The 55452-nt window shown below is 61.1% G+C and carries 59 protein-coding genes (2 of these 59 running past the window's edge); 40 read left to right on the forward strand and 19 right to left on the reverse strand.

Annotated elements, in window-relative coordinates:
* A protein-coding gene (locus KEC16_RS01795; protein ID WP_211545936.1) for a bifunctional acetate--CoA ligase family protein/GNAT family N-acetyltransferase crosses the window boundary here: on the reverse strand, positions 1–220 show its beginning. Its footprint begins 2501 nt before the window's first position; only the first 220 of its 2721 coding nucleotides appear in the window; its start codon is at positions 218–220; its stop codon lies beyond the left edge, outside the window.
* A 99-nt stretch (positions 221–319) separates the two neighbouring features.
* Entirely contained in the window at positions 320–1282 is a 963-nt protein-coding gene (locus KEC16_RS01800) for an SLAC1 anion channel family protein (protein ID WP_211545937.1), read from the reverse strand.
* A 224-nt stretch (positions 1283–1506) separates the two neighbouring features.
* Between KEC16_RS01800 and KEC16_RS01805 the strand changes: the two genes are divergently transcribed.
* From KEC16_RS01805 to KEC16_RS01815, 3 genes are all read left to right on the forward strand, one after another.
* Complete coding sequence (locus tag KEC16_RS01805) at positions 1507–2916, forward strand: bifunctional enoyl-CoA hydratase/phosphate acetyltransferase (protein WP_211545938.1); 1410 nt, start codon at positions 1507–1509, stop codon at positions 2914–2916.
* Positions 2917–2931: 15 nt separating this feature from the next.
* Positions 2932–4134 carry an acetate/propionate family kinase gene (locus KEC16_RS01810; RefSeq protein WP_211545939.1) on the forward strand — a complete coding sequence of 401 codons (1203 nt, stop codon included), beginning with the start codon at positions 2932–2934 and terminating at the stop codon, positions 4132–4134.
* 217 nt (positions 4135–4351) lie between these two features.
* Entirely contained in the window at positions 4352–4594 is a 243-nt protein-coding gene (locus KEC16_RS01815; RefSeq protein ID WP_211545940.1) for a hypothetical protein, read from the forward strand.
* Here the strand turns inward: KEC16_RS01815 and KEC16_RS01820 are convergent.
* Positions 4591–5226: a cyclic nucleotide-binding domain-containing protein gene (locus KEC16_RS01820; RefSeq protein ID WP_211545941.1), complete on the reverse strand. Its 636-nt coding sequence runs from the start codon at positions 5224–5226 to the stop codon at positions 4591–4593. The two genes, KEC16_RS01815 and KEC16_RS01820, sit on opposite strands and share 4 nt — an antisense overlap.
* A 112-nt stretch (positions 5227–5338) precedes the next feature.
* On the opposite strand from KEC16_RS01820, the gene KEC16_RS01825 reads away from it, so the two are divergent.
* The gene (locus tag KEC16_RS01825) at positions 5339–5674 is read left to right on the forward strand and encodes a hypothetical protein (RefSeq protein WP_211545942.1); all 336 of its coding nucleotides are present in this window, start codon (positions 5339–5341) and stop codon (positions 5672–5674) included.
* On the opposite strand, the gene KEC16_RS01830 is transcribed toward KEC16_RS01825, so the two are convergent.
* A complete protein-coding gene (locus KEC16_RS01830; RefSeq protein ID WP_211545943.1) occupies positions 5628–6113 on the reverse strand; it encodes a CinA family protein in 486 nt (161 codons plus the stop codon). The two genes, KEC16_RS01825 and KEC16_RS01830, sit on opposite strands and share 47 nt — an antisense overlap.
* Positions 6110–6607, reverse strand: a complete 498-nt coding sequence (locus tag KEC16_RS01835) for a phosphatidylglycerophosphatase A family protein (protein WP_346344000.1) — start codon at positions 6605–6607, stop codon at positions 6110–6112. Before KEC16_RS01835 ends, KEC16_RS01830 begins: the two co-directional genes overlap by 4 nt.
* 187 nt (positions 6608–6794) lie before the next feature.
* Between KEC16_RS01835 and KEC16_RS01840 the strand changes: the two genes are divergently transcribed.
* Positions 6795–9299: a PAS domain-containing sensor histidine kinase gene (locus KEC16_RS01840; protein ID WP_211545944.1), complete on the forward strand. Its 2505-nt coding sequence runs from the start codon at positions 6795–6797 to the stop codon at positions 9297–9299.
* A 302-nt stretch (positions 9300–9601) separates the two neighbouring features.
* Here the strand turns inward: KEC16_RS01840 and KEC16_RS01845 are convergent, their stop codons facing one another.
* Genes KEC16_RS01845 through dapA form a run of 3 tightly spaced genes read right to left on the reverse strand, consistent with a single transcriptional unit; the run spans position 9602 to position 11628 of the window.
* Entirely contained in the window at positions 9602–10261 is a 660-nt protein-coding gene (locus tag KEC16_RS01845) for a sulfite oxidase-like oxidoreductase (protein WP_211545945.1), read from the reverse strand.
* Positions 10262–10289: 28 nt separating this feature from the next.
* Complete coding sequence (gene smpB / locus KEC16_RS01850; protein ID WP_211545946.1) at positions 10290–10751, reverse strand: SsrA-binding protein SmpB; 462 nt, start codon at positions 10749–10751, stop codon at positions 10290–10292.
* A gap of 4 nt (positions 10752–10755) precedes the next feature.
* Entirely contained in the window at positions 10756–11628 is an 873-nt protein-coding gene (gene dapA / locus KEC16_RS01855) for a 4-hydroxy-tetrahydrodipicolinate synthase (RefSeq protein WP_211545947.1), read from the reverse strand.
* Positions 11629–11793: 165 nt separating this feature from the next.
* Here dapA and KEC16_RS01860 point away from each other — a divergent pair, with 165 nt between their 5' ends.
* The 6 genes from KEC16_RS01860 (at position 11794) to KEC16_RS01885 (ending at position 20525) form a co-directional block, all read left to right on the forward strand.
* Positions 11794–13764 (forward strand): lytic transglycosylase domain-containing protein, encoded by a 1971-nt coding sequence (locus KEC16_RS01860; protein WP_249208635.1) that lies wholly within the window; start codon positions 11794–11796, stop codon positions 13762–13764.
* Positions 13765–13889: 125 nt separating this feature from the next.
* Positions 13890–14903: an amino acid ABC transporter substrate-binding protein gene (locus KEC16_RS01865; protein WP_249208724.1), complete on the forward strand. Its 1014-nt coding sequence runs from the start codon at positions 13890–13892 to the stop codon at positions 14901–14903.
* Complete coding sequence (locus KEC16_RS20065) at positions 14900–16549, forward strand: GGDEF domain-containing protein (RefSeq protein ID WP_211545949.1); 1650 nt, start codon at positions 14900–14902, stop codon at positions 16547–16549. The genes KEC16_RS01865 and KEC16_RS20065 overlap by 4 nt, the downstream gene beginning before the upstream one ends.
* A 66-nt stretch (positions 16550–16615) precedes the next feature.
* Complete coding sequence (ilvD, locus tag KEC16_RS01875) at positions 16616–18466, forward strand: dihydroxy-acid dehydratase (protein ID WP_211545950.1); 1851 nt, start codon at positions 16616–16618, stop codon at positions 18464–18466.
* A gap of 14 nt (positions 18467–18480) precedes the next feature.
* Positions 18481–19332 carry a bacteriohemerythrin gene (locus KEC16_RS01880; RefSeq protein ID WP_211545951.1) on the forward strand — a complete coding sequence of 284 codons (852 nt, stop codon included), beginning with the start codon at positions 18481–18483 and terminating at the stop codon, positions 19330–19332.
* Positions 19329–20525 (forward strand): hypothetical protein, encoded by a 1197-nt coding sequence (locus KEC16_RS01885; protein WP_211545952.1) that lies wholly within the window; start codon positions 19329–19331, stop codon positions 20523–20525. Before KEC16_RS01880 ends, KEC16_RS01885 begins: the two co-directional genes overlap by 4 nt.
* Here KEC16_RS01885 and KEC16_RS01890 read toward each other — a convergent pair whose 3' ends face one another.
* Positions 20526–21299 carry a ferredoxin--NADP reductase gene (locus KEC16_RS01890; RefSeq protein ID WP_211545953.1) on the reverse strand — a complete coding sequence of 258 codons (774 nt, stop codon included), beginning with the start codon at positions 21297–21299 and terminating at the stop codon, positions 20526–20528. It abuts the gene before it with no gap.
* A 122-nt stretch (positions 21300–21421) separates the two neighbouring features.
* The gene (locus KEC16_RS01895) at positions 21422–22195 is read right to left on the reverse strand and encodes an exodeoxyribonuclease III (protein ID WP_211545954.1); all 774 of its coding nucleotides are present in this window, start codon (positions 22193–22195) and stop codon (positions 21422–21424) included.
* Positions 22196–22211: 16 nt separating this feature from the next.
* Here KEC16_RS01895 and KEC16_RS01900 point away from each other — a divergent pair, with 16 nt between their 5' ends.
* Positions 22212–22865, forward strand: a complete 654-nt coding sequence (locus tag KEC16_RS01900; protein WP_211545955.1) for a hypothetical protein — start codon at positions 22212–22214, stop codon at positions 22863–22865.
* Here KEC16_RS01900 and erpA read toward each other — a convergent pair whose 3' ends face one another.
* Positions 22866–23195: an iron-sulfur cluster insertion protein ErpA gene (gene erpA, locus KEC16_RS01905; protein ID WP_211545956.1), complete on the reverse strand. Its 330-nt coding sequence runs from the start codon at positions 23193–23195 to the stop codon at positions 22866–22868.
* A 126-nt stretch (positions 23196–23321) separates the two neighbouring features.
* Between erpA and KEC16_RS01910 the strand changes: the two genes are divergently transcribed.
* The 16 genes from KEC16_RS01910 to KEC16_RS19930 all read left to right on the forward strand — a co-directional run bounded on the left by KEC16_RS01910 (position 23322) and on the right by KEC16_RS19930 (position 36603).
* Positions 23322–24524: a deoxyguanosinetriphosphate triphosphohydrolase gene (locus tag KEC16_RS01910; protein WP_211545957.1), complete on the forward strand. Its 1203-nt coding sequence runs from the start codon at positions 23322–23324 to the stop codon at positions 24522–24524.
* A complete protein-coding gene (gene argS / locus KEC16_RS01915) occupies positions 24525–26267 on the forward strand; it encodes an arginine--tRNA ligase (protein ID WP_211545958.1) in 1743 nt (580 codons plus the stop codon). It abuts the gene before it with no gap.
* Position 26268: 1 nt separating this feature from the next.
* On the forward strand, positions 26269–27168 hold the full coding sequence (locus tag KEC16_RS01920; RefSeq protein WP_211545959.1) for an SPOR domain-containing protein: 900 nt from the start codon (positions 26269–26271) through the stop codon (positions 27166–27168).
* A complete protein-coding gene (gene nagZ / locus KEC16_RS01925) occupies positions 27155–28177 on the forward strand; it encodes a beta-N-acetylhexosaminidase (protein WP_249208637.1) in 1023 nt (340 codons plus the stop codon). Before KEC16_RS01920 ends, nagZ begins: the two co-directional genes overlap by 14 nt.
* Positions 28174–28857 (forward strand): site-2 protease family protein, encoded by a 684-nt coding sequence (locus KEC16_RS01930; protein WP_211545961.1) that lies wholly within the window; start codon positions 28174–28176, stop codon positions 28855–28857. Before nagZ ends, KEC16_RS01930 begins: the two co-directional genes overlap by 4 nt.
* Before the next feature lie 63 nt (positions 28858–28920).
* Positions 28921–29715 (forward strand): segregation and condensation protein A, encoded by a 795-nt coding sequence (locus tag KEC16_RS01935; RefSeq protein WP_211545962.1) that lies wholly within the window; start codon positions 28921–28923, stop codon positions 29713–29715.
* Complete coding sequence (gene scpB / locus KEC16_RS01940; RefSeq protein WP_211545963.1) at positions 29712–30374, forward strand: SMC-Scp complex subunit ScpB; 663 nt, start codon at positions 29712–29714, stop codon at positions 30372–30374. The genes KEC16_RS01935 and scpB overlap by 4 nt, the downstream gene beginning before the upstream one ends.
* A 78-nt stretch (positions 30375–30452) precedes the next feature.
* A complete protein-coding gene (locus tag KEC16_RS01945; protein ID WP_211545964.1) occupies positions 30453–30683 on the forward strand; it encodes a twin-arginine translocase TatA/TatE family subunit in 231 nt (76 codons plus the stop codon).
* Positions 30684–30719: 36 nt separating this feature from the next.
* Positions 30720–31088, forward strand: a complete 369-nt coding sequence (gene tatB, locus KEC16_RS01950; protein WP_211545965.1) for a Sec-independent protein translocase protein TatB — start codon at positions 30720–30722, stop codon at positions 31086–31088.
* A gap of 5 nt (positions 31089–31093) precedes the next feature.
* A complete protein-coding gene (gene tatC, locus KEC16_RS01955; protein ID WP_249208730.1) occupies positions 31094–31912 on the forward strand; it encodes a twin-arginine translocase subunit TatC in 819 nt (272 codons plus the stop codon).
* Between the two features lie 27 nt (positions 31913–31939).
* Entirely contained in the window at positions 31940–33202 is a 1263-nt protein-coding gene (serS, locus tag KEC16_RS01960; RefSeq protein ID WP_211545966.1) for a serine--tRNA ligase, read from the forward strand.
* Between the two features lie 5 nt (positions 33203–33207).
* The gene (gene surE, locus KEC16_RS01965; protein ID WP_211545967.1) at positions 33208–33990 is read left to right on the forward strand and encodes a 5'/3'-nucleotidase SurE; all 783 of its coding nucleotides are present in this window, start codon (positions 33208–33210) and stop codon (positions 33988–33990) included.
* Positions 33991–33999: 9 nt separating this feature from the next.
* A complete protein-coding gene (locus KEC16_RS01970; protein WP_211545968.1) occupies positions 34000–34644 on the forward strand; it encodes a protein-L-isoaspartate(D-aspartate) O-methyltransferase in 645 nt (214 codons plus the stop codon).
* Between the two features lie 86 nt (positions 34645–34730).
* Positions 34731–35762: a peptidoglycan DD-metalloendopeptidase family protein gene (locus KEC16_RS01975; RefSeq protein WP_346344002.1), complete on the forward strand. Its 1032-nt coding sequence runs from the start codon at positions 34731–34733 to the stop codon at positions 35760–35762.
* On the forward strand, positions 35759–36424 hold the full coding sequence (locus KEC16_RS01980; protein ID WP_211545970.1) for a DUF2461 domain-containing protein: 666 nt from the start codon (positions 35759–35761) through the stop codon (positions 36422–36424). The genes KEC16_RS01975 and KEC16_RS01980 overlap by 4 nt, the downstream gene beginning before the upstream one ends.
* A 44-nt stretch (positions 36425–36468) precedes the next feature.
* On the forward strand, positions 36469–36603 hold the full coding sequence (locus KEC16_RS19930; protein ID WP_283091860.1) for a hypothetical protein: 135 nt from the start codon (positions 36469–36471) through the stop codon (positions 36601–36603).
* Here the strand turns inward: KEC16_RS19930 and KEC16_RS01985 are convergent, their stop codons facing one another.
* Positions 36604–37458 (reverse strand): ATP-binding protein, encoded by an 855-nt coding sequence (locus KEC16_RS01985; protein ID WP_211545971.1) that lies wholly within the window; start codon positions 37456–37458, stop codon positions 36604–36606. It lies immediately after the preceding gene.
* 166 nt (positions 37459–37624) lie between these two features.
* Between KEC16_RS01985 and yajC the strand changes: the two genes are divergently transcribed.
* Genes yajC through KEC16_RS02005 form a run of 4 tightly spaced genes read left to right on the forward strand, consistent with a single transcriptional unit; the run spans position 37625 to position 40937 of the window.
* The gene (gene yajC, locus KEC16_RS01990; RefSeq protein WP_211545972.1) at positions 37625–38002 is read left to right on the forward strand and encodes a preprotein translocase subunit YajC; all 378 of its coding nucleotides are present in this window, start codon (positions 37625–37627) and stop codon (positions 38000–38002) included.
* 37 nt (positions 38003–38039) lie between these two features.
* The gene (secD, locus tag KEC16_RS01995; protein WP_211545973.1) at positions 38040–39608 is read left to right on the forward strand and encodes a protein translocase subunit SecD; all 1569 of its coding nucleotides are present in this window, start codon (positions 38040–38042) and stop codon (positions 39606–39608) included.
* Positions 39609–39618: 10 nt separating this feature from the next.
* On the forward strand, positions 39619–40563 hold the full coding sequence (gene secF, locus KEC16_RS02000; RefSeq protein ID WP_211545974.1) for a protein translocase subunit SecF: 945 nt from the start codon (positions 39619–39621) through the stop codon (positions 40561–40563).
* Positions 40563–40937: an Mth938-like domain-containing protein gene (locus tag KEC16_RS02005; protein WP_211545975.1), complete on the forward strand. Its 375-nt coding sequence runs from the start codon at positions 40563–40565 to the stop codon at positions 40935–40937. Before secF ends, KEC16_RS02005 begins: the two co-directional genes overlap by 1 nt.
* Here KEC16_RS02005 and mobA read toward each other — a convergent pair.
* Together mobA and hybE are read right to left on the reverse strand one after the other, a co-directional pair.
* The gene (mobA, locus tag KEC16_RS02010) at positions 40924–41523 is read right to left on the reverse strand and encodes a molybdenum cofactor guanylyltransferase MobA (RefSeq protein WP_211545976.1); all 600 of its coding nucleotides are present in this window, start codon (positions 41521–41523) and stop codon (positions 40924–40926) included. The genes KEC16_RS02005 and mobA overlap by 14 nt on opposite strands.
* Positions 41520–41969 (reverse strand): [NiFe]-hydrogenase assembly chaperone HybE, encoded by a 450-nt coding sequence (gene hybE, locus KEC16_RS02015; protein WP_211545977.1) that lies wholly within the window; start codon positions 41967–41969, stop codon positions 41520–41522. The genes mobA and hybE overlap by 4 nt, the downstream gene beginning before the upstream one ends.
* A gap of 143 nt (positions 41970–42112) precedes the next feature.
* On the opposite strand from hybE, the gene KEC16_RS02020 reads away from it, so the two are divergent.
* On the forward strand, positions 42113–43120 hold the full coding sequence (locus tag KEC16_RS02020; RefSeq protein ID WP_211545978.1) for a class 1 fructose-bisphosphatase: 1008 nt from the start codon (positions 42113–42115) through the stop codon (positions 43118–43120).
* A 38-nt stretch (positions 43121–43158) separates the two neighbouring features.
* On the opposite strand, the gene KEC16_RS02025 is transcribed toward KEC16_RS02020, so the two are convergent.
* Positions 43159–44166, reverse strand: coding sequence for a zinc transporter ZntB (locus KEC16_RS02025; protein ID WP_211545979.1), 1008 nt, complete (start codon positions 44164–44166; stop codon positions 43159–43161).
* A 75-nt stretch (positions 44167–44241) separates the two neighbouring features.
* Here KEC16_RS02025 and KEC16_RS02030 point away from each other — a divergent pair, with 75 nt between their 5' ends.
* The 7 genes from KEC16_RS02030 (at position 44242) to KEC16_RS02060 (ending at position 50730) form a co-directional block, all read left to right on the forward strand.
* Positions 44242–45192: a calcium/sodium antiporter gene (locus KEC16_RS02030; RefSeq protein ID WP_211545980.1), complete on the forward strand. Its 951-nt coding sequence runs from the start codon at positions 44242–44244 to the stop codon at positions 45190–45192.
* An 86-nt stretch (positions 45193–45278) separates the two neighbouring features.
* Positions 45279–46490, forward strand: coding sequence for an NnrS family protein (locus tag KEC16_RS02035; RefSeq protein ID WP_211545981.1), 1212 nt, complete (start codon positions 45279–45281; stop codon positions 46488–46490).
* Between the two features lie 66 nt (positions 46491–46556).
* Positions 46557–47018 (forward strand): hypothetical protein, encoded by a 462-nt coding sequence (locus KEC16_RS02040; protein ID WP_211545982.1) that lies wholly within the window; start codon positions 46557–46559, stop codon positions 47016–47018.
* Positions 47019–47204: 186 nt separating this feature from the next.
* On the forward strand, positions 47205–48041 hold the full coding sequence (locus KEC16_RS02045) for an electron transfer flavoprotein subunit beta/FixA family protein (protein WP_211545983.1): 837 nt from the start codon (positions 47205–47207) through the stop codon (positions 48039–48041).
* Positions 48038–49138: an electron transfer flavoprotein subunit alpha/FixB family protein gene (locus KEC16_RS02050; protein ID WP_211545984.1), complete on the forward strand. Its 1101-nt coding sequence runs from the start codon at positions 48038–48040 to the stop codon at positions 49136–49138. Before KEC16_RS02045 ends, KEC16_RS02050 begins: the two co-directional genes overlap by 4 nt.
* 12 nt (positions 49139–49150) lie before the next feature.
* A complete protein-coding gene (locus KEC16_RS02055; RefSeq protein WP_211545985.1) occupies positions 49151–50449 on the forward strand; it encodes an FAD-dependent monooxygenase in 1299 nt (432 codons plus the stop codon).
* The gene (locus KEC16_RS02060) at positions 50446–50730 is read left to right on the forward strand and encodes a ferredoxin family protein (RefSeq protein WP_211545986.1); all 285 of its coding nucleotides are present in this window, start codon (positions 50446–50448) and stop codon (positions 50728–50730) included. The genes KEC16_RS02055 and KEC16_RS02060 overlap by 4 nt, the downstream gene beginning before the upstream one ends.
* Here KEC16_RS02060 and KEC16_RS02065 read toward each other — a convergent pair whose 3' ends face one another.
* The 4 genes from KEC16_RS02065 to KEC16_RS02080 all read right to left on the reverse strand — a co-directional run.
* Positions 50731–52320, reverse strand: a complete 1590-nt coding sequence (locus tag KEC16_RS02065) for a trypsin-like peptidase domain-containing protein (RefSeq protein ID WP_211545987.1) — start codon at positions 52318–52320, stop codon at positions 50731–50733.
* 63 nt (positions 52321–52383) lie between these two features.
* On the reverse strand, positions 52384–54087 hold the full coding sequence (locus KEC16_RS02070) for an FAD-dependent oxidoreductase (protein ID WP_211545988.1): 1704 nt from the start codon (positions 54085–54087) through the stop codon (positions 52384–52386).
* Between the two features lie 15 nt (positions 54088–54102).
* Positions 54103–55086, reverse strand: coding sequence for a thiamine pyrophosphate-dependent enzyme (locus KEC16_RS02075; protein ID WP_211545989.1), 984 nt, complete (start codon positions 55084–55086; stop codon positions 54103–54105).
* On the reverse strand, positions 55083–55452 hold the end of the coding sequence (locus KEC16_RS02080) for a hypothetical protein (RefSeq protein ID WP_211545990.1). Its footprint extends 794 nt past the window's final position; the window shows 370 of its 1164 coding nt (coding positions 795–1164); its start codon lies off the right edge, out of view; its stop codon occupies positions 55083–55085. The genes KEC16_RS02075 and KEC16_RS02080 overlap by 4 nt, the downstream gene beginning before the upstream one ends.

The following is a 55452-nucleotide window of genomic DNA, read 5'->3' on the forward strand; positions in this document are numbered from 1 at the left end:
GCAGCGCCAGATCGGGGGCTTGCGGCAGGCTGGCGATATCGGGATAGGCGAGGACGCCGCAGATTGATTTCTCGGTTCCCACCGGCATGATCGGGCCTTGGAAATTGGCCTGGATCAGGTTGCGCATGACAACCGATCCAGGCGCATTCGCCTTGGTGCTCGCCCCAATGACCGCGACCGATTGCGGCCGGAACAATGCCTTTAGATTGCGCACGCTCATGATCTTCCCCAGATACGACCAATATTCCGTGGCCGCACCTTAGACCGCTATCTTGTGCGCTGCAATATACGGAAAACACTAATTGCTGATGTGGATCATTTATTCCGGCAAAAACAACGTGCCCTTGGCGATGGCCAAAACGGTGCGCAGGCTGACCACGATGACGGTCAGGCTGGCCATTGCCAGCACGATCATGCCGGCCAGCGGCCACAATCCGCTGGGCAGGAAATGGCTGTGTTCGATGGCGGCCAGGGCGACGGCGTCAAGCGGGAAGGTGAAGGCCCACCACGATACGGCGAAGGGCAGGCCGGTGAAGCTTTTCGCCTTGGCCAGCAGGACCAGGGTCAGGAACAAGGCGCCATTGACCAAGACCTGGGCGAAGGGATCGACAGTGCCGGTCAGACCGACATAGGAAACGTAACCAATGGCCGGCGGCGGCAACAAGATGAAAAGCGTCGGCATCAGTCGCGGCGGCAGCGCGTCATGAAACATAAGCCGGTACAAGATGATGGTGAGCAGCGGCAACCAAAACAGCATGCCCACCGACAAGAAGAACCACGAGATTTCGGTTTGTCCCAGGCGGGCGCCCAGAATGGGGACGATGATGTTGCCGACGATGGGAATGAACCACGCCGGATTGACGTGGGTGATTTCCTGCTTGTGCACCATCCAGCGCACGATCAGGCGGATGGTCAGGACCACTTGCAAGACGGCGGCGACCGCCCACATGGCAAAGGCCGGGGCCGGGGCGAAGGGATGCAGGCCGGCGGCCAGCAACAGCATGCCGATGGGAAAGGTTGAAAAAAAGGCGGCACGGATCGGGTGGTTGAATTCAGCGATCACCGCTTGGGGAAAACGGATGAGCTTCAGACCATAGGTCAGCATGGCGGCAAGAAACACCAAGGCGGCAATGACCAGGACGACTTGCGAGACCTCGACGGGAAACCCCAGAACGGCATTGGCCTTGCGCCAAGCAAGGCCCAAGCCGGCCAACCCCATGACCGAAGCGAAAATCGTCACCGGGACATGGAGAAGGGCTGAATGTTGAGTGGACTCGGTCATGAAGGGCATCCGATCATTTTGACATTAGACGTATCTAATGTTTGGCGGGGCGCAAGGCAAGGGGGTGGCACGCGGGGGTGCCATGCGCCAGGCTGGCTTGCGCGCCTTGAAATGGCGACGTCATGACCGATTGATGAAGGATTGGGTCTGGCGGATGTACAGGCTTACTGTTCCTGGGTATATTCCGCAGCGCAACATGACATTTGTCAAAATCGGAGTGGGCAATGGTCGAGATGATGGAAAACCGCACCTGGGCTGAAATCAAGATTGGTGACAGCGCCAGCGTGACCCGCACCTGCCGGATGGAGGATGTCGAATTGTTCGGCGTCGCCTCGGGCGATCTCAACCCCACCCATTATAGTGCCGAGCAGGCGCAAAGCCTGACCCAGCATCGCAAGGTGATGGCCCATTCACTGTGGACCGGGTCATTGCTGTCGGCCATCTTGGGCAACGAATTGCCGGGTGCCGGCACCGTCTATCGGACCCAGACGTATGATTTCCAGTCGCCGGTGGAAGTGGGGGACACCGTTACCGTCACGGTCGTGGCCAAGGAAAAGATCGCCCCCGCCGATGTGGTGTTCGAATGCTCGGCGCTGAACCAGAACGGCGCCGCGATTTTCACGGGAACCGCTCGGGTGACGGCGCCGACGCAAAAGGTGGTGCAGCCGCGCACCGAATTGCACGAAGTGTCGCTGCGCCGCCGCCATCATGTGTTCGAGGACATTATCGAACGCTGTGCTCCGCTGGACCCGATTTCGGTGGCGGTTTGCCATCCCTGCGATCAGGTGTCGCTGGAAGGCCCGATCGATGCCTATAAGCTGGGGCTGATCAATCCGATCCTGGTGGGACCGGAAGCGAAAATTCGCTCGCTCGCCGCAGAATTCGGCTTCGATCTGACGGGATTGCGCATCATCGACACCCAGCACAGCCACGAATCGGCGGAAAAGTCGGTGGAACTGTGCCGCACCGGTCAGGCCGAGGCGTTGATGAAGGGCTCGTTGCACACCGATGAGATGATGCACGAGGTGGCCAGCCGCGCCACCGGCCTGCGCACCGGCCGGCGGATCAGCCACGTTTTCGTCATGGATGTGCCGACCTATCCGAAGATGCTGCTGATCTCGGATGCCGCCATCAACATTTATCCGACCTTGGAAGACAAGGTGGACATCGCCCAAAACGCCATTGATCTGGCGTTGTGCATGGGGGTGGTGCAGCCCAAGGTGGCCATCTTGTCGGCGGTGGAGACCGTCTATCCCAAGATCAATTCGACCATCGAAGCCGCGGCTTTGTGCAAGATGGCTGATCGCGGCCAGATTACCGGCGCCATTTTGGATGGCCCGCTGGCCTTTGATAACGCGATCTCGGCCGAAGCCGCCAAGATCAAGAAGATCAATTCGCCGGTGGCCGGCCAGGCCGACATCTTGCTGGTCCCCGATCTCGAAGCCGGCAATATGCTGGCCAAGCAATTATCGTATCTGGCCGATGCCGATGCCGCCGGCATCGTGCTGGGCGCGCGGGTGCCGATCGTGCTGACCAGCCGCGCCGATTCGGCCAAGGCGCGTTTGGCCAGTTGCGCCGTCGCCGTCCTGTTTGCCCATGCCCGCCGCGCCAGCGGCAAGATCGCCGCTCAATAAGGAAAGGAACAGGTCATGCGTGACGGTATTTTGGTCATCAACGCCGGTTCGTCCTCCATCAAGTTCTCGCTGTATCTGTCCAATGGCGATGGCAAGCCGGAACTGAGCTCGAAAGGCCAGGTCGAGGGCATCAATGTCGCCCCTCATTTCGTCGCCATGGGTCCCGATGGCACGGTTTTGGCGGAACAGCGTTGGCCGGCCGACAGCGATCTGCACCACGAGGATTTGCTCAAACATCTGATTGATTGGGTCGAGGATCACCTGGACGATGCCGTTCTGGTGGCCGCCGGCCATCGCGTCGTCCATGGCGGCGCTCGCTATTCGGCCCCGGTGCTGGTCGATGATCAGGTGCTTACCGGACTGGAAAAGCTGATCCCGTTGGCGCCCTTGCACCAGCCGCACAACATCGCCCCGATCCGGGCCTTGGCCAAGGTGCATCCCGGCTTGACCCAGGTGGCCTGTTTCGACACCGCCTTTCACAGCACCAATCCCAAGGTGGCGACCACTTTCGCCTTGCCGCGCGAATTGACCGATGAAGGCGTGCGCCGGTACGGCTTCCATGGCTTGTCCTATGAATTCATCGCCCGCCGTCTGCGCGAAATCGCGCCAGAGCGGGCCGCCGGCAAGGTGGTGGTCTGCCATTTGGGCTCGGGGGCGTCCATGTGCGCCATCGACAATGGCCGCTCGGTCGCGTCGACCTTGGGATTTACGGCGGTTGATGGTTTGCCCATGGGCACCCGGACCGGCAATCTGGACCCGGGCGTCATCTTGTACTTGCTGGACGAGAAGGGAATGAACTCGAAGCAGATCGAGAACCTGCTGTACAAGCAATCCGGTCTGTTGGGGGTATCTGGCATTTCCAACGACATGCGGGTGTTGCTGGAAAGCGATGATCCCCATGCGGCCGAGGCGGTCGAGCTGTTCTGCTATCGTATCCTCCGCGAGCTGGGATCGCTGGCGGCGGCCATGGGCGGGCTGGATGCGGTGGTGTTCACCGCCGGTATCGGCGAGCGTTCGGCGCCGGTGCGCGACAAGGTGTGCCAGGGGGCCGGGTGGTTGGGAATCAGCCTGGATGCCGCCGCCAATGCCGCCAATGCCCAGGTGATCACCACCGCCGACAGCACCATTCCGGTGTTTGTCATTCCCACCGACGAGGAAATGATGATCGCCAAGCATACACGGGCGATGGTGCGGCAATCCCGTCAAGCGGCGCAGTAAGACCAAGTCCCGCTGAGTTCAACCCAGCGGGACTTGGTGCGCAAAGCGCCGCGCGGCTTAGCGCCGATGCTGGGATCGACATACAAGGGGGCCGCAGGTCGGCCCCGATCAGGACCATTCTCTCAAACCCCCGGCTGTCATGGCCGGGGGTTTTTCGCACTTGCGAATGAAAACGGCACGGGTGTAGCGTGCCGACTTCGTCATCCACGAGGTCGTCATGCTCCGTCTTTGTCTGTCGCTTTTGTCGGTGATCGCCTTGGCAGGGTGCGCCGTGGTCGATTTAGCCGCCCATGGCGTCAAGAAATATGAAAAAAGCAAGGAACAGCCGAGCCAAGGGCAGGCGATCGCCAGCCCTGCGCCGACCGCTGCCCCGCGCGATGTGGCTGAGGCTGAAGTCCGGCCGGTCGAGGCGGCACCGCCGGATTCGGCGGGCGCCATCCGTTCGCAACCGCTGGATTAAAGCTTTCTTTGGCCTTCGCTGCCGACGACGTTGCCAAAACCGATTCCGTTCAGTTCGTCTTCGGTGATCAGGTCGTGGCGCTTGTCCGCACACAAATCCGAGACGTTTTGCAGATCGGTCAACACCGTGTCCAGACGGTCGAGCACATCCAAGAGGTCGTCAGCCATGACGGCATCATCCATGCGGCCGGCAAAACGACGCATGTTCCAGGAAAAGACCCGCATTTGCTTGACGTGATCGCGGAAAGAACGAGGCCGGCGCAGAAACAGACGCGATGAGTTACGAATGTTGCGAATGAACAATTCAATCAGGGCGCGCAAAAACCGGTCCGCGCCATCGAGCTTGCGGCGGAAGATGGGATAGGGAATCAGGGCGATTTCCGCTTCCTCGACGGCAATGGCCGAGGCCGAGCGGTTACCGCCGCCCAAAACCGCCATTTCACCGAAAATTTCACCGGGTGAAATGTCGCCGACTTCCGTACGATGGCCCTCAAGGTGATGAAACAAAGCGACTTTACCGCGCAGCAATACATACGCACAATCGCCGCCATCCCCTTGGGCGAAAATTTGTTCGCCAGCTGGAATGACTTGCCGTTCCAATTGAACAGTGCCGCCGAAAGCGGACTCTTCCATGACTTATTTTTTCCTGTTGTTGAACGGATGGCTAAGCTTGCGACAAAATAACTGATGACACAAATATAATGTTTACAACCTTTGCCCGATCTCACGACATTTGGTGTTATCCATGATTGATGCCTGTGCGTTATTGCTGCGGCTGAATGCCGTAGGCGGCGGTAGCCAAGAGCTGGATCAGGCGATCTCCGACTTTTTTGAGCAGCCGGCCGGCGCTTACACGGAATCCGTGTCGTTATGCCGTTCCTTGGTCGCCCGCGTGCTGCCCCAATGGCATTTGCATCTGGGCTATGACGTTAGCGGGGTGCTGCCTTATGCGTCGTTGTCGCTGGACCAGCGTTATCACCATGCCGAGGCGCCGACGGTGCCGTTGGCGATCTTGCGGGTGCTGCTGACCGCTCTTATCCCCGCAGCAGGTCCAGGGCGGTCAAAGCCGCGGCCAGTCTGATGTCATCACGCTCCCCTGGAAAAATAAAATGCCGGTGGCGGACTGGTTGGCCGGTAGCGGCCATGGCGAAATGCACCAAGCCGACCGGTTTTTCAGGGCTGCCGCCGCCGGGGCCGGCGATACCGGTGATGGCCACGGCCCTATGGGCGTTGCTGTGATGCAAGGCTCCCACGGCCATGGCCTCGGCCACTTCGGAACTGACCGCGCCGTGGGTCTGGATCAGCGCTGCCGGCACCCCCAGCATTTCAGTTTTTGCCTGATTGGAATAAGTGACGAAGCCCCGTTCCAGCACCGCCGATGATCCGGCAATGCTGGTCAGAGCGGCAGAGACCAGACCGCCGGTACAAGATTCGGCGGTGGCCACCAAGGTGCCGCTTTGCCGGTTTTGGTCGATGAGTGCCTGGGCCGCGGCAAGCAGGGGGGCGGGCAAAATGCTCATGGCAAGCTCCACCACAGCGAAAACAGCGACAAGGCGGCAGCGCCGTAAAGCGCCGCCAACAGATCGTCCAGCATCACCCCCAAGCCGCCACCGACAGAGCGATCGGCCAGACTGGCCGGCCAGGGCTTCCAGATATCCAGAAGGCGAAACAGCCCGAAACCGATGGCGTACAGCACCGGATCGGTGGGAATGGCCGCCAAGACCAGCCACTGGCCGGCAACCTCGTCGATGACCACTTCCTTGGGATCGTCGATGCCGGTGCGGCGGACGTAAACCGCCGATGCCCACCAGCCGACCACGGCGCAGAGCCCCGCCGCCGCCAATAAGGCCACGGTCCCGCCCCATTGCATCAACATCCAGGCAAGGGGCAGGGCGGCTAACGACCCCCAGGTCCCTGGGGCGCGGGGCAGCAAGCCGCAGCCGAACCATGTCGACAGCACGAAAGCGGGATGCAAGGGGGAGAGGCCGGGGCGAGGCGATGCCAACAGCGGCAATGGACGTTTCCTTGATCGGAGAGGGGGGCAAGCTGCCCGAAGTATAGACGGCTAATACTTTTAAACGCAGATGATCTCCTTTGCCATGCTGGCGTTGTCGTCATCACATGGGAAGATGGCGCGGCGGGTATCTGAATGTGTGGGGAAGCACTTGATGGGGAATGGCGGTTTCTGGGGACGTTTTAGTATGACCTCCAGGCTGATGGCCGGGGGGAGCTTGGTGGCCATATTGCTGTGGTTCGCCCTGGATATGTTTCATTCCGCCCGCATTGATGCCATCGTCCACGCCAATATCGGGCAGCAGTTAGATGTGCAGGCCGAAGCCGGGCAAGCGCGTTTCCAGGAAACCTTGCGCACTCATTTTGCCCTGACGACCTTTTTGTCCACCTCGCGGCCGATCAGCGAACTGGCGGCGATCGCCTTGGCTCAGCCGGCGTCGCTTGAGATTCCCAAGCCGGTGCGCCTGGGCAGCCTGGCGATTTTAGAGAATCCTCTTGGCCATTCGGACATCAGCTTCATGGTGATGATCGATGGGAACAATCGGATCAGGATGCTTTTGACGGATAATGATGGGGCGCCACCAATCGGCCTGTCGCGTTTCCTGCCATCCTTGCCGGCCAATTCAGCCTATCGCGCCATCGTCCAGAAATTGGGCGGCGAGGTTTACGTCATTTCGGTTCATGCCATCGCCGACACCGCCGCCCGGCTGGTCGTCTTCACCCGTTGGGATGCCGGCCTGATTGCCCGGACCCATGGCTTTGTTGCCGGCAGTGATCATGTGGTGGTCATCGCCGACATGGTCCATGATCGGGTTGCCGCGTCCAGCGATCCGCAACAGGTGCCGCCCGGCACCAGTTTAGTTGATTTAGACCCGGATTGGCTTTCGGCCTCGCTGGAATTTCCCACTCATGGCGGCGTCGACTTTCTGCCGGCCTTCGTGTCGTTGGTGTCACGTTCCTATGTGAATTCCCTGGCGCAGCCGTTGCTGCGACAAGAACGCGAGCAGCGCACGGTTCTGGCGGTGACGCTGATCGTCTTGTTCATGCTGGTGATGGTGGTTCTGACAATCCGGTTGCGCCAGATCATCCATCAAGTGGCGGAGGTGACCGCCTCGGTGACCGGATCGCGGGAACCATTGTTTCAGAGAGGGGATGAAATGGCCGCCTTGGTCCGTCAGGTACGGATCCTGGCCACCGAGGTGCGGCGGTCGCGTGTTGCCTTGGGCCAAGAGGTTGCGGAAAAATTACGTCTGAATGACGAGAAAATGCATGTACGCGAAGAAAATGCTCGTCTCCGCCTGCTGCAATCGGTGACCGAACGTCTCAGGGTCGGGGTGGTGCGGATGACCGCCAATGGCCCGGTCGCCGAAAATAAGGCAATGGTGGAAATATCCCAGACCTGTGGCGGTCTTTCCGCTTTTGTTGAAACCAAGAAGTCGCATGGCACTCAGGAATTGCTGGTGCGCGAACCTCACGGCGGCGAACGGATTTTCGAGATTTTGGCCGCCGACGATATCGATGACGGTTTGATTTTGGTCACCGACGTCACCGAACAGCGTCGCGCCGAACAGATGATCCATTCCCTGGCCTTGTTTCCGGCGCAAAATCCCTATCCGGTTCTGCGGATCAGCAGCGATGGCGTCATCTTGCACGCCAATCCGGCCAGTGATCCCTTGCTGGGCGAATGGGGCACCGGCATGGGGCGGGCGGTACCGGATGAGTGGCTGGGCATTATCACGGAGGTTTTGACCACTGGCCGCACCATTCAGGCCGAGCTTCCGGTCGCCGGCAGGTTTTTGTCCCTGACGCTGGTTCCGGTGTCAGCGGATAGTTACGTCAACATCTATGCCGCCGACGTCTCGGACCGGGTGGCGGTTGAACGGCAATTGGCCCTGGCCAATGAGGGACTGGAGCGCCGGGTGATCGAACGCACCCGCGACTTGTTGTTGGCGAAGGAACAGGCCGAGTTGGCCAGCCGAACCAAGACCGAGTTTCTCGCCACCATCAGTCACGAATTGCGCACGCCGCTCAACGCCATCATTGGCTTTTCCGAGGTCATGGCCGGGGCGATGTTCGGGCCGTTGGGCAATGGTCGCTATCAGGGCTATGCCATCGACATCGTTAATTCCGGCCGTCATCTGCTGGCGGTGATCAACGATATCTTGGATGTATCGAAGGTCGAGGCCGGACAGATGAGTTTGGATATTGGCCCGGTGGACGTTCCGGCGATGATCGATTCGGCCGTTCGTTTGGTGGAAACCCGGGCACAGAGCGGAAAATTGCGCCTCCGCAGCGAAATAGAGCCGGATTTGCCGGTCTTTCACGGGGATCGCCGGCGCTGTTTGCAGATTTTGGTCAATCTTTTGTCCAATGCGGTCAAATTCACCCCCGAGGGGGGGAGCGTCACCGTCAGCGCGGCGCATGAAAATACCGGTATCTGTCTGCGGGTGACAGATACCGGCATCGGCATGAGCGAAAGTGAAATCCAACTGGCGTTAGAGCCGTTCCGTCAGGTGGACGGTTCGTTGTCGCGGCAATATGAAGGCACCGGCCTGGGGTTACCCTTGGCCAAGTCCATGACCGAATTGCATGGCGGCACTCTGATCGTCAGTAGCCGCAAGGGTGAAGGCACCGAGGTTATGGTCTGGCTGCCACTTGAACCCTTGGCCGCTGACGACAATTGGCAAATCTAGAGTGCAGAGCGTTAAATCGGAAGCGCCTGTAGGATTGCTTCGCAAATGGGCTATCGCCCAAACCCATCCGGGGCGAACCCCGGTCCCCTTTGATTTTATTGATTAAAAAAAGGGGGTCTGGGGTTCACCCCAGGCTGGGCCGGGGCGGCAGCCCCGTCACGAAGTGATTGTGATTTAACGCTCGGCGCTTTAGTTGCGTTCCGGCGACATTTCCGCGAATGCCCGATCTGATCAGACCCACGGGGCGGCGCGGCCTGCCCCGCCGCTTGAGGGGGCCTCTCTTTGATTGAAGGCTCGTTGTTTTAGCTGTAGCGCTGTTCCGTCCACGGGTCGCCTTCGTCGTGATAGCCCCGCAATTCCCAATAGCCGGGGCTGTCCTTGTCCATGAAGGTGATGGCGCGCAGCCATTTGGCGCTTTTCCAGAAATACAGCTTGGGAATGATCACCCGAACCGGCCCGCCATGTTCGCGGCTTAGTTTTTCACCCTGCCAGGAATGGGCCAGCAACACGTCGTCATCGGCGAAGCGGTCCAATGGCACGTTGGTGGAATAGCCGTCAAAGCTGCGAAACATGATGAAGCGGGCGCTGGGACGCGGTTTGACCACGTCCAGCAGATGGCGGGCCGAGACGCCGTTCCAGCGATTGTCATAGCGTGACCAGGTGGTGACGCAATGAATGTCGCTGACCGATTCGGTTTGTGGTTGCGCCAGGAAATCGTCCCACGACCAGCGCAGCGGGGTTTCCACCGCGCCGGCAACGGTCAGCGACCATTCCGTCTGGCTGAGATTGGGTTGGATGCCCAGGTCAAGGACCGGCCAATCCACCGTCTGGCGCTGGCCGGGCGGTAGGCGGGCCTGTCCGTGAGAACCGGTCAGGCCGCGGCCCGACCGCGCCCACGATTCCTTGGTTTCGACCAGCTTGTCTTTCAGCTTGCCCAGCAGCGGAACGTCGTCTTTGTCCACATGCGCCCCCAAAGGTTGGCGGCACGCTTTAGTCCCGGTTCCGCAACACCCGCGCTTTTTCGCGGTTCCAGTCGCGTTGCTTGATGGCCTCGCGCTTGTCGTGGGCCTTGCGGCCCTTGGCGAGTCCAAGCTGGACCTTGGCGATGCCGCGATCGTTGAAATGAATATCCAGCGGCACCAGGGTCATGCCGTCCTTGGCGATCGCCACCACCAATTTGCGCAATTCGCGGCGATGCAGCAGCAATTTGCGCGGGCGGCGGGTTTCATGCGGGAACGGCATCTTTGCCTGATATTCGGGGATATAGGCATTGTAGAGGATTAATTCATCCCCGTTGGGACCGGCAAAGGCTTCACTGATGTTGCCTTTGCCGGCCCGCAGGGATTTGATTTCGGTGCCCACCAGCATGATACCGGCCTCGATGGTGTCCACGATGGTGTATTCGTGGCGTGCCTTGCGGTTTTGGGCGGCGATGCGTTCGGGCAGGGACATGGGATCAGATCAGCCCGGCTTGCGCCAGGGCCGCCTTGACCTTGGCCCGTGCCGCTTCCGACGCTTCGACCAGCGGCAGACGCACCTGATCGGTGGCCTTGCCCAGCAAGCTGGCGGCGTATTTCACCGGTGCCGGGCTGGTTTCGCAGAACAGGGCGTCGTGAATCGGCATCAGCTTGTCGCGGATGGCGAAGCAGGTGGCCAAATCACCCTTGGCCCAGGCATTTTGCATGTCGGCGCACAGTTTCGGCGCGATGTTGGACGTCACCGAAATGCAGCCGACGCCCCCTTGGGCGTTGAAAGCGGTGGCGGTGGCGTCCTCGCCCGACAATTGACAGAATTTGTCGCCCAAGGCGATCCGCATCTGCAACGGACGGGTCAGATCGGCGGTGGCGTCCTTGACGCCGACAATGCTGGGAATCTTGGCCAGACGAACGAAGGTGTCAACGCTGATATTGACGATCGAGCGGCCGGGGATGTTGTAGACGACGATCGGCAGATCGACGGCCTTGGCGATGGCCTCGTAATGGCGAAACAGGCCCTCTTGGCTGGGCTTGTTGTAATAAGGCGCCACCACCAGCGCGGCGTCGGCGCCGGCTGCCTTGGCGTGGCGGGTCAGCTCGATGGCTTCGTCGGTGCAATTGGAGCCGGTGCCGGCAATGACCGGAATCTTGCCCTTGGCCACTTCGACGCACAGCTCGACAACCCGTTTGTGTTCATCATGGGACAGCGTCGGGGACTCTCCGGTGGTGCCGCAGGGCACGACGCCGTGGGTGCCCTCGGCGATCTGCCAGGCGACGAAGTCCTGGAACGCCTTCTCGTCCACGCTTCCGTTGTGGAAGGGAGTAATGAGGGCGGTGATCGATCCCTTGAACATGGTTGACATCCTGAAACAATGGACAATTGTGAACCCGGCACATTACAGACAAGGCAAAGACTGCACAAGGGTGCCGTCTGGCTTGCTTGTGGGGGCATGGCTTCCTTAGTATGGCAGCCGCATTCCCGGTCGCCGGCCGGGTCGCTGGATCATCGAGGTGTTGCGTTGTTTTTTCGTACCGTTGCCGCCGCAATGACGCTGGGTTTGATCCTGGCGTTTGCTCCGCCCGCCACCGCCGATATCCCGGCGCGGGAGCGTAAGCTGTACGAGCAGGTCTTCGCCGCCGCCCGCAAGGATCGCTTTGCCGAGGCGGAGCGTTTGGCCATGCAGGCCTCTGACCGGCTGTTGCCCAAGCTGATCCGGTGGATGACCTATGCCAATCCCAGGTCGGGGGCCAGTTTCGAGGAAATCGGCTCGTTCGTCGATTCATCGCCCGATTGGCCGCTGATGGGGTCCTTGCAGCGTCGGGCCGAGGAAGCCATCGGTCCGGCCACACCCGCCGATCATGTGCTGTCTTGGTACAAGCGCCGCGAGCCGGTGACCGTCGATGGCGGCATGGCGCTGGCCAAAGCTTTGCTTGCCGCCGGCCAGCAGGAGCGGGCGGTGGACGTTTTGCGCCGCACCTGGATCGATGGCGGTTTCGGCACCATTCAGGAAAAGCAATTCCTCGACCAATTCTCGGACTATCTTTTACCCGACGATCATTGGCGGCGCCTGGACCGGCTGTTGTGGGACAAGCAAGATGGCCCGGCGCAACATATGCTGCTGCGGGTCAGGCCGGAACGCCGGCAATTGGCTCAGGCGCGGCTGGCGCTGCAAGCCGGCAAGTCTGATCCGGAAGCTTTGATCGCCAAGGTTCCCAAGGAACTGAAGAATGATCCGGGGCTGATCTATGACCGGGTGCGCTGGCGTCGGCAAAAGGACATGGACGAAGAAGCCATCGACTTGCTGTCCCATCCCGCCCGCAATCAGGTGCGTCCCGATCTGTGGTGGCTGGAACGTGGCATCCTGGCGCGGCGGGCCCTGCAAAAGGGGTTGATCTCGCGGGCTTACCAGATGGCTGCGGATCATGCCTTGGACGACAGCAGCGCCCAGTTTGCCGAGGCCGAGTTCCTGGCCGGCTGGATCGCCTTGCGCTTTTTGGACGACAAGGAAACCGCCGCCACGCATTTTCAAAAGCTGTGGGACAAGGTGACGACGCCGTTGTCACGCTCGCGCGCGGCCTATTGGGCCGGGCGCACGGCCGAGGCGCGCACCGACGCCAAGGGGGCCAAGGATTGGTACGGCCGAGGCGCCCAGTATTTCACCGCCTATTACGGTCAGTTGGCGGCCTCTCGGCTCGACGATCATCATTGGCCGCTGCCGGCCGACCCCAAGGCCAGCGCTGACGACAGCAAGCGTTTCGAGAACCGTGAGATGGTCCGCGCCACCCGCATCATGCTGGAGATGGGCGAAACCGAATACCTGCGCGCTTTCTTCATCCGCCTGAACGAGGTGGTGCAATCGCCGGGTGAACGGGCCTTGGTCGGCAAGCTGGCCCTGGAACAGGGCCGCAATGATCTGGCCGTCACCATTGCCCGTCGGGCCGACCGTGACAGCGTCTTCCTGGTTGGCGCCGGGTGGCCGGTTCCTCATATCGGCATCGAGACCGGGCCGGAAAAGGCCTTGGTGCTGGCCTTGATTCGCCAGGAATCGGGTTTCATGACCGCGGTTCAATCCCCGGTGGGCGCACGCGGTCTGATGCAGTTGATGCCGGCCACCGCCAAGCAGGTGGCCAAGGCCATCAATGTGGCGTTCAAGCCGGCAAAGCTGGATGATCCCGATTACAATGTGCGTCTTGGCAGCACTTATTTGGGCGACATGATCGATAATTTCGAGGGCTCTTACGTCATGGCCTTGGCGGCCTATAACGCCGGCCCGGCCCGGGTGCGGCGTTGGGTCAAGGAATATGGCGATCCGCGTGACCCCACCGTCGACGCCATCGATTGGATCGAGATGATTCCGTTTACCGAGACCCGTAGCTACGTTCAGCGGGTGATGGAAAGTCTGTCGATTTACCGGCGCAAGCTGGGCGACGACCATGGCGTGTCGTTCGAGGCTGACCTCAAGCGATGGTCGCGGCGCCAACCCAGCTGATTTACTAAAATGATTGAAGATGCGTAACCCCGTTGTGGAATGCCTGGTTTTAGGTATTCTTGATCCATGACTTTCGCTATAGATCGTCTTGACTTTGGTGGTGTCGCAGGGTGACTTTGCAGCGAATGATTGTGTCGGCGGCGGTGTTTTTTGCTGTTGTTGCGACCTTTTTGTTTTCCTCCTCGGATTCGGCCCGCGCGGACGTTCTGTCCGAAATCCGGGAACGGGGGGATTTGCGCTGTGGCGTCTATCCCGACGATCCTGGGCGCAGCGCCATCAATCGTCAGGGGCGGTGGGAAGGCTTCTACGTCGATTTTTGCCGTGCCGTCGCCGCTGCCGTTCTTGGCGATGGTGATGCCGTGCGTTTCGTCGAAGTGGGGCCGCAATCCCGCTTTTCCGCCCTGGTTGAGCACAAGGCCGACGTGGTCATGTACAGCTCGACATGGACTTTGGGGCGCGAAGCGGCTTACGGCATCGCCTTTCCCGCCGTCTATCTGTTTGATGGGCAAGGGCTGATGGTCCGAACCAATGCGGGAATCCATGCCTTGGCCGATCTGAACGGGAGGCGGGTGTGCGTTACCGCCGGGACCACAACCCTGGCGAATTTAGAGAACATTTTGCGGCGCGAGGACATCAAGGCCAAAGTGGTGTTGGCCAATGGCGATGCTTTTTTTCGCGGCAATTGCGACGCCTATAGCGCCGATCGGATCAATTTGGCCACCAACCGGGCCAATCGGGCCGATGATCCCGAGCGCTATGAAATCTTGCCGCTGATGCTGTCGCGTGAACCTATCGGGCCAATGGTGCGCGATGACGACGGGCAATGGATCCGCATTGTCCGTTCGGTGGTGCATGCGGTCATTGTCGCCGAAGAACTGGGTCTTTCGCGCAACAGCATTGATCAAGCGGATGCCGCCATCGGGGCGGTCGAGCAGGAAAACCTGCTGGGACATAATCCCGAGATAAGCCGGTCTTTGGGACTTGATCGCGATTGGGCGGTTCGGGTGGTGCGGGAAGTGGGAAATTACGGCGAAATCTTTGATCGCAATTTCGGTCCGCAAACGCCCATCGGCCTGGAGCGCGGGATCAATCGGTTGTGGTCGCAAGGGGGGCTGCTTTATAGCCCGTTATTCAAGTGACGCCGTCACCCGAGGACGAAAAACGACCGCCGCGCCGGCTCAGCCATGCGCTGTCGGTGGTGGTTCTGGCGGTCTTTGGGGTTTTTCTGCTTTCCATCGGCGCCACCGCAGCCTTGCTGCTGGAACAAAATTCCAGTTTCCGCCGGATTTTCGAGGCCGATTTCGGCCAGGCCATGGAGGCCGCCGATCTGGTGCGCGAAGCGGAAACCCTGAACGGCCAGATTTTAGAGCGTGCCTTGAGCATTCAACGCAATGATTCTGAGTTGTCGTTGTTGGAAGTGCCGGAAATCGCCATTTTCCGCGACCGCGTCGTCGCCTTGCGCGGCGGCCAGGCCGGGGCCGGGGTTTCCGCCGATTTTATCGAGAAATTGATCGGTCCCTATCTGGCCGGCATCAACACGCTGGATCAGCAATTGCGGTTGGAACGGGATTTGTTGAACCAAAGGGCGGCGCTGGTCGATGACCTGATCCTGGTTAATCTTTCCCTGCAAAAACAGATCGGCTGGCCGGCGCCGGTACGCGAAAAAGCGTTGGCCTTGTTGTCTCAGTCTTCTGCTTTGCTGGTGGTGAACGGGCCGGGGCAGGGGCGGCGCTTGCGCTTGCGGATCGATGAGCTGCGTCAAAGCCTGCGCCAGGATTTGCCGCTGATATCCACCGGGGCCGAGGTCTTGGCCACGATTGAAGACATCGCCGGCCGTAGCCTCGAACTGCAACAAGCCCTGAACGATACCCAGCAAAGGGCCTTGGCGCTGCTGCGAAACGTACGCACATCCGCTCAGCAGATCAACGGCGCCGCCTTTGGCGATTATCAGGACCGGCGCACCAATGCCTTGGCGGCAATGGCGCGCCATTCCGGCAAGGCATCCACCACCTTGGTCTTGATGCTGGTGTTGGCCATTTTCGCTACCGTGCTGACCATTGGGGTGATGTCCTTTATCGCCCGCCGCATCACCCGCAGGCTGGACGCCTTGAACAAAGCGATGACCGATCACGTGGGGGGATTGCGCCCGGACATTCCCATTGACGGGGACGACGAGCTTGCCCATATGGGCCGGGCCTTTTCTGTCTTCGTTCTTGCTCGGGATCGGGCCGAGGCTGATTTGGCCTTGATTGCGGTCACCGACGCCCTGAGCGGATTGGGCAATCGCCGCGGTTTCGATCACCATCTGCAAAATGAATGGCGCCGTTGCGCCCGCGACCAGTTGCCGTTGACCCTGATTATGGCCGATATCGACCATTTCAAACTCTATAATGACCGTTATGGTCACCCTCAGGGCGACGAATGTATCCGTCAGGTCGGGGAGCTGTTACGCCGAGTTCTCCGCCGTCCGGGGGATTTCGCTGGCCGTTATGGCGGCGAGGAATTCGTTTGCATCTTGCCGGCGACCGATCACGAGGGCGCCTTGTCCCTTGCCCAGGCTATTCGCCATGACATGGCGCAATTGAATATCGTTCACCAGGGCGCGCCGGAAAATGGCGGCCGGATTACCCTGAGCATCGGGGTGGTGACGCTGATTCCGACCGAGGACATCCCCCCCCAACATCTGGTCGATCTGGCTGACGCCGCCCTGTATCAGGCCAAGAAAAGTGGACGGGACCGCGTCTGTGGAACGGACATCGCCGGCGTGAATGTCGAATCAGCCTAGGCAAGGCGGGGTGTGCGGGGCTATGTATCGAGATCCGCTTTTGCAAATGCATAAGGTCTTAGGAACATGCCGGATTATCGCTCTCGTACTTCCACCCATGGCCGTAACATGTCGGGCGCCCGCGGCCTGTGGCGCGCCACCGGCATGAAGGACGAGGATTTCGGCAAGCCGATCATCGCCGTGGTCAATTCCTTCACCCAGTTCGTGCCCGGTCACGTGCACCTCAAGGATCTGGGCCAGATGGTCGCGCGCGAGATCGAGAAGGCCGGCGGCATCGCCAAGGAATTCAACACCATCGCCATTGACGACGGTATCGCCATGGGCCATGCCGGCATGCTGTATTCGCTGCCGTCGCGCGAAATCATCGCCGATTCGGTCGAATACATGTGCAACGCCCACACCGCCGACGCCATGGTGTGCATCTCTAATTGCGACAAGATCACCCCCGGCATGCTGATGGCCGCCTTGCGCCTGAACATTCCCGCCGTCTTCGTGTCCGGTGGGCCGATGGAAGCCGGCAAGGTGGTCTATAAGGGCGAGACCCACGCCGTCGATCTGATCGATGCCATGATCAAGGGTGCCGACAAGAACGTCTCCGACGAAGAGGCCATGGCCTTCGAGCGGGAAAGCTGCCCCACCTGCGGTTCGTGCTCGGGCATGTTCACCGCCAATTCCATGAACTGCCTGACCGAGGCCCTGGGGCTGTCGCTGCCCGGCAACGGCACCACGGTCGCCACCCATGGCGATCGCAAGAACCTGTTCTTGGAAGCCGGCCGCCGCATCGTCGATATCACCCGTCGCTATTACGAACACAACGACGAATCGGTGTTGCCGCGTTCGCTGGCCAGCTTCAAGGCGTTTGAAAACGCCATGACCCTGGATATCGCCATGGGCGGTTCCACCAACACCGTGCTGCATCTGCTGGCGGCGGCGGAAGAGGCCGGGGTTAATTTCACCATGGCCGACATCGACCGCCTCAGCCGTCGGGTGCCCTGTCTGTGCAAGGTGGCCCCCAATGTCCCCGATGTTCACATCGAGGACGTGCATCGGGCCGGTGGCATCATGGGCATTTTGGGGCAGTTGGACCGCGCCGGCTTGCTGCATTCCGATTGCGGCACCGTGCATTCCGCCACCATGGCCCAGGCTTTGGCCAAATGGGATATCAGCCGTTCCAACGATCCGGAAGTGCAGCAATTCTTCCGCGCCGCTCCGGGCGGGGTGCGCACCACCGAGGCTTTCAGCCAGTCCAAGCGCTTTGACGCCCTGGATCAGGATCGCGATAAGGGCGTTATCCGTTCGGCCGAAGCCGCCTTTTCCAAGGATGGCGGCTTGGCCGTGTTGTTCGGCAACATCGCGCTTGATGGCTGCATCGTCAAGACTGCCGGCGTCGACGATTCCTGTCTGACCTTCAAGGGGCCGGCGGTGATCTGCGAAAGCCAAGACGAGGCGGTGGCCAAGATTCTGGGCGGTGAAGTCAAGGCCGGCGACGTGGTCATCGTCCGCTATGAAGGCCCCAAGGGCGGGCCGGGCATGCAGGAAATGCTGTATCCGACCAGCTATCTGAAAAGCATGGGCTTGGGCAAGTACTGTGCCCTGATCACCGATGGCCGCTTTTCCGGCGGCACCTCGGGCCTGTCCATTGGCCATGCCTCGCCGGAAGCGGCGGAAGGCGGCGCCATCGGGCTGGTGGAAAGCGGCGATGTCATCGTCATCGACATTCCCAATCGCCAGATCGAGGTTCAGCTCTCGGATGAGGAACTGGCCGCGCGCCGCGTCGCCATGCAAGCCCGTGGGGCGAACGCCTGGAAGCCGGTGGGCCGTGATCGCCCGGTCAGCCCGGCCTTGCGGGCTTACGCCGCCATGACCACCTCGGCCGCTCGCGGCGCCGTGCGCGATGTGTCGCAGTTGGAGAAATAAAGAGGAGGGGGGCGATGGCGACCATCACTTGGAATCCGATGATGAGCGTCGGCGTCCCCAGTTTGGATGCCGACCATCGGACTCTGGTGGGGTTGATCAACGATCTGCATCGCTCGGTTGGCGACGAGGAAGAATACGCCACCCTGGGCAGCGTGCTGAAGGCCCTGGAGGAATACGCCGATCACCATTTTGCTCGGGAAGAGCGGGTGATGGAGATCTGTCGTTATCCATCGCGAGACACCCATCAGCGCATGCATCAGCGCCTGTTCAAGCAGGTGCATGACCTCAAGGCCGGCTATGATAATGACCGCACGGCGGTGCGGGCCAAGGATTGCCTGGATTTCCTGCATAAATGGCTGATCGAGCACATCTGTTCGACCGACATGGATTATCGCGCCTGGGTCATCGGCCATGCGGAAGCCTTGGCCGAAGCCGAATCCCTGTCGCTGACCGGTCCCAAAACCTCGACCAGTCTGGATTGGCGCAATTTGCGGGTGCTGGTGGTTGATGACAACCAGAACTTCGCCCAAGTCATGCGCACCATTTTGGAAGGTGTCGGCGTCGCCAATATCGGCATTGTCGCCAATCTGGCGGCGGCGAAGACGCGGCTGCAAGGTTCGATCGTCGACGTGGTGGTCACCGATTGGCATGTGGGGGTCGAAAGCGGGCTGGAATTGGTGTCTTGGATCAGACGCGATCCGGCCTTGGTTTCTCTGCCGGTCCTGGTGTTGTCAGGGCACGAGCGCATCGCCAGCCGTGACGTGGCTTTGTCGGCCGGAGCTGACGAGTTCATGGAAAAGCCCATTTCCGCCCGTGGTTTGCTGATCTGTCTGTCACGGTTGATGCGCAAGGAAAAATCCGCATGACCCATTGTTTCAGCGATTTGGTGGTTGAGGGGCAATTGCCGGAAACGGTGCATCCCATGCCCGATTTGCTGAACAAATCGGCGGAAGCGGTGTTGGCGGCATTCCGCGACAGCCAACGGGCCGATTTTTCCGCCATCATCGGTGATGTCAACCGGCCGGAAACGGTGTTGCATGCGGTCTTCGCCGAATTGGCGGGGCGCGCCGCTGCCGACAATCCGTTCCATCGGGTGGCGCTGTTCCGCTCGGGTGCCCTGGAACGCATGTTTTTGGACCTGCACGACCATGTCATGGGCCATCCGGTCTGGCGTCATCCCTTTTTCGTCCGCGTCTTCGATGGCGATATCGATCTGCCGCAACTGCGCCGCTTCGCCACCAGCTATTTCAATCAGATCAAGAACACCCGCCAATGCGTGGCCATGGCCATCGGCCGCTTTCACGGCCTGATGGATTTGCCCTATGGACCGCTGAACGAGCGGGTGGCCGAAATCACCCAGATTTCCCTGGCGCAACTGGTCGCCGACGAATATGGGCTGGGATCACACGACGTCGATGATTACCCTGATTTGGGTCATCTTTTTCGCTCGCGCACCCATATCGTCATGTACCGGCAATTGTTCGACGGCCTGGGCATCGCTGCCGATGACCAGGACCAGCCCATGCTGTGGGGGGTCGCCGACAATGTCTTGATCCAGCGCCTGGTCGCCGGCGATCCGGCCTTTACCCCGTTGGAAGCTTTGGCTTCGGTCGGGCTGGGGATGGAATGGGGGGTGCCGGAATTCTTTTCGCTGCTGCTGGGCGGCATGATTCGGGTTGCTCAGCGTGACGCCTTGCCGCTCAATGCCCGCGACCTGGAGGTTTTCATCGCCCATGTCCGCTATGACGTGCTGCATGCCGTTTCGGTGATGCTGGTCACCAGTCTGCACATGAACGACGACCGGGATGTCTCGGTGGTCAAAAACGCCTGCAATACGCTGATGGCCGGGCGTTACGGCATGATGACCGACGTCTATGCCCATGTGTTTGGCGAGAAATGCCCGGCCTTGGCCGAGATCGCCTTGGAAAGCCGCTATCGTCTGACCGATGCTCGTATCGAGATGGCGCTGCTTCAGGCGCGGCACACCATCGCCGCCAAACGCGTGGTGCGGGGCGATGAATATCGCGCCCGCACCGAAACGTCGCTTGTTTTTGCCTGATTACTTTTCCGCGAACGCCTTTTCGATGACGTAATCGCCGGCGCCGGCATGGCTGCCCTGGTTGAAGCCGATGCTATCCAGGTAATCGGCCAGTTCGTTCATCATGTTGGGGTTGCCGCAGATCATGATGCGGTCTTGTTCGCGGTTCAGCGGCGGCGCGCCGATATCGCTGAACAATTTGCCCGATTTCACCAGATCGGTGATCCGGCCCTGATTGCGGAAATCTTCCCGTGTCACGGTGGGGTAATAGACCAGCTTGTGACGGGCTTCGTCGCCGAAGAATTCGTTCTTGGGCAATTCCTCGGTGATGAAATCCACATAGACCAGATCGTGGATGAAGCGGACGCCATGAACCAGGATGACTTGGTCGAAGCGTTCATACACTTCCGGATCCTTGATCAGCGACAGGAACGGCGCCAGTCCGGTGCCCGTCGACAGCAAATACAGGCGCTTTCCCGGCAACAGATTGGGCAGCACCAGGGTGCCGGTGGTCTTTTTGTTCACCAAGATGGTGTCGCCCGGCTTGATGTGCTGTAGCCGCGAGGTCAGGGGGCCATTGGGCACCTTGATGGACAGAAATTCCAGATGTTCCTCGTAATTGGCGCTGACCATGGAATAGGCGCGCATCAGCGGCTTGCCATCCACCATCAGTCCGATCATGGCGAATTGGCCGTTTTCAAAGCGAAAGCCCGGGTCACGGTTCAATTTCAGGGTGAACAGGGAATCCGTCCAGTGGTGGACGTCCAGAACCGTCTTTTCCAGAATATTCGACATGGACCTTTGCTCTTATGGCCAGAGAAATAAAGATGGCGCGCCGCAATATGGCGGAACGCTCATCTACATAGCAATTCCATGACACAACATCAAGTTAAATGTACTTTTGAAATTTATAACACTTAATTTAGTGTTATAAATATGGGGGTGTGGTCGCTGGCTTTTTCCTGACCGCGCGGTCCCTTGTCGATGTCGCAGGCAAGCAGACGGTCGGCGGCGGCGGGCGACAGCAGGAAATGGTCGATGCGCAAGCCGTTGTCGCGGGGCCAGGCGCCGGCCTGATAATCCCAAAAGGTAAAGTGGCGTCCCGGCTCTGGGTGCAGGGCGTGGAAGGCTTCGGTCAGGCCAAGGTGGCACAGCTCGCGGAACAGCGCCCGACTTTCCGGCCGGCAGAGGGCGTCATCGCTCCAGCCGGCGGGGTCATAGACATCGGCGTCGGTGGGGCAAATGTTGTAGTCGCCGCCAAGAACAAAGGGGATGTCGGCGGCCAGCAAGGTTTTGGCGTGCGCGATCAAACGGCGCATCCAGGCCAATTTGTACTCGAACTTGTCCCCCGGTGTCGGATTGCCGTTGGGCAGATACAGCGAGGCGACGCGCAAGCCCAAGATATCGGCCTGAATATAGCGGGCCTGCTCGTCCGCATCGTCGCCGGGCAGACGGCGCATGACATTGTCCAACGGATGGCGCGACAAGATGGCGACGCCATTATAGGATTTCTGCCCGTGGACCGCCACGTGCCAGCCGGCGGCTTCGAATTCCATGGTGGGGAAGTTCTCGTCCTGGCATTTGATTTCCTGCAACAATACAACGTCGGGACAGGCGCTGTTCAGCCAATCCATCACGTTGGGCAGGCGGGCCTTAACGGAATTAACGTTCCAGGTTGCAATACGGAGCATGGTGCCTCGGATGTGGATGGACGCGAAGAAGCCGATACTGGCGCTGGTCTTGGTTCTGGCATGGATGCCGGCCTGGGCGCAATCCTGCCCGCCCATGCCCAAGGCTGAATTTCAGTTGGAAACCGGCCAATTGTCGCCCACCTATCGCAATGACCGCAGCCGTGTCGAGGTGGCCCGGTTGGCTGGATTGGGGCGGCGGGGGTACAATCAACAGGGGTTGACGCAGAGCGAGACCCAGTTTTCCCTGACCGTTAGCGTAAATGCCGCCGTGTTGGATCGCAATCGAACCTGTGTCGCCGTGGGCAAGGTCGTTGGCGTTTGGCAGCTCAGCCGCCTGGAGGTCGATATCGTGCGCGAACACCCGCCCGGCACCTGTGCCCATGCGGTCATCCGCGCTCATGAAGACCAGCATGTGGCGCTGGCGCAGCAATTGTTCATTCGCCATATCGGCCCCATCCGCGCCCGTTTGGCCCAATTGGTGGGCGACATGCGGCCGACGCTGACCAGCATGCCGCCGGCGGCGGCGAGCCAGGCTTTGCGCAGCCGATTGATGGCCGGGATGCAAACGACACTGGCGGCGTTCGATCGAGACCTTGCCCGCGCGAACGCCGCCATCGACACGGTGGAGAATTATCGGGCGGAAACCGCCAAATGTCCCCGTTGGGATTGATTACATGGCAAAGCTGGTGCCGCAGCCACAGGTCGATGTCGCCTGCGGATTGCGGAACTGGAAGCTGGCCCCCATCAGATCTTCGACGAAATCGACCTCGGTCCCGTCCAGCAGCTCCAGCGAGGTCTGATCGACCACCAGCTTGACGCCGTGCTGTTCGCTGACCACGTCGTCTTCGCCGGTCTTGTCGTCCAATTCGATGTTGTACTGGAAGCCGGAACAGCCGCCGCCCGATACGCCCAGGCGCAGCATCATGTTGGGCTTGCCTTCCATGGCGATCAGGACTTGCACGCGCTGGGCGGCGCTGGGGGTGAGGATAAGGCTGGACATGTATGAACCTCGATGCGTTGTGACTGGCCCGGCGGAATTGAAAACAGCTTAGCATATGCGATATGGGGCGTGGTAGCCGAAGGGCAAGTGGTTGCGTTCAGCCGATACGGGCGTTAGTGTCCGGGCATGAGCGAACATCCGTTGTCCAGATCCGCCATTCTTGCGCCTTTCGCCTGCCGGCCGGAAGAAACGCGCGGGCGCCTGCACGCGGAGCCGGAAAGCGGCACGCGTTCGCCGTTCCAGCGCGACCGCGACCGCATCATCCATTCCGCCGCCTTCCGCCGCTTGCAATATAAGACGCAGGTGTTCGTCTATCACGAAGGCGACAATTTCAGGACGCGGTTGACCCATTCGCTGGAAGTGTCGCAAATCGCCCGCTCCATCGCCCGTGTGCTGGGGCTGGAAGAAGACCTGGCCGAATCCTTGGCCCTGGCCCATGATCTTGGTCACACTCCGTTCGGTCATGCCGGCGAGGATGCGCTTCAGGACGTTTTGGCCCAATTTGGCGGCTTTGATCATAACGCCCAGTCGTTGCGTGTGGTCACCAAGCTGGAACGCCGCTATATCCAGTTCGACGGACTCAATCTGACGTGGGAAACCCTTGAGGGGCTGGTCAAGCATAACGGCCCGCTAACCGGCCCGCTGGCCGCCCCGCGAGAAGACGATCTGCCCGGCGCCATCACCGAATATGTCGGCCGGCACGATCTGGAACTAAAAAGCTATGCCAGCGCCGAGGCGCAGGCGGCGGCGCTGTCCGACGACATTGCCTATAACAATCACGACATCGATGACGGTTTGCGGGCAGGATTGTTCACCATCAAGGATCTGGCCGACGTGCCGTTGGTTGGCCCCGTGTTTCATGCCGTGATCAAAGAACATCCCGATGCTGATTTCAGCCTGCATATCCACGAGGCGGTGCGGCGGATGATCGGCATGATGATCATCGATTGTATCGACGAAACCCGGCGCCGGGTGGCTGAGTTTAAGCCACGATCGGCCGGTGACGTGCGCAGCCTGAAGGTGCCGTTGGTGTCGTTCTCCGACGCGATGCGGGCCAATGACCGGGCGCTGAAGAAATTCCTGTTTCCCAACATGTACCGCCATTTCACCGTCAATCGCATGACCAGCAAGGGACGGCGGGTGGTCAAGGATCTGTTCACCCTGCTGTTCGCCGAGCCCGGATGTTTGCCGCCGGAATGGCGCCGTCTGACCGATGGCGCCGGCACGGCCAAGACCGCCCGCGTCGTTGCCGATTATATTGCCGGCATGACGGATCGTTTCGCCCTGGACGAGCATCGTCGTCTGTTTGACATGCAAGAGAAGCCCTGAATGAACCTGTTCAAGTATTTCCGCGAAGAAATCATCGTCGCTCTGTCGCGTCTGAACCTGCCCGACGGCCTGGACACCGGCAAGGTGACGGCTGAACCCCCGCGTGAGGAAGCGCACGGCGACGTCGCCACCAATGCCGCCATGGTGCTGTCCAAGCCCGCCGGCATGAAGCCACGCGATCTGGCCGAGGCCTTGGCGGCGCAATTGCGGACTCATCCGGCGGTGACGGCGGTGGAAATCGCCGGCCCCGGCTTCATCAATTTGCGTTTGGTGGAAAGCTTCTGGGCCGAACGTCTGGGCGATATTTTGCGCGCAGGGACGACCTATGGCGATTCCGATATGGGCGGTCAGCGGCCGATCAATGTCGAATACGTTTCCGCCAATCCCACCGGCCCCATGCATATCGGCCATGCCCGTGGCGCCGTTATCGGCGACGCCTTGGCCTCGTTGCTGGCCAAGGCCGGTTTTGCCGTCAGCCGCGAATATTACATCAACGATGCTGGCGCCCAGGTCGATGTGCTGGCCCGTTCCATTCATTTGCGCTATCGCGAGGCCCTGGGCGAGGAAATCGGCGATATTCCCGAAGGCCTGTATCCGGGCGATTATCTGAAGCCGGCCGGTGCCCAATTGGTCACGTTGCACGGGGATAAATATCAGACCGCGCCGGAATCCGAATGGCTGGCGTCGTTTCGTCTGTTCGCCGTCGATGCGATGATGGACATGATCCGCGACGATCTGGCTGCCCTTGGCGTCAAGCACGACGTCTTCACCTCGGAACGCGGGCTGGTGGAAAGCGGCCGCGTCGATGCGGCGCTTGAGTTCCTGGCGGGTCTGGGGCAGGTCTATGAAGGCGTGCTGGAACCGCCCAAGGGCAAGGTGCTTGACGATTGGGAACCGCGCCCACAGACCCTGTTCCGCGCCACCGCCTTTGGCGATGACGTTGACCGGCCGTTGAAAAAGTCGGATGGCTCGTGGACTTATTTCGCGTCCGACATCGCTTATCACCTGGATAAGTTCCGTCGCGGCTTCCCCGAGATGATCGACATCTGGGGCGCCGATCACGGCGGCTATGTCAAGCGCATGCAGGCCGCTGTCAAGGCGGTGAGCGAGGGCGGCGGGGCGTTGGACGTCAAATTGTGCCAGATGGTCAATCTGATGAAGGGCGGCCAACCGTTCAAGATGAGCAAGCGGGCCGGCACCTTTGTCACTTTGCGCGATCTGGTCGACCAAGTCGGCAAGGACGTGGTCCGCTTCATCATGCTGACCCGCAAGAACGACGCCCATCTGGATTTCGATCTCGACAAGGTGCTGGAACAGTCGCGCGACAATCCGGTGTTCTATGTGCAATACGCCCATGCCCGCTGCCATTCGGTGCTGCGCCACGGCGTGACGGCTTTGGCCGGCGCTGATCTGTCCGCCGCCGCTTTGGCGGCGGGGCCATTGGCGCGCTTGACCGATCCGGCCGAGCTGAGTGTAATCAAGGTGCTGGCCAGTTGGCCGCGTCTGGTGGAAAGCGCCGCCGAAGCGCACGAACCGCATCGGGTGGCGTTCTATCTCAACGACGTGGCCGCCGCCTTCCATGGTCTGTGGAACAAGGGCAAGGACGATACCCAATTGCGCTTCCTGATCGAAGGCGATGCCGAATTGTCCCTGGCCCGCATGGCACTGGTCCGTGCCGTCGCCGATGTGATCGCATCGGGGCTGGCGGTGTTTGGTGTGGAACCGATGGAGGAGATGCGCTGACATGGCGGGACATCCCGACGACGATTACGATCGCGATATCCTCGATATCATCCCCGAACGTTTTGACGCCGATGCCGATTCCTATCAGGCGCGCGCCGGCAGCCGGCTGCGCAATTGGCTGATTTTAGGCGGTGCGGTTCTGACCGTCGGGGTTGCCGTCGCTGTCGGGTGGCGTCTGATCGCCGGCGGTGGCGATAGCGCCAACGGCATTCCGGTGATTTCCGCCGACCAGCGCCCGATCAAGATCCGGCCCGATGATCGGGGCGGCATGCAGGTGCCCAACCAGGACAAGTTGGTCTATGGCCGCCTGGAACAAGGCGACGGCGATGCCAAGGTCGAACGCCTGCTGCCGGCGGCCGAGCAACCCGTGCCGCCGCGACCGGCGCCGATGCAGGCCCCGGCCAAGCCGGCCGCTCCGGTTCAGGAAGTGTTGAAGCCGCCGCCGGCTCCGGTGATGCCGCCCATGTCGGCTCCGGCCCCCGTGGTCAAGCCGGTCGAGACCATGGCGCCGTCCGCTCCGCCCCCCGTTGCGGCCCCAGCCCCAGCAAAGGTGGCGGTTGCGCCCAGTCCGGCCGCTCCTCCGGCGGTGAAGCCTGCGCCGGCACCCATTTCGGCCCCGGCTCCGGCTGCGGCCAAATCCGCGGCCTTGGCCAGTGGCGATTATCTGGTGCAATTGGGGGCGCTGCGTTCGGCCCCCGATGCGGAAAAGGAATGGGGGCGCATTCAGCGTGCCAATGGCGATGTTTTGGGCGGCTTGAAATCCGATGTGGTTCAGGTCGATTTGGGGGCCAAGGGGGTGTTCTGGCGTTTACGGGCAGGGCCTTTAAACGAGCAATCGGCGCGCCATGTCTGTGGGGAACTCAAGACCAGGAATCAGGGGTGCATGGTTGTCCGCAAATAATTCAATCCCCGCCGCCGCTCTGTTCGGCTGTGCCGGTCTTAGTCTGAGCGAGGCCGAAAGGCGGTTCTTCGCCCAGGTTGATCCGCTGGGCTTTATCTTGTTTGCCCGCAACATCGCTTCCCCCGATCAGGTGCGGGAGCTGGTGCGCCAATTGCGCGACAGCGTTGGCCGCGCCGATGCCCCGGTGCTGATCGACCAGGAAGGCGGCCGGGTTCAACGCCTGCGGCCGCCGCATTGGCGGTCGGCGCCGCCGGGGGCGGCTTTTGCCGCCTTGGCCGACCGCGATTTAGACGGCGCCATGGCTGCCTTGCGGCTTAATTACCGGCTGATTGGCCAGGAACTGGCCGATCTGGGGATCGACGTCGATTGCGCCCCGGTTCTCGATGTTCCGGTGGCTGGCGCCCATGATGTCATCGGTGATCGCGCCTTTGGTCAGACCCCCGACCGGGTCGCCGATCTTGGCCGGGCTGTCTGCGACGGCTTGTTGGATCAAGGGGTGTTGCCGGTGATCAAGCACATTCCCGGTCACGGCCGCGCCATGGTCGACAGCCATCTGTCGTTGCCGGTGGTCCATGCCGGCCGGGCTGAATTGGAGGCCCAGGATTTTGCCCCCTTCATCGCCTTGCGCGATCAGCCCTGGGCGATGACCGCCCATGTGGTCTACACCGCCATCGATGATCGGGCTCCGGCCACCACCTCGGTCAAGGTCATTGGCGAAATCATTCGCGGTTTGATCGGCTTTGAGGGCTTGCTGATTTCCGACGATCTGTCGATGAAGGCCCTGGGCGGCAGTTTCGCTGAGCGGACCACCGCCAGCCTGGCTGCCGGCTGCGATGTGGTTTTGCATTGTAACGGCCAGATGGATGAAATGAACGCCATTGCCGCTGCTCTTCGGCCGCTCAGTGAAAATGCCCGTGAACGGCTGGCCCGTGGCCAGCGCCTCAAGCGAAACCAAGGCGCGGTTGATGCCGTCGCCGCCGCCGCTGAAATCGCCAGGATGTTGGCATGAAAGACTTTATCGGCCTGGTGCAACAGATATCGGTGGTGGCGCTGCCGCTGGTTTTCGCCATTACTCTGCACGAGGCCGCGCACGGCTATGCCGCCTTGGCCTTGGGCGACGACACCGCCAAGCGGGCCGGGCGGATTTCATTGAACCCGCTGCGCCATATTGATCTGTTCGGCTCGATCATCGTGCCGGCCTTGCTGTTGTTCATGGGCAGCTTCATCTTCGGTTGGGCGAAGCCGGTCCCGGTGGATTTCCGCCGGTTGCGGAATCCCCGTTACGGCATGGTGCTGGTTGCCGCCGCCGGTCCGGCCAGCAATATCGTCATGGCCATCATCGCGATCCTTTTGATCGGCTGGGTCGGCAGCTTGCCCGATTCCGCCGTCGATTGGGCGCGGCTGAACCTTGCCAATGCCATCTACCTTAATCTGCTGCTGGCGGTGTTCAACATGATCCCGATGCCGCCGCTGGATGGCGGCCGGGTGGCGGTGGGGTTGCTGCCCCGTCGGCTGGCTTACCCGCTGGCGCAGTTGGAAGACAAGGGCATCTTGATCGTCATTGGCCTGTTGATGTTCCTTCCCATGCTGACCGGTTTCATCGGGCACCGCATCGACCCCTTTGATCTGGTCATCCAACCGGTGATCAACGGTCTGTTGACGGTGCTGGTATCGGTGTTCGGCGGCTAGCGTCGCAGGCTTTGTCATGCTATTGTGGCGATCGTTCAGGCAGCCACAATATGTTGCGCAAACATGCAGGCAGATGTTTTCCAAGCGGATAACGACGGCCCCCAGCGTTCCCCCGAGGAGCGGCTGGTGCTCGACCTTGAGGGATTCGAGGGGCCGCTTGATGTCTTGCTGACTTTGGCGCGTGACCAAAAGGTCGATCTGGCCAAGATTTCCATTCTCAAACTGGCTGATCAGTACCTGGAATTCGTCAACCGCATTCGCCAGCGTCACCTGGATCTGGCGGCGGAATATCTGGTGATGGCGGCATGGCTGGCATATCTGAAGTCGCGCCTGCTGCTGCCCGAACCGGAACCCGAGCAGGAAGACCTGCCCAGCGCCGCCGAAATGGCCGATATCCTGGCCTTTCGCCTCCGCCGATTAGAGGCCATGCAGCGCCTGGGCACCGGCTTGGTCAACCGGGCCCGGTTGGGCCGCGATGTTTTCGTCCGGGGCGAGCCGGAAGAGGTGGCGGTGGTCACCCATTCGCTGTTCGACGTGCAATTGTTCGATTTGCTCAAGGCTTATTCCGACCATGTGGTCCGCACCTCGGTGCGCACCTTGCACATCGAAGCCCCCGATCTTTATTCGGTCGAGGACGCGCTCAGGCGATTGGAGCGCATGCTTGGCACCATGCCCGATTGGTCGGTGTTGTCGGCCTATCTGCCGTCGTTCCAAGGCGACGCGCTGAAAATGAAATCGGCGATGGCCTCGACCTTCATCGCCGCGTTAGAGCTGGCCAAGCAGGGGCGGCTGCAATTGCGCCAAGATGGCGGCCCGTATTCGCCCATCTACGTCAAGACCGGAGACGTGGCGGCGTGACCGATTCCTTCGACCCCGAGCATCTGCGCATCATCGAGGCGGTATTGTTCGCCTCGGCCCAGCCGTTGGATGAACGTGATCTGGCGGATAAATTGCCGGCTGACAGCGATGTCGGCGTCGTCCTGGCCGAGTTGCAGCGGCAATATGGCGGGCGCGGCGTCAATCTGGTGCGGCGCGAGCATAAATGGGCCTTTCGCACCGCCCCGGATCTGGCCGGACGACTGACCATCGAACAGACCCAGACCCGACGGCTGTCACGGGCGGCCATCGAGGTGCTGGCGATCATCGCCTATAACCAGCCGATCACCCGCGCCGAAATCGAAGAGGTCCGCGGCGTCGCCCTATCCAAGGGGACGCTGGACCTGCTGTTCGAAGCCGGTTGGATCAGGCCGCGCGGGCGTCGGCGCAGCCCCGGCAAGCCACTGCAATGGGGCACCAGCGACGGCTTCTTGGACCATTTCGGTCTGGAGAGTCTGGAGGATTTGCCCAACCTCAAGGAATTGAAGGCCGCCGGTCTGCTTGATACCCGTCCGGCCGCCGATGCCTATGGCAACCGCGCGGTTGACGGCCTGTCGCCCGTGGATATCGACGACGTCGCCGAGGACGAGCCCGAGCTTGATCTGCTGGATGACGATGACGGGCTAAGCTTGGCGGAATAGGGCGGTTGCGGGGCGTGCCCAGTTCTGCGATGATCCGCCCCCGACCTCCCTTAAACCTTCGGGTAGGAGAACAATTTCATGGGTAGCTTCAGCATTTGGCACTGGCTGATCGTTCTGGTCATCGTGCTTCTGCTGTTCGGCGCGGGTAAGATTCCCAAGCTGATGGGCGATATGGCCAAGGGCGTCAAGGCGTTCAAAAAAGGCCTGAACGAAGATGACGACGCTCCGGCCACCAAGCCGGCCGAAGCACAGCGTCTTGAGGGCGAGGCCGCGGCCAAGCCGGCCGAAAAGGACCCTGCCCATCACTGAGTGATGGCGTTTTCCGCTGGTTCAAGGGCTTAGCGCATGTTCGATATCGGCATGGATGAGATGGCTTTGGTGGCCGTGGTGGCGTTGATCGTCATCGGCCCCAAGGACCTGCCACAGGTGCTGCGCATGTGCGGGCGCTGGGTGCGCAAGGCCCGCGAACTGGCCGGCGAGTTTCAGCGCGGCGTTGATGACATGGTGCGCGAAACCGAATTGGACGAGATGAAGGCCCAGGTGGAAAAGGTCGCCGACACCAACGCGCTGAAACGCGAGATCGAGAAAACCATCGATCCGACCGGCGATATCGTCCGTTCGTTGGAAGCGCCGAGCTTGGACAAACCGGACGAAGCCGTGGCGGCTGAAAATCCGGATATTATGATTTCCCCCGAAAAGCCGCCGGCACCGTGAGCGCCATGCAAGACGACAAAACCATGCCCTTGCTCGACCATCTGGTCGAGTTGCGCCGCCGTCTGTTGTGGTCGGCGCTGGCTTTTATCATCGTCTTCGCCGCGTGCTTTTATTTCGCCGCTGATATCTATGCCATCCTGATGGACCCTTATGCCAAGGTGGCGCTGGATAAGGGCGGCATGCGCCGCTTGATCTATACCGCTCCGACCGAGGCCTTTTTCACCTATGTCAAGGTGTCGGCCTTTGCCGCCGGGGTGCTGTGCTTCCCGATCTGGTCCGGTCAATTGTGGGCTTTCGTCGCCCCCGGTCTGTACAAGAACGAACGCCAAGCCTTCATGCCGTTCCTGTTCGCCACCCCGGTGCTGTTCAGCATGGGGGCGGCGCTGGTGTATTTCCTGGTTCTGCCCATGCTGTACACCTATCTGCTGGGCTTTGAGAATCTGGTGCCCAATCCGGGTGAGCTGCCCATTCAGCTGGAAGCCAAGGTCAGTGAATCGCTGTCCTTGATCATGACCTTGCTGTTCGCCTTTGGCTTGGCCTTTCAGATGCCGGTGCTGCTGACCCTGTTGGCCCGCGTTGGTCTGGTCACCTCGAAGGGGCTTCGGGAAAAACGCCGCTATGCCATCGTCGGTGTTTTCGTCTTTGCCGCCGTGGTCACGCCGCCCGACGCGGTCAGCCAGTTATCCCTGGCCGTGCCCATGGTGATCTTGTACGAGCTGTCGATCATTTCCGCCCGCATGGCGGAAAAGAAGCGGGCCCAATCGTCGGAAGACGAAGACGACGACGAAGACGAGCCTGTGGACGAAACCGACTTCAACGGTTGAACTTTTTAAAAATCTGGATGTGACGTCATGCACGATCTGAAATGGATTCGCGAAAACGCCGCCGCTTTCGATGCCGCCTTGGCGCGTCGCGGCCTGGAGCCGCGCTCCGACACCTTGCTCCGCCTGGATGGCGAACGCCGCGCCGCCCAGACCCGTTTGCAGGAATTGCAGGCCAGCCGCAACGAAACCTCGAAGCAGATCGGCATTCTTAAAAAGCAAGGCGGCGACGTCTCGGCCATCATGGACGAGATCGCCAAGCTGAAAGAAGATATCCCGTTGCTGGAAGCCCAAGACAAATCCTTGGGCGAAGAAATCGACGGCATTCTTGCCGCCCTTCCCAATCTGCCGGCTGCCGATGTTCCCGATGGCCCGGACGAAGAACATAACGTCGAGCTGCGCCGCTGGGGCACCCCGCGCACCTTTGATTTTCAGCCGCAGGAACACGACGCCATCGGCGCCAAGCTGGGGCTGATGGATTTTGACGGCGCCGCCAAGCTGTCGGGCGCCCGTTTCGTCGTCTTGAAGGGCAAGCTGGCCCGGCTGGAACGGGCCATTGCCCAATTCATGCTCGACATCCAGACCGAAGACCATGGCTATACCGAAATCAGCCCGCCGACCTTGGTCAAGGACACGGCCTTGTTCGGCACGGGGCAATTGCCCAAATTCGGCGACGATCTGTTCAAGACCAATACCGGCCATTGGCTGATCCCGACGGCGGAAGTGCCGCTGACCAATCTGGTCGGCGACAGCATCCTCGACGAGGCGGCGCTGCCGGTCCGGATGACGGCGTTGACCTTGTGCTATCGCTCGGAAGCCGGGGCGGCGGGCAAGGATACCCGCGGCATGATCCGTCAGCATCAGTTCTGGAAGGTGGAGATGGTCTCCATCGCCCATCCCGACCATTCCGAGGCCGAGCATGAGCGCATGACCGGCTGTGCCGAGACCATTTTGCAAAAGCTGGATTTGCCCTATCGCACCATCGTGCTGTGCACCGGCGATATGGGCTTTTCCTCGCAAAAGACCTATGACATCGAAGTGTGGTTGCCGGGGCAGGGGCGTTATCGTGAAATCTCGTCGTGTTCCAATTGCGGCGACTTCCAGGCCCGGCGCATGAAGGCCCGGTTCAAGGGCGACAAGGGCAACCGTTTCGTCCACAGCTTGAACGGTTCCGGCCTTGCCGTCGGCCGGACCCTGGTGGCGGTGCTGGAAAACTACCAGCAGGCCGATGGCAGCATTCGCGTCCCCGACGCGCTTAAGCCCTATATGGGCGACCTCGAGGTGATCGCGTAACCGCCATGCACCCGCCCTTCGCCGATCTGTCCCGCGCCCGCATCCTGATCAGCAATGATGACGGCATCAACGCGCCGGGCATCAAGGTGCTGGAACGGGTGGCTCGGGCCTTGTCCGACGATGTTTGGGTGGTGGCCCCGGAAACCGAGCAATCGGCCGCCGGCCATTCCCTGACCATTCGCCGTCCGCTGCGCATCCGCCAAGCGTCGGAGCGTCATTTCGCCGTCGATGGCACCCCCACCGACGCGGTGCTGCTGGGCGTCAACAAGGTGCTGGCCGACAAAAAGCCCGATCTGGTGCTGTCGGGCATCAATCGCGGCGCCAATATGGGCGACGACGTCACCTATTCCGGCACGGTGGCGGCGGCGATGGAAGCGACCATTCTGGGGATTCCCGCCATCGCCTTGTCGCAATTTCTGCGGCCGGAGCAGCCGGTCCATTGGTCCACCGCCGAACATTGGGCCCCCGATGTGATTCGCAAGGTCTGTTCGGTCGGCTGGGGCCGCAACGTACTGATGAATATCAATTTCCCCGCTGTCATTCATGCACAGGTCAGTGGCGTCGAGGTGGTTCGCCAGGGCAAGCGCAAGATCGGCGATGAACTGATTGAACGGTTTGATCCGCGCGGCGAGCCTTATGTGTGGATCGGTGCCCAGCGGGCGGAAAACCCGACCGAAATCGGCACCGACATCGAGGCGGTGCTGCGTGGCGCGGTGGCGGTGACCCCGCTTTGCGTCGATCTGACCCATGGCCAGACCATGGGTGCGCTGAAAACGCTGTTCGGCTGAGGCGGCGCCATGGTCGCGGCCGAGCCCCGTGTTATCCGCCTGCTGATGGAATTGCGCCGTCAGGGCATTTCCGATCCCCGCGTGCTGGGCGCCCTTGAAAAGGTGCCGCGTCAGCTGTTCGTGGCCGCGCCGTTTCTCGATCAGGCCTATGAAAATCACGCCTTGCCCATCGCCTGCGGCCAAACGGTCAGCCAGCCCTATATTGTCGCCCTGATGACCCAGGCGCTGGCGGTCAACGATCGGACCAAGGTGCTGGAGGTGGGCACCGGATCGGGCTATCAGGCGGCGGTGTTGGCGCAATTATGCCGCCGCGTCTATACGCTTGAGCGGCATAAGCCGTTATTGCAACAAGCGGAACAGCGTTTCCGCACGCTGCGTATCCACAACATCACCGCGAAACTGGGCGACGGTTCCAGGGGCTGGCCCGAGCAAGCGCCGTTCGAGCGGATCATGGTGACCGCCGCCGCCCACGATATTCCGCCGCTGTTGGTCGATCAGTTGCAGGTGGGCGGGATCATGGTGCTGCCGGTGGGCGAGGCTGGCAGTGGGGAACAGGACCTGGTGCGGGTAACACGGCTGGAGCAGGGAATCGACATCCAGCACCTTGGCCCGGTGCGTTTCGTGCCGTTGGTCGAAGGAATCGCCGACACTTGACATTGCCGGCCGTGGCGTCGCCGCGTATAGTGCCGGCCATGCGCGCGTCCATACTCCATATGGTATTACGACTGATGGTATTGGTGGTGCCTCCTTTGGTGGTGACGGCCTGCTCGTCGTCGTACCGGGGGGGCGCTTCGGTCAGCCGTGGGGCGCCCTCGACGCAGATTTGCGCCAGTGGGGTCACCGTCTATGCCGGGGACACCTTGTATTCCATCGCCCGGCGCTGCAATGTGTCGGTGCGCGACCTGATCGAGGTCAACAAACTCGCCGCTCCTTATGTGATTTCCCCAGGTCAGTATATTCGCATGCCCGGGGGCGGGGGCGAATACGTGGTTCAGCGTGGGGATGCCCTGTTGCTGGTGGCGCGCCGGCTGGGGGTTGAGTTTCAAACCCTGGCGCGGCTGAACGGCAAGACCTCGCCTTACACCATCTATGTCGGTGAGAAGTTGAAGCTGCCCGGTGGCCGGGCCGGGACAGGGCCGGCGCGCGGCAATGGCGGCGCGTTGGTGATCGCATCCCCCAATTCCAGCCGCCAGGGGGATGAACCATCCTCGGCCTCGACACGGGTGATGGCCCAGGCGCCAGCCCCGCCGCAGCCGGAAGCGCCGGCGGCTGCCGAACAATCCCCTCCCGAAGCCCGTCATCCGGCCTTTGAGCCCCGCCAGACGTTGCCGTTATCGCCGCCACCCATGGCGGGAAAGGGCTTTATTTGGCCGGTGAAGGGCGATTTGTTGACGGAATTCGGCCCCATGGGCAAGGGGCAGCATAATGACGGCGTCAATATCGCCGCCGCCCGTGGCACCCCGGTCCGCGCCACTGAAAATGGCGTTGTCGCCTATGTGGGCAACGAATTAAAGGGCTTCGGCAACCTGTTGCTGGTCAAGCACGCCGATGGTTGGGTGAGCGCCTATGCCCATAATGACCAGTTGATGGTCCGCAAGGGCGATTCGGTCAAGCGCGGCCAGCAGATCGCCACCGTCGGCACGTCTGGCGGGGTGGATAATCCACAATTGCACTTCGAGTTGCGGCGGGGCACCGAGGCGGTCAATCCCATTGATCATATCAGGGGAGATAGCCTGAGCCTTGTCGAGAGCAAAGCCGCAGGTGGCGCATGAACGGGGACTTCGTCGGCCTGCCCACCGGCTTGACGCATTTTCTGGGCGAACTGGCCGCCAACAATGATCGCAACTGGTTCGCGGCGCACAAGGCTGAGTATGAAGCCGTGGTTCGCGACCCGCTGCGCGAGTTGGTGATCGCGCTCGCGGGCGTCATGCGGCGCATTGATCCCGGCTTCGACACCGATCCCAAAGGGGGCGCGGTATCGCGCATTTATCGTGATACCCGTTTTTCTCGCGACAAGTCACCTTATCGTATCAATCAGTGGATTTGCTTCAAGCGTCCGGGGCAGGGATGGCAGGAACGCCCGGCCTTTTTCCTTGAGATCGGGCCGGCCGGGTGGCGCCATGGCATGGGCTGTTATGCCGCCCCGCCCGCGGTGAGCAAGGCCCAGCGGGCCGCCATTTTGGCCCGCCCCAGCCGTTTCTTGGCGGCGATGAGGTCGGCATTGGCGGCAGGGTTTAGCATCGAGGGTGAATCCTATGCGCGGCCCAAGCTGCCGGAAGGGCTGGATTCGGTGCTGGGGCAGTGGATTTCCCGCAAATCGCCTTATGTGGTCTGCACCCGCAAGGTTGAACCGCTGCTGTTCGGCCCTGAACTGGTGGAAGAATTGCGGCAACGCTGGCAGGCGCTGGAGCCGTTATATCATCTGTGGGCTTGACCAAAGATAAGGGCCGCCCAAGGGGCGGCCCTTACACTGTGTCCATGTTCCAGCGTTTCGACACCGCCCCGATCCTCGCCCCCGACCAAGCCCTGCTTGTCGGCGCCGCCGTTATTTTCGGCGGCATCGTCTTGTTCGTGGCCACGGTGCTGCTGACCCGCTGGCTGGCGCGCCGCTGATCAGACGATGGTCTTTCCCAACCGGCCGGCCAGATCCTGAATGAATTGCCAGGCGACGCGGCCCGAGCGTGAACCGCGGGTGACCGCCCATTCATTGGCTTCACGCTGCAAGCTGTCGGTGTCGATGGGCAGTTGATAGCGGTCGGCATAGCCCTGGATGATGTCGAAAAAGGTGTCTTGGTTAACGTGATGAAAGCCCAGCCATAGGCCGAAACGATCAGACAACGACACCTTTTCCTCGACCGCTTCGCCGGGATTGATGGCGGTCGAGCGTTCGTTCTCGATCATGTCGCGCGACAGCAGATGTCGGCGGTTCGAGGTGGCGTAGAAGATGACGTTGGCCGGCCGGCCCTCGATGCCGCCGTCCAGCACCGCCTTCAGCGATTTATAGGCCTCGTCCTGGCCCTCGAATGACAGGTCGTCGCAGAACAAGATGGTGCGGCGACCGTCGGCGCGCAGAATGCGCAACAGGCGGGGCAGGGAAGGGATGTCTTCGCGGTGGATTTCCACCAATACCAGTTTGTCGGTGCTTTCGGCGTTGATGCTGGCGTGAGCGGCCTTGACCAACGAGCTTTTGCCGGTGCCGCGCGCCCCCCACAGCAAGGCATTGTTGGCCGGCAGGCCATGGGCGAAGCGCCGGGTGTTGTCCAGCAATTGCTCGCACTGGCGTTCAATGCCTTTCAGCAACTGGATTTCCACGCGGTTGACCTGGGGGACCGGTTCCAGCCCATCGGGGTCGGCGTGCCAGATAAAGGCGTCGGCGGCGGCCAGATCCGCCTGGGCCAGCGGCGGCGGCGCCAGACGGTCCAAAGCATTGGCGATACGGGTCAGCAGGGAAAGGGTTTCCTGGTCCATGGCGGGCGAAAACTCAAGGTGATGGCGGGAAGCGGTCAGCCTAAAGGCTCCGCCTTTCAGGAGCAAGGCTTCAACGAATATGGGAGTTAAGGTTTGCATCGGCTTGGCTTGTCGCTATATTCCGCTGACTTCGCCATGAAAGACCATTGATCCAAGGAGTCGTTCCATGTTCGTGTCGCCCGCCTATGCTCAGGCCGCTGGTTCCCTTGGCGGCATCGCCGGAGGCATCGAGTCCTTTTTGCCGCTGATCCTGATCTTCGTGGTTTTCTACTTCCTGATGATCCGTCCGCAGCAAAAGCGCATGAAGGCGCATAAGGAAATGCTGACGGCGTTGCGTCGCGGCGACCGGGTGGTGCTGGGTTCGGGCATCATGGGTCTGGTCAGCAAGGTGACCAGCGATACCGAGGTTCAGGTCGAAATCGCCGACGGCGTCAAGGTTCGCGTCGTCCGCTCCTCGATCCAGGAAGTGGTTTCCAAGACCGAGCCGGTGGCGGCGTCCAAGGACGAGCCCAAGGCTGATGCCGAAACCCCGGCCGACAAGTAAGCCGGCTTTGTTTTTTACTGTCTGATACGGAACGGTCATGCTCCAATTTCCCAAGTGGAAGATTGTGATGGTGCTGCTGGTCGCCCTGTGCGGGGCGATCTGGTCGGCACCCAACCTGCTGCCGCGGGAAACCACCGACCGGATGCCATCTTGGTGGCAGCCGGTCAGTTTGGGGCTTGACCTTCAAGGTGGTTCCTATCTCTTGCTGGAAGTCGATACCGGCTATGTGAAGAGGGAACACCTGTCCAACTTGGTGGAAGCCTTCCGCACGACTTTGCGGAAGGAAAAAGTCAAGTACGCCGATCTGGGCATCAATGGCCAGAACGGGGTCAAGGTTCGCATCGCCGACGAGACCGAGCGCGAGCGGGTTCGGCCTGAACTGCGCAAGCTGGACCCGGAAGCGCAATTCGATGTGTCGTCCGACGGCCTGTTGACGCTGACCTATGGCGAACCGGCCATGGCCAAGCGCATCAATCAGGCGGTGGAACAATCCATCGGCATCGTGCGCCGCCGCGTTGATGAATTGGGCACGCGTGAGCCGTCGATTCAGCGCCAAGGCACCGACCGTATCATCGTCCAGTTGCCCGGCGTCAAAAACCCCGAGCACATCAAGTCGTTGCTGGGCAAGACCGCCAAGCTGACTTTCCATATGGTCGATGACACCGCGTCCCCCGAGGACGCGGCGCGCGGTCGCATTCCCCCCGGCTCCATGCTGTTGCCGTCGGTGGAGAAAGAGCGCGGCCTGCCCTCGCAATATGTGGTGCGCAAGCGGGTTGAAGTCGGCGGCGACATGCTGACCGATTCGCAGCCGACCTTCCAAGATGGCCGCCCGGTGGTGTCGTTCCGCTTCTCGGTGGCTGGCGGCAAGCGCTTCGCTGAGACCACCGCCGCCAATGCCGGCAAGATGCTGGCCATCGTGCTGGACGACAAGGTCATTTCCGCCCCTCGCATCAACGAACCCATTCTGGGCGGCTCCGGCATCATTTCCGGTTCTTTCTCCGCTCAAGACGCGCAGGATTTGTCCCTGCTGCTGCGGGCTGGCGCCTTGCCGGCGCCGTTGCAGGTGCTGGAAGAACGCACTGTCGGTCCCGATCTGGGCGCCGATTCGATCCGGGCAGGGGCGATCGCCAGCGGCGTCGGTCTGTTGCTGGTGGTGGTGTTCATGGTGTTCATCTATGGCACCTTGGGCGCTTTGGCCAATGTGGCCTTGGTGCTCAATCTGATCATCTTGCTGGCGCTGATGTCGGTTCTGGGGGCGACGCTGACCCTGCCGGGCATCGCTGGCATCGTCCTCACCATGGGGATGGCCGTGGATGCCAACGTCTTGATCTATGAACGCATGCGCGAGGAACAACGGGCCGGTCGCAGTCTGATTTCCACCGTGCAGGTGGCGTTCGAACGTGCTTTCGGCACCATTCTTGACGCCAATTTGACCACCTTGGCGGCGGCGGCCTTGTTGTTCCAGTTCGGTTCGGGACCGGTGCGCGGCTTTGCCGTCACCTTGTCGTTAGGGCTGCTGAGCTCCATGTTCACCGCCATCATGGTTACCCGTCTGATGGTCGCGACCTGGATTCGTCTGCGCCGCCCCAAGACGCTGCCGCTGTAAGGATAAGGCCATGAGCTTTTATGCCCATCTCATCGCCCGGACGCCCAAGTTCGACTTTGTCGGCAAGCGTATTCCGGCGTTCGTTCTGACGGCTGCCCTGATTATCGGCACCTTTGTTTCCATCGCGACCCGTGGCTTTAATTTCGGGATCGATTTCGCCGGCGGTATTTTGGTCGAAGTCCAAAGCATCGATGGCCCGGCTAATATCGCCAACATGCGCGATGTGCTGGGCAATTTGGGGCTGGGTGAGGTGTCGTTGCAGCAATTCGGCGAAAGCGGACGCGACGTCATGGTTCGCGTGCAAAAGCAGGATGGCGACGAAAAGGTCCAGATGGCGGCGTTGGCCAAGGTCAAAGACACCTTGGGCAACGGCTACGAATATCGCCGGGTGGAAATCGTCGGCCCCAAGGTCGGCGACGAATTAAAGCGCGACGGCGTGTTGGCGGTGATCTTGGCCGTTCTGGCCATCGCCGCCTATGTTTGGTTCCGTTTCGAATGGCAATTCGGCGCAGGCGCCTTGATCGCCACCTTCCACGACGTGGTGTTGACCTTCGGCTTCTTCTCGATCACCGGGATGGAATTTAACCTGACCAGCGTTGCCGCCATTCTGACCATCGCCGGCTATTCCATCAACGACACCGTCGTCATCTATGACCGTGTGCGTGAGAATTTGCGGAAGTACAAAACGTTGTCGCTTTATGACCTGCTTAATCTGGCGGTCAACGAAACCCTGGCCCGGACCTTTCTGACCGTGGCGACCGTGTTCGTCACGGTGCTGGCCCTGCTGCTGCTGGGGGGCGATGTTCTGCACGGTTTCGCCGCCGCCATGTTGTGGGGGTTGGTGGTCGGCACCTTTTCATCCATGTATGTGGCCATCCCGGTGCTGATTTACTTTAAAATCCGCGTTGGCAAGGACCGTGAGGAAGACGAAACCGCCAGCCAGGCCATGCCCTGATGGATATTACCCCGGTCGTTGGCTCGGAATTTCAGCTGATCGGTGGCTATGGCGATGGCGGGTTCACGGTTTCGGGAACCCGCCACGAAGGCTCGGTCCTGATTCTCCCGCGTCAGACCCACGCATGGCCGGTGACGGCGATCGCCGATATCACCTTGCAAAGCCTTGATCCACTTTTAAGGGCTGATCCGCGTCCGACGATCTTGGTTTTAGGATGTGGTCGCGGGATGACGGCCATTGCCAAATCCTTGCGTGACGCCTTGCGTCATCACGGCATCGTTGTCGAGCCCATGGATAGTGGCGCCGCCTGCCGAACCTATAACGTCTTGCTGACCGAAGGGCGCGACGTCGCCGCCGCCATCATCGCCGTTTGAGGGCTTCCTCCAGGCGGTGCAAGTCTTCGGCGGTGTTGACGTTGAAAAACGGATCGACGGGCGAAGCCGACCAATCCACCGTAACCGCCGCCTGAGCCATGGCAAAGCGCCATACTCCCCGCTGTTCATGCTCCAGGCTTTGCCGAAGGGGGGCAATCAGCCCGGTCGACCACAGGCCACATGTGGGGTGGTCCCGGCCGTTGCTGGCGGCAATCGCCGCATTTGCGCCCTGATCCACCGCGGCCATCAGGCGGGACACCAGATCGGCGGGAAACAGCGGGGTGTCGGCGGCGACGGTGGCCACCCAGCCCAGCCCCTGATCCTGCGCCCATTGCAAACCGCTCAGAATGCCGGCCAACGGCCCCAATTGTCCCTCGATCACATCGGCGATCACCGGCAGACCAAAGCGGGCGAAACGCTGAGGTGGGCCGTTGGCGTTAAGGGCAAGGGTGGTGACTTGCGGGCGCAGGCACCGCACCACCTTGTCCAGCAAGGTGGTGCCGGCCAACGGCAACAGCGTCTTATCGCCGCCGCCCATGCGCCGAGCCTGGCCGCCGGCCAAGATGATGCCGGCGACGGCCTTCATGGCTTGATCAGGCCGCCCGGTTCTTCCACTTCCGGCACCTTGAAGAATTTGTTCACCGCTGCCCAGGCATTGGTGACAGCCATGGCGTGGACGTCAAAGCGGCCCATGGGGGAATAAAGCGAGGAAGCCATGTAGGGGCCGAATTCCTCAACCTCGCCGACGGTGAAGACGACTTCGCCGCACGGCATTTCGATCCGGCGCTTGGCGGTGACGTCCGCTTCCGACAATTGATCGGGCGTGGTCGGCAACAGCATGAAATTCATGAACCACGGCGTGACCAAAATGCCGGCCAGCCACCCTTCCCATGGCCGAAACCCGACCACCTCGACTTTGAGCGCGTGGTTATAGAGCCCGATATCCTTCATGCGCTCGTCGCCGATGCGAGTAAAGATGTCAGCCAACTGGTTGACCTTGGCGAGTTCCTGGGGGCTTAACGGTTCGAACATGAAAACCTCACGCGGGTTGGGGGCGGAAGTTTAGCCAAGGGGCGAGCGGAATGCGAGGCGACATTGCATCTGGCCCCAGTCTAGGCTAGGAGTGTGGGCAGCGCGGGCGCGCGTAACAAGAATGCCTTAGAAGAGAGGGAACGATGCCCTATACGCGGATCACTCTGACCCATTTCCTGTTGCAGGAGCAGCGTCGCCTTGGCGGTTCTGGCGCCTTCACCTCGCTGATGAATGACATCCTGACCGCCTGCAAAATGGTATCGCACGAGGTCAATCGCGGCGCCCTGGTCGGCAATCACGGTGTTGCCGGCACCACCAATGTCCAAGACGAAGAGCAAAAGCCGCTCGACGTTCTGGCCAACGACATTTTCCTGCATATGAATGCCTTGGGCGGCAATTACGCCGCCATGGCCTCGGAAGAGCTGGAAGACGTTCACGCGGTCAAGGGATCGGCCGACGGCAAGTATTTGCTATTGTTCGATCCGCTGGATGGATCGTCCAATATCGACGTCAATATTTCGGTTGGCTCGATCTTCTCGATTCTACGTCTGCCCGAAGGGGCCGATCCCAAATCGGCGAATGCCTTCCTGCAACCGGGCGTCCAGCAGATTTGCGCCGGCTATGCCCTGTACGGGTCGTCGACCATGCTGGTGCTGACCACCGGTAATGGCGTCAACGGTTTCACTTTGGATCGTGACGTCGGCATGTTCTTTCTGACCCACCCGAACATGACCATTCCCGCCGACACCCAGGAATTCGCCATCAATGCTTCGCGCGCCCGCTTCTGGGAAGCGCCGGTGAAGCGATATGTGGATGAATGCCAAGCTGGTAAGGAAGGGCCGCGCGGCAAGGATTTCAACATGCGTTGGGTGGCGTCCATGGTCGCCGAAGTCCATCGCATCTTGGTGCGCGGCGGTATCTTCATGTACCCGGCCGACAGCGAGAATATGAAAAAAGGCGGCAAATTGCGGCTGATGTACGAAGCCAACCCAATGTCGTTCATCGTTGAACAGGCGGGCGGGGGCGCGACGACGGGTCGTCAGCGCCTGATGGAGGTGCCACCCACCAATCTACACCAGCGGGTGCCGGTGATCTTGGGCTCGAAAAACGAAGTGGAACGGCTCGAGGCCTATCACCGCGACGCGGAGTAAATGAAGAAAATGGCGGCCCAAACGGCCGCCATTTTTATTTACAGCCATTTGAAGCGGCGCAGCAAAAGCCACAATCCGGGCAGCATGGCGGCCAGAACCAGGCATAATTGCCAAAAGGCGTCAGGATCGTTAGCGCCAGGAATGCCGCCGATATTGGTCCCCAGGATTGCCGCCACCAGCGACGGCGGCAACAGCAAGGCGGCCAAGGCGGTAAAGCGATTGGAGTTTTGGGCGATCTGTTCGCTGATTTGCGCCGACAGGTCTTCGTGCAAAACCGTCGCCCGTTCGCGCAAGGCGTCCAAATCTTCGATATGACGCACGACCTTGTCCGTGACTTCACGCAGACGCAGGCGGGCATCCTTTGACAGCCACGACGAATCGTCGTGCTGAATGCGGTATAGGGCATCGCGCTGTGGTCCCAGATAGCGCCGCAGCTGAATGGTGCGCCGTCGGGTCAGGGCCAGCTTGCCCCGCATGCTGGGATCGATTTCGCACTGAATGGCTTGGTCTTCCAAGCTGCCGACGTCTTCTTCCAGGCTGTCGAGGACGATTTCCAGGTGTTCGACCACCCGTTCGGCGATTTGCGCCAGCAAGCCGCCTGGGCTGCGCGGCCCCTTGCCGGTCAGCAGCGCCAGCCGGATATTCCTGAGCGCCGATAATTGGTGCCCCTTGTCGCGCAACGAAATCAGCCGGTTGGCTTCGCCCCAGATATGGATGGGCACCAGTTCCGGGACGCCGGTTTGTTCGTCCACATTGACGCCACGCAGCACCACCAGCAGATTGTCGTCCACATCCTCGACCCGAGGCCGCGATTCATCGGCCAGCAAGGCCAAGGCGACCAACGGGTCGATGCCGCTTTCCTGGCGCAACCATTGCGCCGCGATCGGGTCATCGCGTTCCAGGTGCAGCCACAAAAACCCGTCCTCGCCCTTCCATTGGCGAACCCCTTCCCAATCCAGGTCGCGGCAGCCCCCCTTGCGGTCCAACAGGGCGGCAAAGCGTAATCCGGGCTGTGTCCCGGTTTTGATATCCGCTGGGTTGGTCATGGGGCCTCTTTTTACTATGTGGTAAAAGCATGGGGGCACGGACCCTGGATGACAATAGGAAGTAGGGGCGGGGGAATGATAACGGACATCGCCTTGGTCTTTGGTGGCTTGCTGTTGTTGCTGTTTGGCGGCGAGGCATTGGTGCGCGGAGCGGTGGCGGTAGCCCGTCGGCTGGGGCTGTCGGAACTGGTGATCGGCTTGACCCTGGTCGGGGCGATGACCTCGGCGCCGGAGCTGATGGTCTCGGTCAGTGCGGCGCTGGAAGGGGCGCCCGACATGGCGCTTGGCAATGTGGTCGGCAGCAATATCGCCAATTTGTTGCTGGTCGTCGCCGCCGGCGCCTTGGTGCGGCCGCTGGTGGTGTCACGGCCGTTGCTGTTGCATGACGGGGTGATCAATTTCGTTGCCGCCGCGCTGCTGGCCGGCTTGGCCGTTCACGCCGATATCGGCCGCTGGCAGGGGATTGCCTTGCTGGTTTGTCTGCTGTGGTATCTATGGCGAACCTATGTGCGGGAAAAATCGACGCGCCGTCAAAGCGTGCACGAAAAGGAAGCCCGTGATTTGGAGCAGCCGGCCCTGCCGCTGGTTCCGGCACTGTTGGCGACCATTGGCGGTGTCGCGGCCTTGGTCATTGGCGCCGCCATCCTGGTCAAGGGGGGGACCGGGCTGGCCCGTGCTTTCGGCGTTTCCGAGGCGGTGATTGGTCTTAGCCTGCTTGCCGTCGGCACGTCGCTGCCGGAACTGGTGACTTCGGTGGTGGCGGCGTGGCGGGGGCATACGCAGGTGGCTTTGGGCAATGCCATCGGCAGCTGCATTTTCAATTCTTTAGGGATTGTCGGGGTGGCGGCGATGCTGACGCCGTTGCCGGTGGCCCCTGAACTGGCGGGCAGGGATGTCTGGGTGATGGTCGCGGTATCGGCCGTGGTTCCGCTGGGCATGGCTTTCGCTTCCCGCGTGGGGCGGGGCATGGCGCTTGTTTTTCTGCTGGGCTATGGCGGCTATATGGCGGTTATTTTCTCGTCCTGATGCGCTTTGTTCCCTTGATGGGCATCAAGGTTGGAATGCGTCGCATTGGAATAAAGTGCGTTCTTCTGGTAACGGAGACCCCATCCATGGCAACCATTCCCCTGCAAGAACCGGTTTATCGCGGTCATTCCGGGCCTGTTTTCTTTGCTGGCGGCTTTCGCCCGTTTTTTCTGTTCACCGCCTTGCAGGCGTTTTTGTCCTTGCCGCTGTGGTTGGCCGTCTATGTCGGCGGTGTGTCGTTGGATCTGCCCTTTGCCGCCGCCTTGTGGCATGGACACGAAATGGTGTTCGGCTTTGCCGGCGCGGCGATCGCCGGGTTCCTGCTTACCGCTGTCCCCAATTGGACCAACAGCCATCACATCAGCGGCAAGCCGTTGATGCTGTTGTTCTTCCTTTGGCTGGCCGGACGATTGGCGTTCACGCTGTCCGGTTTCCTGCCGGCGGTGCTGGTCGCGCTTGTTGATCTGTCCTTTCTGCCGTTGCTGGCCATGATGATGGCGCGGCCGCTTTTGTCGGCGGGCAAATGGCGCAATATCGCCTTTCTGCCGATCTTGGCCCTGTTCACCCTGGCCAACCTGTCCGTGCATCTGCACATCTTGTTCGGTCTGGGGGACGGCATGACCGGCGTGTATGCCGGCCTGACCATGGTTCTGACCATGATTGCCATTGTCGGTGGCCGGATCATTCCGTCCTTTACCCAGAACTGGTTGCGGATGCAGGGACATGCCATCGAAGTCACGCCGTTGGCATGGCTGGAAAAGGGGGGGGCCGTCGGCTCGGTGGTGGTGGGGATGGTCTTGGCCATGGCGGCGCCGACTTCAATCCTCGCCGGCATCGTTTTGCTGCTGGCGGCGTCGATCCATGCTCTGCGCCTGGGACGGTGGCACGGCGCCAAGACGGCGAAAAGTCCCATTCTCTGGGTGTTGCATGTGGGCTATGGCTGGCTGGTGTTGGGATTGGCGTTGCTGGGATCGTCCAGCTTTTTCCCGGCTTTGCCGATGTCGGCCGCGCTCCACGCTTTGACCGCCGGCTGCGTCGGCACCATGATCATGGCGGTGATGAGCCGCGCCGCGCTTGGTCATTCCGGCCGGCAGCTGCTGGTGTCGCCGCTGATCGTCGTAGCCTACGTCTTGCTGTCACTGGGGGCATTGCTGCGGGTGGTGGCGCCGATTCTGTCTGATGCGCAAATGGCCCTGACTCATGCCGGCGGTTCGCTGTGGGCTTTGGCTTGGGGCCTGTTCGTCTGGGTGTACTTTCCCATCCTGACCCGGCCGCGGGCCGATGGCCGGCCGGGTTAATGCTTGCCAGGGGATGCCTTGCTTTGGGATAGTGCCAGTCTGTCACGAAGTGGGGAATGTAGTCGGATGGATTGGAGAATTCGCGTCGTAACCCTGGCCGGGGTGGTGGCGGTTGCCGCTTGCGCCTCGGTCATCGGATCGACGGAATCGGCGGTGCAGATTCGCACCAATCCCGCTCAGGCTCGCTGTGATCTCAAGGGACGCGAATTCACCGCTTCGGTGCAGAGTCCGGCCGAGGTGGTGATCCCCCATTCCGCCGCCCCGGTAACGGTCAATTGCGTGGCGCCGGGCTTTCGCCCCACCTCTTATACCCTGGACGCTCGTAGTGATGGCTGGATTTGGGGCAATTCGGCGTTCATGGTGGCGACCGGCGGCATTGCCGTATTGGGCGCCCTGGTCGATGAAAGCCGGGGGGCGGGTCGCAATTACGCCGAAGAAGTCCAATATGATTTGGTGCCGGACAAGGCCCGCCCCATCCGTGCCCGCAATCGTTCCGGCGATGTCGATTTACAGCTTCAGGCGCGATGATCCCGATAAAGACGCATGACACCCATTCGGTCCGCGCCTGTCGGTGGGTTCGGAGGGCGTGCTATCAACGACTTGGCATTGGATTACCGCTTTACTCCGGGGCGGCCTTGCTGAATAAACACGGGGTTCTTTATTAGGGATTGGCTCCGACCGCACCAGGGCGCGGTTGGCGGGAAAGGGAACGAAATGCATATCGTCGTCTGCATCAAGCAGGTTCCGGACAGCGCGCAAATTCGCGTTCATCCGGTCACCAACACCATCATGCGCCAGGGTGTGCCGACCATCATCAATCCCTATGACCTGTTTTCCCTGGAAGAGGCGCTTCGCCTGCGCGACCAGTTTGGCGGCAAGGTCACGGTGATCACCATGGGGCCGAAAATGGCCATCGAGGCGCTGAAGAAGTGCATCAGCTATGGCGCTGATGACGCTATCTTGCTGACCGACAAGGTGTTTGCCGGCTCTGATACCCTGGCGACGTCGTTCGCCTTGGCTTCGACCATCGCCAAGATTGGTGAAACCCAGCCCGTCGATATGGTGTTTTGCGGCAAGCAGACCATCGACGGTGATACCGCTCAGGTGGGGCCGGGCATCGCCCGTCGTCTGGGCATGCAGCAATTGACCTATGTGGCCCAGGTGGAAACGGTCGATCTGGAAAAGCGCGAAATCGTCGCCCATCGTCGCTCCGAAGGCGGGGTGCAAGTGCTTCAAACCAAGTTGCCGTGTCTGGTGACCATGCTTGAGGGCACCAATACCATGCGCTTTGGCACCATGGAGGATCTGTTCCGTGCCGCCCGTTACGAGGTGGCGGAATGGGATCACAAGGCCGCCGGCATCACCGCCACCACCCAATGCGGCCTCAAGGGCTCGCCCACCGTGGTGAAAAAGGTGTTCGCGCCGCCAGCCAAGGCGGTGAAAGCGGAGATGATCAAGACCGAGGACAAGAGCGCGCGCGAAGTCGCCGATGCCCTGCTGAACAGCGTCTTCGCCAAACACCCCAAGCTTGAGATGGAGATCGGACAATGAGCGCCGAGGACCAGGATCAGGAACAGACCCCCGTCGCCGCTGCTCCGCGTCGTGGCGCCGGCGCGGATCTCAGCGTCTATCACGGTGTCTGGGTGTTCGTCGAACTGGAACGCGGCAAGGTTCACCCGGTGTCGTGGGAATTGCTGGGCGAGGGGCGCAAATTGGCCACTCATCTGGGGGTGCCGTTATCGGGCGTCGTCTTGGGCCCGGATGCTCCGGCGACCTTGGCCGCTTGCGACGAAGCGTGCGAATACGGCGCCGACACCGTCTATCTGATGCGCGGCGAGGTGCTGAGCGATTACCGCACCGATCCCTATACCGCCGGACTGACCGATCTGGTCAGTACCTTCAAGCCGGAAATCATGTTGCTGGGCGCCACCACCTTGGGCCGCGATCTGGCCGGGGCCCTGGCCACCACCTTGGCCACCGGGCTGACCGCCGATTGCACCGAATTGCGGATCGACGACGAGACCCGCTCGCTGGCTGCGACCCGTCCGACCTTTGGCGGTTCTTTGCTTTGCACTATCCATACGCTGGAATATCGGCCGCAAATGGCCACCATCCGCCCGCGCGTCATGGCCATGCCCGATCGTGTTGCCGGTAAGCGCGGCGCCATCATCGAGCATCAGCCGAAAGTGGCGGAAGAAGACGTCATCACCAAGATCTTATCCTTCATCCCCGATTCGGATGCGGAAAAAGCCCAATTGGCCTATGCCGACATCGTCGTCGCCGGCGGCCGCGGCCTGGGCAAGCCCGAGAATTTCAAGCTGGTGCAAGATTTGGCCGCGGTTCTGGGCGGGGATTACGGCGGGTCGCGTCCGGTCACCCACGCCGGCTGGATTGCCGCCGATCGCCAGATCGGCCAGACCGGCAAGACCATTCGTCCCAAGCTGTATATCGCCGCCGGCATTTCCGGCGCCATTCAGCACCGGGTGGGGGTGGAAGGGGCCGATATCATCATCGCCATCAACAGCGATCCCAACGCCCCCATCTTCGATTTTGCCACCTACGGCATCGTTGGCGATGCGTTGCAAATCCTGCCGGCCCTGACCGAAGCGCTGCAAGAGCGTTTGGCGGCCCGCAAGGCGGCTCAATAGGAGATAAGAACAATGGCCGAGAAATTTGACGCCATCGTCATCGGCGCCGGACCTTCGGGCAACGCCGCCGCCCTGGTCATGGCGCGGGCTGGTCTGAAGGTGCTGCAACTCGAGCGTGGGGAATATCCCGGTTCGAAAAACGTCCAAGGCGCCATTCTTTATGCCGAGGCGCTGGAACAGGTCATCCCCAATTGCCGCCGTCAGGCGCCGCTGGAACGCCCGATCATCGAGCAACGCATGTGGGTTCTTGATGACGAAACCTATGTGGGGTCGAATTATCGCGGGGTGAAGAAAAAGGACGAGCCGCCGACCCGCTATACGGTTATTCGCGCCAACATCGACCGCTGGATGTCGAAAAAGGCCACCGATGCCGGCGTGCTGCTGATCTGCGAAGCCACCGTCTTGGACTTGATCCAACAAGACGGCAAGGTGATTGGCGTCCGCACCGATCGCGTCGGCGGCGATATCTTGGCCGATGTCGTTGTTCTGGCCGATGGCGTCAACTCGCTGATCGCCACCAAGGCCGGTCTGCGCCCGACGATCAAGGCTGCCGATGTCGCCTTGGCGGTCAAGGAAATGCATTTCCTGCCCAAGGAAGTGATCGAGCAACGCTTTAACATCGCCAATGACGAGGGCGTCGTCATCGAGCTGTTCGGCAAGATCACCAAGGGCATGATGGGGACCGGCTTCTTGTACACCAACCGCGAATCCATCGCGTTGGGCATCGGCTGCATGGCCGATGATTTCAAGAAAGGCGGCATCACCCCCTATGATTTGCTGGACGCCATGAAGATGCATCCGGCGATCAAGCCGTTGATCGCGGGGTCAGAGGTCAAGGAATATTCCGCCCATCTGATCCCCGAGGGCGGCTACAAGGCCATTCCCCAGGTCCATGGCAATGGCTGGCTGATCGTTGGTGATTCCGGTGGTTTCGTCAATGCGGTGCACCGTGAAGGGTCCAATCTGGCGATGACGTCGGGCCGTCTGGCGGCCGAGACCATCTTGAAGCTGAAGGAAGAGGGCAAGCCGTTCACGGCCCCCCATCTGGCGGCCTATCGGAAGGCGCTGGAAGAAAGCTTTGTCATGAAAGATTTGAAGAAATACAGGAACATGCCTGAGATTTTTCATGCAAATCCTCAATTCTTCACCACCTATCCCGAGCTTCTTAACAAGGCTGCCGCCACCATCCTTAAGGTCGATGGCATCGACAAGAAGAGTAAGGAAAAGGAAATCGCCGGCGAATTCGTCAAGCGCCGTTCGCGTCTGGGGTTGCTGGGTGACGCCATCAAGCTGGTGAGGTCGTTCCGATGAGCAAAGTCGAAGAAAAGCTTTTCGAGAATCGCTATCGTGTCGATGAGGGCCGGCCCCACATCAGCATCATCAGTGCCGATGTGTGCGAGGGGCAGTGCACGGCCAAGCAATGCACCTATTGCTGTCCCGCCGCGTGTTACGCATTAGAGAACGGCAAGGTGGTGCTGACCACCGACGGATGCCTGGAATGTGGCACCTGTCGGGTGATCTGCGACGATAATTTCAACATTGAATGGACCTATCCGCGCGGCGGCTTCGGTATTCTTTACAAGTTCGGCTGATCAGCCTTCGCATTCGACGAAGACGGCGACCTTACGGATGATGTCGCCGACATCGGCCACCGATAGGATCGGGCCGGCGGGGGCGCTGTCGAAGTTGACGCCGTTATCGGTCATGAACTTGCGCGCCAGTTCCGCCTTGATGGCGAAGTTGACGTTTTGCGGGATCGCGCCGGAAGCATCGGCGACCTTCATGGCATTGAGCGTCGAAACAACGATGCCGACCACATTGCCGTTCATATCGGCCAAGGGGCCGCCGGAATTGCCGCGCTGGATCGGCGCGGTGACTTGGTAATGGCGTTTGTCGCCCCGCAGACCGTTCATGGCGCTAATGACGCCGGCGGTGATGTTGGGTTCGCGTGACAGCAGCGCCGACAAAGGGAAGCCGACGGCGACGACATTGTCACCCGACCGCATGGGGGCGCCATCGCGGAAATGGGCGGTGTCGGCGGGGCGGAACGTGGTGTTCAGGACCGCCAGATCATTAACGTCGTCGCGGGCCAGCAGACTGGCGGGTTGGGCTTGGGTGCCGTCGCCCAGGCTGACACGAATATTGCGGCATGATTTGACCACATGGGAATTGGTCAACACGGTGCCGTCGCGATTGACCATCAGGCCGGACCCGGCGGTGCGTTGGGGACGGGGCGGGGCCTTTTCCTCGGCCGTGGCGGCATCGCCGACATCGCCCGGACTGCTTTGACGGGGCGACCAATTGGCGGCTTTTTCGCTGGCCCGGCGTTCCTGATCAGGGTTGACTTGCTGGCGGGCCTTTTCCTTGGCGGCGGTGAATTTGGCCTTTTCCTTGGCTTTGGCCTGACGCTCGGCCAAAATGTAATAGTAATAGGCGGTTTCCAGGTCTTTTTCCGCGAACTTGACATGAGCCAGATTCAGCAGGGATGCCGCATCGCCCTGGGCGCCGGAACGCTCGAACCAACGCACGGCCTCGGCCCGATCCTGGGTGACGGCGTCACCGGTCCACAAGGCGGCGCCATACAAATTCTGAGCCACAAGATGACCGCGTTCGGCCGCCTTTTTCAGCCATGGTAACGCCGCGGCCTTATCGACGGGGACGCCGCGACCATGCCAATAGGCGATGCCGATGCTTTCCCAACTGGCGGAAATCCCCATATCGGCGGCACGGCGCAGGTATTCCAAGGCTTTTGCCTCGTTTTTAGCGACGCCGTTGCCGGTGAAATACAATTGGCCAAGGTTATTCAAGGCATTGGGTTGGTTTTGTTCGGCAGCGCGGCCGAACCAGATCAGGGCGCGGGCTGGATCGCGGCCGACGCCATTGCCACGAAAATATAGGCCACCCAGGGTGTTTTGGGCCAAGGCATCGCCCTTTTCCGCCGCTTCGGTCAAGAGCTTGACCGCCTGGAACAGGTCCTTGGCAAGGCCGTTGCCGTTCAATAGCATATGACCCAAGCGTGATTGGGCGACGGTGTCGCCGGTTTTCGCCAGGGGTTCAAATTCGCGCAGGGCGACCGGCCAGTCCTTACGCTGATAGGCGGAAAGGCCTTCATCGATACCGGCCCAGGCGTCCGCGGCGATCAGGCCCAACGCGAAAACCAGCATGGCGGGTCGTTTCATCATTACCTGCGTCCTCGATAAATTCCGACGCAGAGTATCCACCGTGCCGGCCGCTTCGCCAACCCGCTATTCGTCTTCGCTCATGGCGATAAAGCCGCACGGGCATTCCTTGGCGCACAGGCCGCACCCTTTACAGAAATCATAATCGAACAGGTAATGACTGCCGTCCGAGGCGGTTTCCATCGTCTTTAGCACGGCATTGTCAGGGCACAAGGTCCAGCAATTATCGCAAGCAAGGCAATTGCCGCAGGAAAAGCAGCGTTGCGCCTCGGCCAAGGCGTCAACCGTATTCGGACCGCCTTCAATTTCGCTGCTGTCGTCACGTTTTTCCAGCGGCAGGGTCGACAATTCGATACGGGGACTGGATTCGTAATAAGACAGGTTCAGCGCGGTGTAGGGTAAGGCCGGGCGCTTTTCCTCGTCGGCATCGCGGCCCGACAGCAAGGCATCGATGCCTTCGGCGGCACGACGGCCATCGCCGATGGCGGCGCTGACCGTGCCGCTGGAATGGCCTTTTATCCCGTCGCGGGCATCGCCGCCGGCAAACAGGCCAGGATGGCCGTTGACCTGACCAAAGCGATCGACCCCCAGATAATCTTTCTGGCGCAAAATCGCTTCTAATCCGGTGGGATCGACCACTTCGCCGATAGCCGGAACCACCATGTCCACATGCAAGACGGTTTCAGTGCCTTCAAACGAGACGCGGGCCTTGTGACCATTGCCGTCGGGGAGTTTCTTCAGACGCACCATTTCGACACCGACCACCTTGGAACCGCGCATGATCAGGCGGTTGATGGTGCGATGGGGGTGGAACTGCACCCCTTCCTCGATGGCTTGTTCCAATTCACGCGGCACCACGTTCAAAACGTCATCGCTTTCGGTCCCCGGACCGGGGAGACCCGAGGCGGTGACCACATGAACATCGCGCACGCCGGCGCGGCGCATGATTCGGGCCAAATCGACGGCGGTGTTGCCGCCACCGTGAATGACCACGGCGTTGGGGTGGGGCAGGGCGCCGACCGCCAGCCATTCCCGCAACAGCGCTAAACCTTCGTGCAAATCGGCGGGGACGGCGCCGTCCACATCCCAGTGACGGCTTTTGCCGGCGCCGATTCCAAGGAAAACAGCGTCGAATTCCGACCGCAAATCATCCAAGCTGACGTCGCGGCCCAAGGCGGTGCGGGGGCGAAATTCAATCCCCAGCGACAACAGGCGCCCGATCTCGGCGTCGATGATCGACCGCGGCAAGCGGGTGGGGGGGATGGCGGAACGCAATAAACCACCCGGCTCGGGCAGGGAATCGAACAGAACGACGTTGAATTTCCGCTGCGCCAGATGATAGGCCGCCGATAAGCCGGCGGGACCGGCGCCGACCACCGCGACCCGTTCCGGGCGCGCATCGCCGGCGCGGCGGGGATAGGGCCAGTTGTGGCGGATCGCCTCGTCACCCAGCCAGCGTTCAATCCCGTGGATGGCGATGGGTTGATCGTACTGGCCGCGATTGCAGGCGCTTTCGCACGGATGCGGGCAGACCCGACCGCTGATTGCCGGCAAGGGGTTGGTGGTGACCAGCCTTTCCCACGCCTGTTGGGGCTTGCCCTCTTGCAACAAGGCCAGCCAGGCTTGCTGGTCTTCCCCTGCCGGACAAGCGCCGTGGCATGGCGCGGTGGCGTGAACGTGGACCGGCTTGGCACTGCGCCACGTCCCGGTCTTGAAGGCCAGGGACGAGCCGGCTTGGGCGAAAGCGCCGCGATTCATCGGTGTGGGCATGGCTTTTCCCCTGTCTCAGGCTCGGGCCGGGCCGCCGCGACGAACCGTATCGGCGCCGTCGGCGTCGAAGGGGTCATCGCCGTCGCCGGTCAGGCCGTAACGTTCGACGTTGTAATCGGCCAAGGCCTGCAAATGCTCGCGCTCTTCGCGCGCCCGGTGATCGTCGTCAACAAACAGATGACGAAAGCGGGTTTGCAAACGCAGATACTCGGTGACCGGTGCTTTCTGGCGTAGCGGCATGACCGAAGCCACTTCGCCGCGTTCCAGTTCCACCAGCGGGAACAAGCCACATTGCACCGCTAAGCGGGCTACCTGGATTGTTTCGCTACCGTCATGACCCCATCCCAACGGACAAGGAGAGTGCACCAGCAAGAAAGTGGGGCCGTCGATTTCCATGGCCCGACGAACCTTGCGCCGCAGGTCTTGCGGATAGGCGACCGAGGCGCTGGCGGCATAGGGGATGTGATGGGCGGCGATGATCGACAGCAAATCCTTTTTCAGGTGCCGTTTGCCCATCCGTTCCTTGCCCGGCGGCGAGGTGGTGGTCATGGCCGCATGCGGGGTCGAGCTTGATCGTTGAATACCGGTATTCATATACGCTTCGTTATCGTAACAGACGTAGAGAACGTTGTGCATGCGCTCCAACATGCCTGACAACGCCTGAAAGCCGATGTCGAAGGTGCCGCCATCGCCGCCCATGGCGATGACCTTGCTGCGGCGGCCCTGGGCCTTGAGCGCGGCTTCGACGCCAGAGGCGATGGCGGCGGAATTCTCGAACAAGGAATGCAGCCATGGCACCCGCCATGCCGATTGCGGCCACGAAGTGGTGAATACTTCCAGGCAGCCGGTGGCATTGGTCAAGATGACATCGGGGCCGGCGGCTTCGGTGACCAGGCGAGCCGCCAGGGCCTCGCCACAGCCCTGGCAGGCGCGATGACCCGCTTCCAGGCCGCGAAACCGTGGTTGACGCGAACGGGGGTCGTTGGGGGTTTGGTTCATGACGCATCTCCCAGCTTGGCCGGTTCAAGGTCAAGGATACGAAACCCCGCGTCCTCGGCCGGAACATTCAGCAGGCGCCCCCACATTTCCATCGGCACATCGCGGCCCCCCAAGCCGATGGCGACATTATGAATACGCGGCGCCTGGGTCATGCCCGACAGGGCGGCCCTGATTTCCCCGCCCAGAACACCACCGAAACCAGGAGAAATTGCCCGATCAACCACCACCAGATCGCTTAAGCCGTCACAAGCTTGACGCAGGGAATCGACCGGCAGCGGACGGAACGCCCGTAGATTGATCAATCGGCCCGGCGCGCTGGTTTGCGTCCCCTCCATCGCCGCCCGGAAGGTCGAGACCAGCGACCCC

The sequence above is a fragment of the Magnetospirillum sulfuroxidans genome, from assembly GCF_018224925.1.
GTDB classification, from domain to species: Bacteria; Pseudomonadota; Alphaproteobacteria; order Rhodospirillales; family Magnetospirillaceae; genus Magnetospirillum; species Magnetospirillum sulfuroxidans.

Coding starts and splice junctions, on each gene's coding strand:
- KEC16_RS01800 (WP_211545937.1), bottom strand. CDS start 1,282: ATGACCGAGTCCACTCAACATTCAGCCCTTCTCCATGTCCCGGTGACG.
- KEC16_RS01805 (WP_211545938.1), top strand. CDS start 1,507: ATGGTCGAGATGATGGAAAACCGCACCTGGGCTGAAATCAAGATTGGT.
- KEC16_RS01810 (WP_211545939.1), top strand. CDS start 2,932: ATGCGTGACGGTATTTTGGTCATCAACGCCGGTTCGTCCTCCATCAAG.
- KEC16_RS01815 (WP_211545940.1), top strand. CDS start 4,352: ATGCTCCGTCTTTGTCTGTCGCTTTTGTCGGTGATCGCCTTGGCAGGG.
- KEC16_RS01820 (WP_211545941.1), bottom strand. CDS start 5,226: ATGGAAGAGTCCGCTTTCGGCGGCACTGTTCAATTGGAACGGCAAGTC.
- KEC16_RS01825 (WP_211545942.1), top strand. CDS start 5,339: ATGATTGATGCCTGTGCGTTATTGCTGCGGCTGAATGCCGTAGGCGGC.
- KEC16_RS01830 (WP_211545943.1), bottom strand. CDS start 6,113: ATGAGCATTTTGCCCGCCCCCCTGCTTGCCGCGGCCCAGGCACTCATC.
- KEC16_RS01840 (WP_211545944.1), top strand. CDS start 6,795: ATGACCTCCAGGCTGATGGCCGGGGGGAGCTTGGTGGCCATATTGCTG.
- smpB (WP_211545946.1), bottom strand. CDS start 10,751: ATGTCCCTGCCCGAACGCATCGCCGCCCAAAACCGCAAGGCACGCCAC.
- dapA (WP_211545947.1), bottom strand. CDS start 11,628: ATGTTCAAGGGATCGATCACCGCCCTCATTACTCCCTTCCACAACGGA.
- KEC16_RS01865 (WP_249208724.1), top strand. CDS start 13,890: ATGATTGTGTCGGCGGCGGTGTTTTTTGCTGTTGTTGCGACCTTTTTG.
- ilvD (WP_211545950.1), top strand. CDS start 16,616: ATGCCGGATTATCGCTCTCGTACTTCCACCCATGGCCGTAACATGTCG.
- KEC16_RS01880 (WP_211545951.1), top strand. CDS start 18,481: ATGGCGACCATCACTTGGAATCCGATGATGAGCGTCGGCGTCCCCAGT.
- KEC16_RS01885 (WP_211545952.1), top strand. CDS start 19,329: ATGACCCATTGTTTCAGCGATTTGGTGGTTGAGGGGCAATTGCCGGAA.
- KEC16_RS01890 (WP_211545953.1), bottom strand. CDS start 21,299: ATGTCGAATATTCTGGAAAAGACGGTTCTGGACGTCCACCACTGGACG.
- KEC16_RS01895 (WP_211545954.1), bottom strand. CDS start 22,195: ATGCTCCGTATTGCAACCTGGAACGTTAATTCCGTTAAGGCCCGCCTG.
- KEC16_RS01900 (WP_211545955.1), top strand. CDS start 22,212: ATGGACGCGAAGAAGCCGATACTGGCGCTGGTCTTGGTTCTGGCATGG.
- erpA (WP_211545956.1), bottom strand. CDS start 23,195: ATGTCCAGCCTTATCCTCACCCCCAGCGCCGCCCAGCGCGTGCAAGTC.
- KEC16_RS01910 (WP_211545957.1), top strand. CDS start 23,322: ATGAGCGAACATCCGTTGTCCAGATCCGCCATTCTTGCGCCTTTCGCC.
- argS (WP_211545958.1), top strand. CDS start 24,525: ATGAACCTGTTCAAGTATTTCCGCGAAGAAATCATCGTCGCTCTGTCG.
- KEC16_RS01920 (WP_211545959.1), top strand. CDS start 26,269: ATGGCGGGACATCCCGACGACGATTACGATCGCGATATCCTCGATATC.
- KEC16_RS01930 (WP_211545961.1), top strand. CDS start 28,174: ATGAAAGACTTTATCGGCCTGGTGCAACAGATATCGGTGGTGGCGCTG.
- KEC16_RS01935 (WP_211545962.1), top strand. CDS start 28,921: ATGCAGGCAGATGTTTTCCAAGCGGATAACGACGGCCCCCAGCGTTCC.
- KEC16_RS01945 (WP_211545964.1), top strand. CDS start 30,453: ATGGGTAGCTTCAGCATTTGGCACTGGCTGATCGTTCTGGTCATCGTG.
- tatB (WP_211545965.1), top strand. CDS start 30,720: ATGTTCGATATCGGCATGGATGAGATGGCTTTGGTGGCCGTGGTGGCG.
- tatC (WP_249208730.1), top strand. CDS start 31,094: ATGCAAGACGACAAAACCATGCCCTTGCTCGACCATCTGGTCGAGTTG.
- serS (WP_211545966.1), top strand. CDS start 31,940: ATGCACGATCTGAAATGGATTCGCGAAAACGCCGCCGCTTTCGATGCC.
- surE (WP_211545967.1), top strand. CDS start 33,208: ATGCACCCGCCCTTCGCCGATCTGTCCCGCGCCCGCATCCTGATCAGC.
- KEC16_RS01970 (WP_211545968.1), top strand. CDS start 34,000: ATGGTCGCGGCCGAGCCCCGTGTTATCCGCCTGCTGATGGAATTGCGC.
- KEC16_RS01980 (WP_211545970.1), top strand. CDS start 35,759: ATGAACGGGGACTTCGTCGGCCTGCCCACCGGCTTGACGCATTTTCTG.
- KEC16_RS19930 (WP_283091860.1), top strand. CDS start 36,469: ATGTTCCAGCGTTTCGACACCGCCCCGATCCTCGCCCCCGACCAAGCC.
- KEC16_RS01985 (WP_211545971.1), bottom strand. CDS start 37,458: ATGGACCAGGAAACCCTTTCCCTGCTGACCCGTATCGCCAATGCTTTG.
- yajC (WP_211545972.1), top strand. CDS start 37,625: ATGTTCGTGTCGCCCGCCTATGCTCAGGCCGCTGGTTCCCTTGGCGGC.
- secD (WP_211545973.1), top strand. CDS start 38,040: ATGCTCCAATTTCCCAAGTGGAAGATTGTGATGGTGCTGCTGGTCGCC.
- secF (WP_211545974.1), top strand. CDS start 39,619: ATGAGCTTTTATGCCCATCTCATCGCCCGGACGCCCAAGTTCGACTTT.
- KEC16_RS02005 (WP_211545975.1), top strand. CDS start 40,563: ATGGATATTACCCCGGTCGTTGGCTCGGAATTTCAGCTGATCGGTGGC.
- mobA (WP_211545976.1), bottom strand. CDS start 41,523: ATGAAGGCCGTCGCCGGCATCATCTTGGCCGGCGGCCAGGCTCGGCGC.
- hybE (WP_211545977.1), bottom strand. CDS start 41,969: ATGTTCGAACCGTTAAGCCCCCAGGAACTCGCCAAGGTCAACCAGTTG.
- KEC16_RS02020 (WP_211545978.1), top strand. CDS start 42,113: ATGCCCTATACGCGGATCACTCTGACCCATTTCCTGTTGCAGGAGCAG.
- KEC16_RS02025 (WP_211545979.1), bottom strand. CDS start 44,166: ATGACCAACCCAGCGGATATCAAAACCGGGACACAGCCCGGATTACGC.
- KEC16_RS02030 (WP_211545980.1), top strand. CDS start 44,242: ATGATAACGGACATCGCCTTGGTCTTTGGTGGCTTGCTGTTGTTGCTG.
- KEC16_RS02035 (WP_211545981.1), top strand. CDS start 45,279: ATGGCAACCATTCCCCTGCAAGAACCGGTTTATCGCGGTCATTCCGGG.
- KEC16_RS02040 (WP_211545982.1), top strand. CDS start 46,557: ATGGATTGGAGAATTCGCGTCGTAACCCTGGCCGGGGTGGTGGCGGTT.
- KEC16_RS02045 (WP_211545983.1), top strand. CDS start 47,205: ATGCATATCGTCGTCTGCATCAAGCAGGTTCCGGACAGCGCGCAAATT.
- KEC16_RS02050 (WP_211545984.1), top strand. CDS start 48,038: ATGAGCGCCGAGGACCAGGATCAGGAACAGACCCCCGTCGCCGCTGCT.
- KEC16_RS02055 (WP_211545985.1), top strand. CDS start 49,151: ATGGCCGAGAAATTTGACGCCATCGTCATCGGCGCCGGACCTTCGGGC.
- KEC16_RS02060 (WP_211545986.1), top strand. CDS start 50,446: ATGAGCAAAGTCGAAGAAAAGCTTTTCGAGAATCGCTATCGTGTCGAT.
- KEC16_RS02065 (WP_211545987.1), bottom strand. CDS start 52,320: ATGATGAAACGACCCGCCATGCTGGTTTTCGCGTTGGGCCTGATCGCC.
- KEC16_RS02070 (WP_211545988.1), bottom strand. CDS start 54,087: ATGCCCACACCGATGAATCGCGGCGCTTTCGCCCAAGCCGGCTCGTCC.
- KEC16_RS02075 (WP_211545989.1), bottom strand. CDS start 55,086: ATGAACCAAACCCCCAACGACCCCCGTTCGCGTCAACCACGGTTTCGC.